The 56,476-nt window shown below is 56.4% G+C and carries 61 protein-coding genes (1 of these 61 cut by a window edge); 7 read left to right on the forward strand and 54 right to left on the reverse strand.

Going from position 1 to position 56,476, the window contains the following annotated elements; all coding sequences use genetic code 11:
- The coding region (locus tag ALP40_RS24995) for an OmpW family protein (RefSeq protein WP_122210804.1) at positions 1-585 on the forward strand (585 nt) is incomplete at its 5' end.
- Between the two features lie 300 nt (positions 586-885).
- On the opposite strand, the gene ALP40_RS25000 is transcribed toward ALP40_RS24995, so the two are convergent.
- From ALP40_RS25000 to ALP40_RS25015, 4 genes are all read right to left on the reverse strand, one after another.
- Complete coding sequence (locus ALP40_RS25000; RefSeq protein WP_122210805.1) at positions 886-1,815, reverse strand: NAD-dependent epimerase/dehydratase family protein; 930 nt, start codon at positions 1,813-1,815, stop codon at positions 886-888.
- A complete protein-coding gene (locus tag ALP40_RS25005) occupies positions 1,808-2,692 on the reverse strand; it encodes a sugar nucleotide-binding protein (RefSeq protein ID WP_122210806.1) in 885 nt (294 codons plus the stop codon). Before ALP40_RS25005 ends, ALP40_RS25000 begins: the two co-directional genes overlap by 8 nt.
- Before the next feature lie 116 nt (positions 2,693-2,808).
- Positions 2,809-5,097, reverse strand: coding sequence for a mechanosensitive ion channel family protein (locus tag ALP40_RS25010; RefSeq protein ID WP_122210807.1), 2,289 nt, complete (start codon positions 5,095-5,097; stop codon positions 2,809-2,811).
- Positions 5,098-5,221: 124 nt separating this feature from the next.
- A complete protein-coding gene (locus ALP40_RS25015; RefSeq protein WP_409077542.1) occupies positions 5,222-5,575 on the reverse strand; it encodes a DoxX family protein in 354 nt (117 codons plus the stop codon).
- A 282-nt stretch (positions 5,576-5,857) separates the two neighbouring features.
- Here ALP40_RS25015 and ALP40_RS25020 point away from each other — a divergent pair, with 282 nt between their 5' ends.
- Complete coding sequence (locus tag ALP40_RS25020; RefSeq protein WP_122210809.1) at positions 5,858-6,676, forward strand: alpha/beta fold hydrolase; 819 nt, start codon at positions 5,858-5,860, stop codon at positions 6,674-6,676.
- 311 nt (positions 6,677-6,987) lie between these two features.
- Here ALP40_RS25020 and ALP40_RS25025 read toward each other — a convergent pair whose 3' ends face one another.
- The 4 genes from ALP40_RS25025 to ALP40_RS25040 all read right to left on the reverse strand — a co-directional run bounded on the left by ALP40_RS25025 (position 6,988) and on the right by ALP40_RS25040 (position 11,120).
- Positions 6,988-7,836 carry an ureidoglycolate lyase gene (locus ALP40_RS25025; protein ID WP_122210810.1) on the reverse strand — a complete coding sequence of 283 codons (849 nt, stop codon included), beginning with the start codon at positions 7,834-7,836 and terminating at the stop codon, positions 6,988-6,990.
- 40 nt (positions 7,837-7,876) lie between these two features.
- Positions 7,877-8,617, reverse strand: a complete 741-nt coding sequence (locus tag ALP40_RS25030; RefSeq protein WP_122210811.1) for an SDR family oxidoreductase — start codon at positions 8,615-8,617, stop codon at positions 7,877-7,879.
- Positions 8,614-9,990, reverse strand: a complete 1,377-nt coding sequence (locus tag ALP40_RS25035) for an MFS transporter (RefSeq protein ID WP_122210812.1) — start codon at positions 9,988-9,990, stop codon at positions 8,614-8,616. Before ALP40_RS25035 ends, ALP40_RS25030 begins: the two co-directional genes overlap by 4 nt.
- 179 nt (positions 9,991-10,169) lie before the next feature.
- A complete protein-coding gene (locus tag ALP40_RS25040; protein WP_122210813.1) occupies positions 10,170-11,120 on the reverse strand; it encodes a LysR family transcriptional regulator in 951 nt (316 codons plus the stop codon).
- 115 nt (positions 11,121-11,235) lie between these two features.
- On the opposite strand from ALP40_RS25040, the gene ALP40_RS25045 reads away from it, so the two are divergent.
- Positions 11,236-12,417 carry a fumarylacetoacetate hydrolase family protein gene (locus ALP40_RS25045; protein WP_122210832.1) on the forward strand — a complete coding sequence of 394 codons (1,182 nt, stop codon included), beginning with the start codon at positions 11,236-11,238 and terminating at the stop codon, positions 12,415-12,417.
- A 48-nt stretch (positions 12,418-12,465) separates the two neighbouring features.
- Positions 12,466-14,250: an IlvD/Edd family dehydratase gene (locus ALP40_RS25050; protein WP_122210814.1), complete on the forward strand. Its 1,785-nt coding sequence runs from the start codon at positions 12,466-12,468 to the stop codon at positions 14,248-14,250.
- A gap of 49 nt (positions 14,251-14,299) precedes the next feature.
- On the opposite strand, the gene ALP40_RS25055 is transcribed toward ALP40_RS25050, so the two are convergent.
- Positions 14,300-15,391: an alkene reductase gene (locus ALP40_RS25055; RefSeq protein WP_122210833.1), complete on the reverse strand. Its 1,092-nt coding sequence runs from the start codon at positions 15,389-15,391 to the stop codon at positions 14,300-14,302.
- A gap of 260 nt (positions 15,392-15,651) precedes the next feature.
- Between ALP40_RS25055 and ALP40_RS25060 the strand changes: the two genes are divergently transcribed.
- On the forward strand, positions 15,652-16,878 hold the full coding sequence (locus ALP40_RS25060; RefSeq protein WP_122210815.1) for an MFS transporter: 1,227 nt from the start codon (positions 15,652-15,654) through the stop codon (positions 16,876-16,878).
- Positions 16,879-17,508: 630 nt separating this feature from the next.
- Entirely contained in the window at positions 17,509-18,009 is a 501-nt protein-coding gene (locus ALP40_RS25065; RefSeq protein WP_122210816.1) for a GNAT family N-acetyltransferase, read from the forward strand.
- A 436-nt stretch (positions 18,010-18,445) separates the two neighbouring features.
- Here the strand turns inward: ALP40_RS25065 and ALP40_RS25920 are convergent, their stop codons facing one another.
- The 4 genes from ALP40_RS25920 to ALP40_RS25080 form a co-directional block, all read right to left on the reverse strand.
- A complete protein-coding gene (locus ALP40_RS25920; protein ID WP_259640749.1) occupies positions 18,446-18,745 on the reverse strand; it encodes a hypothetical protein in 300 nt (99 codons plus the stop codon).
- A complete protein-coding gene (locus ALP40_RS25070) occupies positions 18,742-19,242 on the reverse strand; it encodes a hypothetical protein (RefSeq protein WP_236443312.1) in 501 nt (166 codons plus the stop codon). The genes ALP40_RS25920 and ALP40_RS25070 overlap by 4 nt, the downstream gene beginning before the upstream one ends.
- Positions 19,243-19,383: 141 nt before the next feature.
- A complete protein-coding gene (locus tag ALP40_RS25075) occupies positions 19,384-19,938 on the reverse strand; it encodes a single-stranded DNA-binding protein (RefSeq protein ID WP_004883704.1) in 555 nt (184 codons plus the stop codon).
- 9 nt (positions 19,939-19,947) lie between these two features.
- Positions 19,948-21,342 carry an MFS transporter gene (locus tag ALP40_RS25080; protein ID WP_122210817.1) on the reverse strand — a complete coding sequence of 465 codons (1,395 nt, stop codon included), beginning with the start codon at positions 21,340-21,342 and terminating at the stop codon, positions 19,948-19,950.
- A 188-nt stretch (positions 21,343-21,530) separates the two neighbouring features.
- Here ALP40_RS25080 and uvrA point away from each other — a divergent pair, with 188 nt between their 5' ends.
- Complete coding sequence (uvrA, locus tag ALP40_RS25085; protein ID WP_122210818.1) at positions 21,531-24,365, forward strand: excinuclease ABC subunit UvrA; 2,835 nt, start codon at positions 21,531-21,533, stop codon at positions 24,363-24,365.
- A 131-nt stretch (positions 24,366-24,496) separates the two neighbouring features.
- Here uvrA and bfr read toward each other — a convergent pair whose 3' ends face one another.
- The 41 genes from bfr to nusG form a co-directional block, all read right to left on the reverse strand.
- Positions 24,497-24,961: a bacterioferritin gene (gene bfr / locus ALP40_RS25090; RefSeq protein WP_122210819.1), complete on the reverse strand. Its 465-nt coding sequence runs from the start codon at positions 24,959-24,961 to the stop codon at positions 24,497-24,499.
- Between the two features lie 155 nt (positions 24,962-25,116).
- Positions 25,117-26,562, reverse strand: coding sequence for a catalase (locus ALP40_RS25095; protein ID WP_122210820.1), 1,446 nt, complete (start codon positions 26,560-26,562; stop codon positions 25,117-25,119).
- Between the two features lie 169 nt (positions 26,563-26,731).
- Positions 26,732-27,118, reverse strand: a complete 387-nt coding sequence (rplQ, locus tag ALP40_RS25100; protein WP_002555463.1) for a 50S ribosomal protein L17 — start codon at positions 27,116-27,118, stop codon at positions 26,732-26,734.
- Positions 27,119-27,159: 41 nt separating this feature from the next.
- Positions 27,160-28,161: a DNA-directed RNA polymerase subunit alpha gene (locus ALP40_RS25105; protein ID WP_003176403.1), complete on the reverse strand. Its 1,002-nt coding sequence runs from the start codon at positions 28,159-28,161 to the stop codon at positions 27,160-27,162.
- 22 nt (positions 28,162-28,183) lie between these two features.
- Complete coding sequence (rpsD, locus tag ALP40_RS25110) at positions 28,184-28,804, reverse strand: 30S ribosomal protein S4 (protein WP_002555465.1); 621 nt, start codon at positions 28,802-28,804, stop codon at positions 28,184-28,186.
- Positions 28,805-28,822: 18 nt separating this feature from the next.
- On the reverse strand, positions 28,823-29,212 hold the full coding sequence (rpsK, locus tag ALP40_RS25115) for a 30S ribosomal protein S11 (RefSeq protein WP_002555466.1): 390 nt from the start codon (positions 29,210-29,212) through the stop codon (positions 28,823-28,825).
- A gap of 30 nt (positions 29,213-29,242) precedes the next feature.
- Positions 29,243-29,599, reverse strand: coding sequence for a 30S ribosomal protein S13 (gene rpsM, locus ALP40_RS25120; protein WP_002555467.1), 357 nt, complete (start codon positions 29,597-29,599; stop codon positions 29,243-29,245).
- Positions 29,600-29,729: 130 nt separating this feature from the next.
- Positions 29,730-29,846, reverse strand: coding sequence for a 50S ribosomal protein L36 (gene rpmJ, locus ALP40_RS25125; RefSeq protein ID WP_002555468.1), 117 nt, complete (start codon positions 29,844-29,846; stop codon positions 29,730-29,732).
- Between the two features lie 28 nt (positions 29,847-29,874).
- Positions 29,875-31,209, reverse strand: a complete 1,335-nt coding sequence (secY, locus tag ALP40_RS25130) for a preprotein translocase subunit SecY (RefSeq protein WP_002555469.1) — start codon at positions 31,207-31,209, stop codon at positions 29,875-29,877.
- On the reverse strand, positions 31,210-31,644 hold the full coding sequence (gene rplO, locus ALP40_RS25135) for a 50S ribosomal protein L15 (protein ID WP_122210821.1): 435 nt from the start codon (positions 31,642-31,644) through the stop codon (positions 31,210-31,212).
- A 3-nt stretch (positions 31,645-31,647) separates the two neighbouring features.
- Positions 31,648-31,824, reverse strand: coding sequence for a 50S ribosomal protein L30 (gene rpmD / locus ALP40_RS25140; RefSeq protein ID WP_003186033.1), 177 nt, complete (start codon positions 31,822-31,824; stop codon positions 31,648-31,650).
- A 2-nt stretch (positions 31,825-31,826) separates the two neighbouring features.
- On the reverse strand, positions 31,827-32,327 hold the full coding sequence (gene rpsE, locus ALP40_RS25145) for a 30S ribosomal protein S5 (protein WP_024687031.1): 501 nt from the start codon (positions 32,325-32,327) through the stop codon (positions 31,827-31,829).
- 3 nt (positions 32,328-32,330) lie between these two features.
- Positions 32,331-32,681, reverse strand: a complete 351-nt coding sequence (rplR, locus tag ALP40_RS25150; protein WP_002555473.1) for a 50S ribosomal protein L18 — start codon at positions 32,679-32,681, stop codon at positions 32,331-32,333.
- A 10-nt stretch (positions 32,682-32,691) separates the two neighbouring features.
- Positions 32,692-33,225 (reverse strand): 50S ribosomal protein L6, encoded by a 534-nt coding sequence (rplF, locus tag ALP40_RS25155; RefSeq protein ID WP_004883684.1) that lies wholly within the window; start codon positions 33,223-33,225, stop codon positions 32,692-32,694.
- A gap of 12 nt (positions 33,226-33,237) precedes the next feature.
- A complete protein-coding gene (rpsH, locus tag ALP40_RS25160) occupies positions 33,238-33,630 on the reverse strand; it encodes a 30S ribosomal protein S8 (protein ID WP_004883681.1) in 393 nt (130 codons plus the stop codon).
- Between the two features lie 214 nt (positions 33,631-33,844).
- Entirely contained in the window at positions 33,845-34,150 is a 306-nt protein-coding gene (gene rpsN / locus ALP40_RS25165; protein ID WP_122210822.1) for a 30S ribosomal protein S14, read from the reverse strand.
- A gap of 13 nt (positions 34,151-34,163) precedes the next feature.
- The gene (gene rplE / locus ALP40_RS25170) at positions 34,164-34,703 is read right to left on the reverse strand and encodes a 50S ribosomal protein L5 (RefSeq protein ID WP_004883677.1); all 540 of its coding nucleotides are present in this window, start codon (positions 34,701-34,703) and stop codon (positions 34,164-34,166) included.
- A 20-nt stretch (positions 34,704-34,723) separates the two neighbouring features.
- Positions 34,724-35,038, reverse strand: coding sequence for a 50S ribosomal protein L24 (gene rplX / locus ALP40_RS25175; RefSeq protein WP_002555478.1), 315 nt, complete (start codon positions 35,036-35,038; stop codon positions 34,724-34,726).
- A gap of 11 nt (positions 35,039-35,049) precedes the next feature.
- Positions 35,050-35,418 carry a 50S ribosomal protein L14 gene (gene rplN, locus ALP40_RS25180; RefSeq protein WP_011063774.1) on the reverse strand — a complete coding sequence of 123 codons (369 nt, stop codon included), beginning with the start codon at positions 35,416-35,418 and terminating at the stop codon, positions 35,050-35,052.
- 23 nt (positions 35,419-35,441) lie between these two features.
- Positions 35,442-35,708 carry a 30S ribosomal protein S17 gene (gene rpsQ, locus ALP40_RS25185; RefSeq protein WP_002555480.1) on the reverse strand — a complete coding sequence of 89 codons (267 nt, stop codon included), beginning with the start codon at positions 35,706-35,708 and terminating at the stop codon, positions 35,442-35,444.
- Between the two features lie 2 nt (positions 35,709-35,710).
- Positions 35,711-35,902: a 50S ribosomal protein L29 gene (rpmC, locus tag ALP40_RS25190; RefSeq protein WP_002555481.1), complete on the reverse strand. Its 192-nt coding sequence runs from the start codon at positions 35,900-35,902 to the stop codon at positions 35,711-35,713.
- A complete protein-coding gene (rplP, locus tag ALP40_RS25195; RefSeq protein WP_002555482.1) occupies positions 35,902-36,315 on the reverse strand; it encodes a 50S ribosomal protein L16 in 414 nt (137 codons plus the stop codon). Before rplP ends, rpmC begins: the two co-directional genes overlap by 1 nt.
- Before the next feature lie 12 nt (positions 36,316-36,327).
- Positions 36,328-37,014: a 30S ribosomal protein S3 gene (rpsC, locus tag ALP40_RS25200; RefSeq protein WP_003176422.1), complete on the reverse strand. Its 687-nt coding sequence runs from the start codon at positions 37,012-37,014 to the stop codon at positions 36,328-36,330.
- A gap of 13 nt (positions 37,015-37,027) precedes the next feature.
- A complete protein-coding gene (gene rplV / locus ALP40_RS25205; protein WP_002555485.1) occupies positions 37,028-37,360 on the reverse strand; it encodes a 50S ribosomal protein L22 in 333 nt (110 codons plus the stop codon).
- Positions 37,361-37,373: 13 nt separating this feature from the next.
- Positions 37,374-37,649 carry a 30S ribosomal protein S19 gene (gene rpsS, locus ALP40_RS25210; RefSeq protein WP_004883670.1) on the reverse strand — a complete coding sequence of 92 codons (276 nt, stop codon included), beginning with the start codon at positions 37,647-37,649 and terminating at the stop codon, positions 37,374-37,376.
- A 16-nt stretch (positions 37,650-37,665) separates the two neighbouring features.
- A complete protein-coding gene (rplB, locus tag ALP40_RS25215; protein ID WP_122210823.1) occupies positions 37,666-38,490 on the reverse strand; it encodes a 50S ribosomal protein L2 in 825 nt (274 codons plus the stop codon).
- Between the two features lie 14 nt (positions 38,491-38,504).
- Positions 38,505-38,804 carry a 50S ribosomal protein L23 gene (gene rplW / locus ALP40_RS25220; RefSeq protein ID WP_002555488.1) on the reverse strand — a complete coding sequence of 100 codons (300 nt, stop codon included), beginning with the start codon at positions 38,802-38,804 and terminating at the stop codon, positions 38,505-38,507.
- Positions 38,801-39,403: a 50S ribosomal protein L4 gene (rplD, locus tag ALP40_RS25225; RefSeq protein ID WP_004883668.1), complete on the reverse strand. Its 603-nt coding sequence runs from the start codon at positions 39,401-39,403 to the stop codon at positions 38,801-38,803. Before rplD ends, rplW begins: the two co-directional genes overlap by 4 nt.
- Positions 39,404-39,415: 12 nt before the next feature.
- A complete protein-coding gene (gene rplC, locus ALP40_RS25230) occupies positions 39,416-40,051 on the reverse strand; it encodes a 50S ribosomal protein L3 (protein WP_024687032.1) in 636 nt (211 codons plus the stop codon).
- Positions 40,052-40,132: 81 nt separating this feature from the next.
- Positions 40,133-40,444, reverse strand: coding sequence for a 30S ribosomal protein S10 (gene rpsJ / locus ALP40_RS25235; protein WP_003186070.1), 312 nt, complete (start codon positions 40,442-40,444; stop codon positions 40,133-40,135).
- Positions 40,445-40,585: 141 nt separating this feature from the next.
- Complete coding sequence (tuf, locus tag ALP40_RS25240; RefSeq protein ID WP_004883664.1) at positions 40,586-41,779, reverse strand: elongation factor Tu; 1,194 nt, start codon at positions 41,777-41,779, stop codon at positions 40,586-40,588.
- Between the two features lie 31 nt (positions 41,780-41,810).
- Entirely contained in the window at positions 41,811-43,916 is a 2,106-nt protein-coding gene (fusA, locus tag ALP40_RS25245) for an elongation factor G (RefSeq protein WP_122210824.1), read from the reverse strand.
- Positions 43,917-43,946: 30 nt separating this feature from the next.
- Positions 43,947-44,417 carry a 30S ribosomal protein S7 gene (gene rpsG, locus ALP40_RS25250; RefSeq protein WP_002555493.1) on the reverse strand — a complete coding sequence of 157 codons (471 nt, stop codon included), beginning with the start codon at positions 44,415-44,417 and terminating at the stop codon, positions 43,947-43,949.
- 122 nt (positions 44,418-44,539) lie between these two features.
- A complete protein-coding gene (rpsL, locus tag ALP40_RS25255; protein ID WP_002555494.1) occupies positions 44,540-44,911 on the reverse strand; it encodes a 30S ribosomal protein S12 in 372 nt (123 codons plus the stop codon).
- Positions 44,912-45,105: 194 nt separating this feature from the next.
- Positions 45,106-49,305 (reverse strand): DNA-directed RNA polymerase subunit beta', encoded by a 4,200-nt coding sequence (gene rpoC / locus ALP40_RS25260; protein WP_122210825.1) that lies wholly within the window; start codon positions 49,303-49,305, stop codon positions 45,106-45,108.
- Between the two features lie 64 nt (positions 49,306-49,369).
- Positions 49,370-53,443, reverse strand: a complete 4,074-nt coding sequence (gene rpoB, locus ALP40_RS25265) for a DNA-directed RNA polymerase subunit beta (protein ID WP_122210826.1) — start codon at positions 53,441-53,443, stop codon at positions 49,370-49,372.
- Between the two features lie 220 nt (positions 53,444-53,663).
- Positions 53,664-54,029 carry a 50S ribosomal protein L7/L12 gene (gene rplL, locus ALP40_RS25270; RefSeq protein ID WP_004883656.1) on the reverse strand — a complete coding sequence of 122 codons (366 nt, stop codon included), beginning with the start codon at positions 54,027-54,029 and terminating at the stop codon, positions 53,664-53,666.
- 72 nt (positions 54,030-54,101) lie between these two features.
- Positions 54,102-54,602: a 50S ribosomal protein L10 gene (gene rplJ / locus ALP40_RS25275; RefSeq protein ID WP_122210827.1), complete on the reverse strand. Its 501-nt coding sequence runs from the start codon at positions 54,600-54,602 to the stop codon at positions 54,102-54,104.
- Between the two features lie 197 nt (positions 54,603-54,799).
- Entirely contained in the window at positions 54,800-55,495 is a 696-nt protein-coding gene (gene rplA, locus ALP40_RS25280; RefSeq protein ID WP_004883652.1) for a 50S ribosomal protein L1, read from the reverse strand.
- Positions 55,495-55,926 (reverse strand): 50S ribosomal protein L11, encoded by a 432-nt coding sequence (gene rplK, locus ALP40_RS25285; protein ID WP_122210828.1) that lies wholly within the window; start codon positions 55,924-55,926, stop codon positions 55,495-55,497. Before rplK ends, rplA begins: the two co-directional genes overlap by 1 nt.
- A 119-nt stretch (positions 55,927-56,045) precedes the next feature.
- A protein-coding gene (nusG, locus tag ALP40_RS25290) for a transcription termination/antitermination protein NusG (protein ID WP_002555501.1) crosses the window boundary here: on the reverse strand, positions 56,046-56,476 show its 3' portion. It continues 103 nt past the right edge of the window; 431 of the gene's 534 nt are visible here — the last part of the coding sequence; its start codon lies off the right edge, out of view; its stop codon occupies positions 56,046-56,048.

A 56,476-nucleotide genomic window follows, 5' to 3' on the forward strand; every position in this document is an offset into this window, starting at 1 on the left:
GCGGCGCACGTACAACCCAACGAGGACAGCGGCGAGGTCAGACTCGACGGTTCCAAGGTTTCAGGCACCAAATCCACGCTCGATGGCAATACCCAACTGGGGCTGACGTTTGCGTACATGCTCACCCCGCACATCGGCATCGAACTGCTCGCTGCGACCCCGTTCAGCCACACCGTTGCGGTGAAAGGCCTCGGCCCAGGCCTTGATGGCAAGCTAGCGGACATCAAACACCTGCCGCCTACCCTGTCGCTGCAGTACTACCCGATGGAGCCTTCCTCCAAGTTCCAGCCTTACGCGGGCGTGGGCATCAACTACACCATGTTCTTCGACGAAGACCTGACAGGCGATCGCAAGAACCAGGGCTTCAGCAACCTCAAGCTGCAGGACTCGGTCGGCCTGGCCGCGCAACTGGGCATGGACTACATGATCACCGACAACGTACTGGTGAACGCATCGGTCTGGTACGTCGACATCAACACACAGGCCACCGTGGACGGCCCGTCGGCACTCGCGGTCGGCCGGACCAAAGTGGACGTGGAAATCGATCCGTGGGTCTACATGGTGGGCGTGGGTTACAAGTTCTGATTCTCCGCGCTTGGATCGTTTAAAACAGAAAGGCACCCGTTGGGTGCCTTTGCTTTTATGAACGCTCAAGTGCCTTGAACGTGCCACCGTCTATGTCAACGGTCGAGAATAACCGTGGCCCCTTACTTCCTCTTGGAAACAATTCGTAATGACCCCAGAGAAACTGCTCAGGCATCTGCAAAACAGTATTGTCGTGAGCGTCGATCTCCCGCACACCGACCGTGCCCATGCTCCGCGTTGGCATGCAGCCCGTGACGCTCTGCGTCACATTCGGGGTTCGGCTTTCACACTGATCGTGAATTAGCGCCCTATCAACAGCGCCAGTCCTGTGTTCAGTGGCGTGGGCGCGTCGATGTTGAAATGCTCAAGCAGCCGCTGATTGCTAGCCCGCGAATGCTTGATATCGCCTGAGCGCGGAGCTTGGTAAGTGACCTGCGGTTGCTTGCCTGTAACCTGCGCCAGTGCGGCGAGCAATTCGTTGAGCGAGGTGGTCTGGTTCAACCCGACGTTGACGGCACCTTCGATGGCACTGTCCAGCGCCAGCCCTTGCAGCAGCAGCTTGACCAGATCGCCGATGTAGAAAAAATCGCGGGTCTGCTCGCCGTCACCAAAAACGGTGATGGGCAGATTTTTTTCGATGCGCTCGGCAAAAATACTGATGACGCCGGAGTACGGCGATGAAGGGTCCTGGCGCGGGCCGAAGATGTTGAAGAAGCGGAAGATCACCGGCTCCAGGCCGTGCTGACGACGATAGAAATCCAGATAGAACTCGCTGGCCAGCTTGTCCGACGCGTAGGGCGTCAGCGGCGCCTTGGTGGTGTCTTCGGTGATGGCCTCGCCTTCGCCGTTATTACCATACACCGCTGCGCTGGAAGCAAAGATCACCCGTTTGACGCCCGCTTCACGCATGGCTTCGCAGACATTCAACGTGCCGATGAAATTGCTCTGATGGGTCCGCACCGGGTCCTCCACCGACGCCTGCACCGAGGCAACCGCCGCCAGGTGCACGACCGCCTGACAGCCCAATGCAGCACGCTTGACCAAGACTGCATCGGCAACATCGCCCACGATCAGTTCGACCTTGGGGTTATCAAGCGGCAGGTTGCTGCGCTTGCCCGCCGACAGATCATCGAGAACGCGCACGGCGTGCCCACGAGCCAGCAACGCGTCGGTCAGGTGCGAGCCGATGAAGCCCGCACCGCCAGTGATCAGAACAGGAGCATCAGACATGTCGGTAATACCGGTCCAGCAGGCTTGGCAGGCCAGCGCGCCAGGCGCGGGGCTTGATGCCGAAGGTATGGAGAATTTTCTTGCAGGCCAGCACCGCATGCTGGGGTTCTTCGCTGGCATCGGGACGTGCGGCATGAGCCTGCGCAGTCGGTGACTCGACGGCCAGCGGATGCAGAAGACGCGCTTCGGTCAACACAGCCTGCCCCAGCGCCAACGGCGTGGTGGCCTCGTGCCCCGCGTAATGGTAGGTGCCCCACAGCGGTGCTTCACAATCGAGCTGCTTGAGCACGGAAATGAGTACGCGGGCCGCGTCATCAACCGGCGTGGGATTGCCACGGCGATCATCGGCCAGGAGCAATTCCTGAGGCTTTTCGGCGCTCGACAGAAAACGGCCCAATACGCCATCGGCGCTGTCATCCAGCAGCCAGCCGAAGCGCACCAGCACGTGTTGCGGGCAGGTCGCGCGCACGCTTTGTTCAATCCGCCAGAGCGCTTGGCCACGAAGTCCCAGCGGGACCGGATCATCTTTTTCACTGTAGGCAGTGGCACGCGAGCCATCGAAGACTCGGTAGCTTGAAGGCTGGACCAGCGTAATGTTGTGGTGCTGACACAGTTGAGCCAGGCGCTCGACGGAGCGCTCCTGGCGGGTCAGACGCGCTTCGCTCACGGCCTCCGCCTGAAACCAGTCGAAGTAGTAAGCAAGGTTGATCAAGGCATCGGGACGGGTGTCATCGAGCAGTTGCGTCAGGCTCGCCGCGTCCCAACCGTCTTGCGGGGGACGTGGCGCGAGGAAGCCAATGTCTTCCTCGGCACCCAGACGAATCAACGCCTGCCCGAGGGCATTCCCACCGCCCAACAGCATAAGGCGCATTCGCATAGAGTCAGCAGGCTCGGTATCAGAATCATCAATTAGATAAATGAAAAACGCCTGCAAACATAACACGTTGGCTGCCAACCCCCAACAGTTGCGCAGCCTGGCGGGTTAATGGCGCTTTACGTGGCAGCCGGTCCCGGCGTGCCACTGCCTTTGGGCAGGCTCAGCGGGGCGGCAGGCGCTGTCGGCGAAGGCGGTCCTTCAGCTTCGGTGCCAGGCTGTGGCGTATTGATCCCCGGGCTCATCACCATCTGTGGATAAGTCTGGGCGAAGCGCACATTTGGGTGTTTATCCACAAGGCGCTTGAGACGCTCGTTGAACGCCCGCCCTACCGCATATTGTCCGCCAGAGGAGGTACGGAATTGCGCAGTCAGCACTACGCCGTTCAGGTCCATGCGGTCCACGCCGAACACTTCCAGCGGCCCTTGCAGGTTGTTCTTGAGCAGTACGTCCTCAGTGATCGACTGGCCCACCTCACGAATCAGCGACAGCGCGTCATCGATATCAGAGTCGTAGGTGAACTGCACCGAGAAGAACGCATAGGCGAACTGGCGGGACTGGTTGGTGACCGCCTTGATCTGCCCGAACGGCACCGAATGCACGAAGCCCTTGCCGTCACGCAGACGCACGGTACGGATCGTCAGGCTCTCGACCGTGCCGGAATGACCGGTGCTGAGCACCACCCAGTCGCCGATGGAAAAGGTGTCTTCCACGATGATGAACAGACCGGTGATCACATCCTGAACCAGCTGCTGCGAACCAAAACCGATCGCCAGACCGACGACACCGGCACCGGCCAGCAGCGGCGCGACGTTGATGCCCAGATTGGCCATCGTCGTGATCGCACAGATCACCACCAACACGATTTTCACCGCGTTACGCAGCAGCGGCAGGATGGTTTTGATCCGCGTGCTCGGGTGGCGCCCGCTGCGATGGTTGACCGGTGGCTTGAGGGCCTCCTGAATGGCGGTGTCCAGCACCACCCACAGCAACCAGGTCACGAGGAAAATCAGCCCGATGCTGCTCAGCGACTCACTGATCACCCGACCCAGCGTATTGCGCTGGGCAAACTCGAACATCGAGAAGCCCCAGATGCGGCCCAGTATCTCGATGAAGCTGATCGCAAGCACGATGCGCAGCACCGCATACAACAGGCTCAGCAGCCGTGCCTTGTAGACATGCCCTCCCCGTCCAAGCAATTCGGCAGGCTTGAACATGTGCTGGAAAACGGTGCTCAGGAATACTGTGGCAATCAACAGGATGGTGGTGAACAACGCGCAACGCAGCGCTTCCTGACTGTCCTCGCCGGCGCCGATCAGATTGATCGCCGACACCAGAATCATCAGCAGGATGGGCAAGTGCCACAGGTTGGAAAATATCTTCAGCGACTGTTGCAAGGCAGGCCTTTGCAGGCGGCTGCTCAATGACCGGTTGCGGATCAGGTGAGCCACCGGGCGGCGCACCTTGATGATCAGCATGCAGAACACCACCGACGCGAACAACCCGGTGAACACCGCCACGCTGGTGGTGACGTTGCTGCCCAATTGGCGAGCGATCTGCGGGCTGGTCAGTGCATCGCTCAGCGCTGCCAGAAAGCCGACCACGAACAAGGGGCGCGGTGCATAGCGTCGAATCATGCGCACGGCCGCGCGCTTGTGACCGGCATTGAACATCACGATCACGCAGAGCAGGACCGACGTCGAAACAATACCGCTGCTGGTGGCGTAGGCAAAACACAACGACAGTGCGCGCCCGACCGAGGAGGGCATGAAATGGCTGACATACAGCGTCAAAGGCAGGCAGATGATGGCGGGCAGCGTGAACGGCAACACGTATTTAAGCAGCGCCTGGCTGCGCTGGCGCACGCTCAAGAACGGCGTCCGGCACAGGCGAACGGCCACGAAGCGACCCAGCGTGGTCAGGACCGCGAAGGCCCCCATCCACACAAAGGACAGAATCAGGAAATCGCCGACCACACTCCAGGGTGATCGCGTCGTACGTTTATTGACCAGTTTTTCGATTTCATCTGCGGCGCGGTCAGCGCGCAAGCGCCAGGCATCCAGCAGGTTATCGTCCAGGTTGAGCTTTTCCTGCACGTCATCGATGCTGGTGCTGATCGCCCCGAGCAGACCGCCTTGCACGATCAGTTCGGCGGCTGGATCCGCAGCCGGATCCGCGGCGTCGGCCGGTTTATCGTCGGCTTTGGCATCGGACTTGGTATCGGCTTTGGCATCAGGTTTTGCATCGGGTTTGTCAGCCGCTTTACCGTCAGGTTTTTCAGCGGCCTTGTCATCGGCGGGAACTGCGGCGCTCATGGGCAGCGCAGGCACGTCCGCCGCCTGAACATGAAAACTGCCCGTGAACAGCAACAGACCCGTCAGGATCAAGGTTTTCAGCTGAGACGCCACGCAGTTTCCTCCTTCAATGGGCAGGCAGGGCTTCAGCCCCAAGGAACTGATTCCGGTTTGCGTGGCAAGTTCGGTTTTGGCGGGGGAAATAGATGAGCCGATGTTTCAGGTGGCCCTTTGCCTGTCAACGATCATGCCGTGTCTTGCCGATCACTAACGCGCCCGGACCGGTCAGCGCCAACCCCGCGAACAGAATCATCAGCAGCCAGGCGAACTGGCCCTGCTCCATTGACCATCCCGGGTGAACGAAGAGGACCGCCACTGCCAGCACAGCCAGTATCGGCAGGCACGCCAGCCGTGCCCACACACCAAGAATCAGCAGCACGGGGCAGATCACTTCAGCGAAGACAGCCAACCCCAGCGTCAGAGTGCCACCCAGGCCGAACGGGTCTTCGATGCGCTGCACCTCCTCGCTCCAGTGCATCAGCTTTGGCAGCCCATGCACGTGCAGTAACAGCAGCGAGACACTGACGCGCATGAACAGCAGCCCCCAGGCGAGCAGGGCCTGAGATCGTTTTGGCGACTGAGCGGACTGAAGGTGCGATGCGTCATTCAGCATGGTCTAGGATCTCTCGGGCAGGCTGGGCTTTAGCGCAATTATGCGACCGGCCGGTTGCAGGAAATTGTTGTGATGTGCCGAGTTCCGCAGGCAATCAGATGGGCACATGCACGCAATTACTGCGAGCGGACTGGATCGATACTGCTGCAGTGCGCGCCCATGACTGCGCCTGCCCCATCAACCCATACCCGAGGAACCTGCATGAGCACTTTCACAACGCAAGATGGCACTGAGATCTATTTCAAGGACTGGGGAACGGGCAAGCCGGTTCTCTTCAGCCACGGCTGGCCGCTGGACGCGGACATGTGGGAATACCAGATGGAGTACCTGAGCAGTCGCGGCTATCGCACCATCGCCTTTGACCGTCGCGGCTTTGGCCGCTCGAGCCAACCGTGGACCGGCTACGACTACGACACGTTCGCGGACGACATCGCGGCGCTGATCAAACACTTGGACTTGCGCGACGTGACGTTGGTCGGCTTCTCGATGGGCGGCGGTGATGTGACCCGCTACATCGCTCGCCACGGCACCGAGCGCGTGGCCAAACTGGCGCTGCTGGGCGCAGTGACACCGTATTTCATCAAAAGCGACGACCATCCCCAAGGCGTCGAAAAATCGGTGTTCGATGGCATCAAGGCGGGGCTGCTGAAAGACCGTGCGCAATTCATCGCCGACTTCGCTACGCCGTTCTATGGCACCAATAAGGGCCAGACCGTTTCTGAAGGCGTGCTGACCCAGACACTGAACATCGCACTGCTGGCGTCGCTCAAGGGCACGGTTGACTGTGTGACTGCATTCTCCGAAACCGATTTCCGCCCCGACATGGCGAAAATCGACGTACCGACGCTGGTCATTCACGGCGACGGCGACCAGATCGTACCGTTCGAAGCCACCGGCAAGCTGGCGGCGGAGATGATCAAGGGGGCTGAGCTGAAAGTTTACCCAGGCGCACCGCATGGTTTTGCGGTGACCCACGGGCAGCAGCTCAATGAAGACCTGTTGGCGTTTTTGGCTGATTGACAGTTCACCGAACGGTGGAAGGCCTCACCACATCTTCGGCGTAGCGCTGTCGCCCAGTAAACTTAGTGCGAGCGTACCGGGCGGCGCTCACGGTTGAGCTGCGTACGTAGGAGTGGACTTGTCCACGAAGGCTGTTTTCAGACGCCGTATCTCGGCTGATGGGCCAGCCGCTTTCGCGGACAAGTCCGCTCCCACGATTGAGCTGTGTGAGTGGACTTGTCCACGAAGGCCGTTTTTCAGACGCCGCGTCTCGGCTGAATGGGCCGCCCTTTCGCGGAACAGTCCGCTCCCACGGTTCGAATTGCGTCGTCTCAATCCGCCTGCACGGTCAATTGATTCTGTTCGCCCAACCCCTCGATCCCCAAGCGTATGCGCTGCCCGGCACGCAGGAAAACCGGCTCAGGTTTCACACCCAGTCCGACGCCCGGTGGTGTACCGGTTGAAATGACATCGCCCGGTTGCAGGCTCATGCAACGGCTCAGGTACGCAACCAGCTGCGGTATGGTGAATACCAAGGTTCGCGTGTTCCCGTTCTGATAACGATGGCCGTCGACCTCCAGCCACAGGTTCAGCGAATGCGGATCGGCAATCTCGTCACGGGTCACCAGCCAGGGGCCGAGCGGGCCGAAGGTGTCGAAACCCTTGCCCTTGTCCCAAGTGCCGCCACGCTCCAGTTGCCATTCGCGCTCGGACACATCATTGATCACGCAATAACCGGCCACGTGCTCCATTGCGTGGGCTTCGTCGATGTTGCGCCCGCCTTTGCCGATCACCACACCCAGCTCCACTTCCCAGTCGGTCTTGACCGAGCCACGCGGGATTTCGATGTTGTCGTTCGGACCGCAGATGGCGCTGGTCCATTTGTTGAAGATGACCGGTTCCTTGGGCACTTCCATATTGGACTCAGCAGCATGGTCGGCGTAATTCAGGCCGATGCACACGAACTTGCCCACTTGCCCCACACAAGGGCCGATGCGTGGCTGGCCTGTCACCAACGGCAGGCTCACGGGGTTGATCGTCGCCAAGGCAGCGAGACCGGCTGGCGTCAGCACCTCGCCCGCGATGTCTTTGATGTGGGCGGACAGGTCGCGAATCTGGTTGTCGGCGTCAAGCAGGCCGGGTTTCTCCGAGCCTTTGTCTCCGTAACGAAGCAATTTCATCGAGTTCTCCTGTTGTCTGTCGAACATGCAAAGCAGGGTTTCAAACGCTCATGCCGCCATCGATGACGTGCACCGCGCCCGACGTGTACGAGGATGCGTCAGAGCCCAGGTACAGAACCAGTTGCGCAATTTCTTCGACGCTGCCGATGCGACCCATCGGCTGGCGGTCGACGAACTGTTGATAGACCTGCGCCTCGGATACGCCCTGTTGCTCAGCCTGTGCAGCGATACGCATGCGCAGCGACGGTGAATCCACCGTACCCGGACAAATAGCATTGCAGCGAATGCCTTGCCCAATGAAATCTGTGGCGACCGATTTGGTCAGGCCTATCACGGCCGCTTTGGTGGCGCTGTAGGCGAAGCGGTTGGGCACGCCTTTGACGCTTGAAGCCACAGAAGACATGTTGATAATCGAACCGCCGCCACGCGCAAGCATGCCAGGCAAAAACGCCTGAATCATGCGATACATCGCCGTCACGTTGATCTCAATGGAGCGCTGCCATGCGGCTTCGTCGCACTCCAGAAGGGTCCCGCTGTGCACGTAACCTGCGCAGTTAAACAACACGTCCACCGGGCCGATGCTTTCGCTGGCAAGCCGGATGTCGTGCGCCGAGGTCACGTCCAGCCTGATGGCCTCCACGCCCTCAACGCCTTGCAGGTTGTGCAGGTCAATGTCTGTGGCAATGACCTGAGCACCGGCCTGTGCGAACGCCTTGGCACTGGCCAGCCCTATCCCTTGACCTGCCGCCGTGATCAGCACTCGCTTGTCGTTCATCATCATGTTTTCTCCATGCCGAGGATGGTGGGGGCAACCGGCGCGATCACTTCAGCCCTGCCAAGCATGCTGCGCGGGATCATCAGGATCAGCCCGCCACTGACCAGCAAACAGAGCGCCAGTACATAAGTCCCGTTGTTAATATCGCCCGTCAGCGTCTCTGCAACTGCCGTGATCATCGAACCGGTGAAACCGGACAGGTTGCCGATGGCGTTGATCATCCCGATGCCTGCCGCGGCAGCGACGCCGGACAGCAACGTACCCGGCAGCGTCCAGAAGATCGGCATCAGGCTGAGAATCCCCGACGCTGCCACACTGAGAAACACCACCGACAATACTAGATTGTGGGCAAAGTAGGCGCTAAGGATCAGACCAATGCCGCCAATGAAAGCTGGAACGGCGGCGTGCAGCCGGCGTTCACCGGTGCGATTGGAGTGGCGTGCATTGAGGAGCATGGCAATGGTTGCGATGCTGTAGGGAATGGCGGTCAACAAACCGATATGAAAGGTATTGGCGATACCGGCACTCTTGATGATCGACGGCATCCAGAAGGCCAGGCCATAGAAGCCGGTGTTGAACGTCAGCAATATCAGCACCAGCAGCCACACACGCGGATTGAAGAACACCTCACCGAGCTTCGATGCCTTACCCTTGTTGTCGTTCGCAAGGTTGGCCTTGAGCATGGCTTTCTCGGCTGCCGAGAGCCATTTGGCCGAATCGATGCTGTCGCACAGATAGACGATGACCACCACCGCCATGATGATCGAGGGAATGCCTTCGATGATCAGCATCCACTGCCAACCGGCCATGCCGTGGACGCCGTTCATGCGGGTCATCAGCCAGCCTGACAGCATGCCGCCCAGCGTCAGGCTGACTGGCAAGGCCATCAGGAAACCAGACATCACGCGGCTTTGCCGATGCGTCGGAAACCAATAGTTCAGGTACAGGATGACGCCGGGAAAGAAGCCCGCTTCACAAACGCCGAGCAAAAAGCGCAGCACGTAAAACATGGTGCTCGACTCGACGTGAACGAACCGTGCAAGCGGCACCGTGAACGCAACGGCGATGGACACCAGCGCCCAGCTGAACATGATTCGGGCAATCCAGAAACGCGCGCCAAGCCGATGCAGCAGCAGGTTGCTCGGCACTTCGAACAGGAAATAACCCCAGAAGAACACACTGGCGCCCAGCGCATAGACGGTGTTGCTGAATTGCAGGTCGCTGAGCATGTCCAGCTTGGCGAAACCTATGTTGACGCGATCCAGGTACGCGGCCATGTAGCACAGCAACAGAATCGGCAGAATTCTCAGGATGACTTTGCGATAGGTGCGGTTTTCAAAACCGGCATCGTGCCCTTGCTGTTCGGAGCGTGTATGCATGTGAATCACCCTTGGCATGCGGGCATGCCTCATTGTTTTTATGGAGTGGGTCTTCGCAGCGGCAGACGACCAGCCGCCCGATGCTGGGACTGGTCAGTAATCTAGGACAGGGATCGATTCAATCCCAATGGCATTTTTGGATTAAGCGATAACAGCTGGTTATTGATTTTGCCGCAGGCTCAAACCTGTTTCTCCTGAGCCAAACGTGCGTTCTCCAAAAGAATGCTGGCGAACTCCTGAGCAGGTCCCGCAAGCCGTTCGCTTTTGCGGGTCAGGATGCCGTAGAACTGTGGCACCAGATGCATCTGTGTTTCCAGCGTCTTGAGCAAGCCGCTTTCCAGGTGAGGAGCGACCATTGCGTCAGGCAGCATGCCGATCATCGGACCGCTTTGCAGCACCTTCAGAAAGGTCTGCATGGAGATGGTATCGATGGTGTTGCGCGGTACGTCCACGCCTGCATTGGCGAACGCCTCTTCCATGCGCCCGCGAATCGGCGTGCCCTTGGGGTACAGCATCCACGGCCAGTCCACCAGTTGCCGCAAGGTCATGGGGCCCGCGTCGCACAGTGGATGGCGGCTGTTGACCACGATACTGAAAGGCTCGGGCGCCAGCGCCTGAAAATCGTAGCGCTGCTGCTGGCCCTGTTCGGTGAAGCGCCCAATGGCCAGGTCCAGCGTGCGCTCCTCCAGCATCGCCATCAGATGGTCACTGGTTTGTTCCACCACTTCGATCGCCAATAACGGCCAGCGCTCTTTGATCTGCACGATGGCTTGGGGCAGCACCACGGCGGTGGCCGCGAAAATCCCACCCACCTTGAGGTGCCCATGACCGCCGGCACTCAGGTTGTTGATCTGCTCGACAAAGGTGCGGGCATCGTTCAACGCCAACTGTGCGTATCGCACCACCTGCAGCCCCAGCGAGGTCGGGACCATGCTGCGCGGCAACCGCTCGAAAATTGCGAAACCCAACAGGCTTTCAATCTCCTTGAGCATCTTGCTGAGTGCAGGCTGGCTGAGGTTCATCTGCTGCGCGGCCAGATGCATGTTCTGCGTTCGGCCCAGCGTATCGATCAGGGTCAGGTGCCGGAATTTAAGCCAGTTGCAGAAGCTGGAGAAGGACAGGTCCGACATGTTTTCCTCGGCCCCGGCAATAACGCCAGGTTATCGATAAGTGAAAATTTGCCATTGGAGTTTATCCACAGCGCCCCCTAGCGTGCAGGTTTTAATGAATCAGGAAGCCTTCGCCATGCCGATCAGCCTCACGCCCGAAAACACCCTGCCCACGGACGGCCTGCCCGCCACGCTGATCGGGCGCGCCTGGATTCCCGGCACACTGGCAGGCCCCTCTCCCATCGTGCTGCGCGCCGATGGGGTCTTCGATCTATCGGCACATTTTGCGACCATCAGCGAGCTGCTGGAGCAGGACTCGCCACTGGATGCCGTGCGTCAGGCAGAGGGACGTTTTGTGACCCGTCTTGACGCGCTATTGGCCAATACCGGTCCGAATCCTGATCCTGACCAGCCGTATCTGCTCGCGCCGCTGGACCTGCAGGTTATCAAAGCGGCGGGCGTGACCTTTGCCGCCAGCATGATTGAGCGCGTCATTGAAGAAAAAGCCGGTGGCGATGCAGCGGCTGCCGAAAGCGTGCGGGCGATGGTGCGTGAAGTGATTGGCGATAACTTGCGCGCCGTCAAACCCGGTTCCGAACAGGCTGCGCGTCTGAAAACGGTACTGACCGAGAAAGGCATGTGGTCACCGTACCTGGAAGTGGGCATCGGTCCTGACGCCGAAATTTTCACTAAGGCTCCCGTGCTGTCCGCCGTCGGCAGCGCCAGCCAGATCGGCATTCACCCTGGCTCGCAATGGAACAACCCAGAGCCCGAGGTGGTGCTGGCGGTGAACAGCCGCGGTCAGGTGAAGGGCGCGACGCTGGGCAACGACGTCAACTTGCGCGACTTTGAAGGTCGAAGCGCACTGCTGCTGGGTAAAGCCAAGGACAACAACGCGTCTTGTGCCATCGGGCCGTTCATTCGTCTGTTCGACGAACATTTCGGCCTGGAGGACGTACGCAACTGCGTCATCGATCTACAGGTACACGGCAGCGACGGTTATCGGTTGAACGGCGCCAGCTCCATGAATCAGATCAGCCGCGACCCGCTGGACCTTGTGGCACAGACGCTCAATGCCAATCACCAGTACCCGGACGGCCTGGTGCTGTTCCTGGGTACGCTGTTTGCGCCCACAGAAGACCGTGATCACCCCGGTGCCGGGTTCACCCACAAGCAGGGAGATCAGGTGACCATCAGCAGCCGCTCGCTTGGCAGCCTGCACAATCAGGTCACGTTCAGTGACATCGCCACGCCCTGGACATTCGGTATCAGCGCATTGTTCAGCAACCTCTGCGCCCGAGGCTTACTGGGGCGTTAAGCGGCACACTCCCGACCTGAACGCCCAATAACAAGAGAGAAAGCCACCATGACCCAGCCTTTGAAACGTTCCCTGCGCAGCCAGCAATGGTTCGACGACCCCGACCACGCCGACATGACTGCGCTGTATGTCGAGCGCTACATGAACTACGGCCTGACGCGAGATGAGCTGCAATCTGGACGGCCGATCATCGGTATCGCCCAGACCGGCAGCGACCTGACGCCCTGCAACCGTCATCACATCGAACTGGCCCAGCGGGTCAAGGCCGGGATTCGCGACGCGGGCGGAATTCCAATGGAGTTTCCGGTCCATCCGATTGCCGAGCAAAGCCGCCGTCCTACCGCTGCGCTGGACCGCAACCTGGCCTATCTTGGGCTGGTGGAGATTCTGCACGGCTATCCGCTCGATGGCGTGGTGCTCACCACCGGCTGCGACAAAACCACGCCCGCCTGCCTGATGGCTGCGGCGACTACGGATTTGCCGGCCATCGTGCTGTCCGGTGGACCGATGCTCGATGGCCATCACAAAGGCGAACTGATCGGCTCCGGCACCGTGCTGTGGCATGCACGCAAGCTATTGGCAGCCGAAGAGATCAGCTACGAAGGCTTCATGGAAATGACCACCGCCGCATCGCCCTCGGTCGGTCATTGCAACACCATGGGCACGGCGTTATCCATGAACGCATTGGCTGAAGCCTTGGGCATGTCATTGCCAGGCTGTGCGAGCATTCCGGCACCGTATCGCGAGCGCGGGCAAATGGCATACGCCACGGGCAAACGCATTTGCGATCTGGTGCGTGAAGACGTGAAGCCCTCGCACATCATGACGCGCCAGGCATTCGAAAACGCGATTGCCGTGGCTTCGGCGCTGGGTGCGTCGAGTAACTGTCCGCCGCACTTGATCGCCATCGCCCGCCATACGGGTATCGACCTGAGTCTGGACGACTGGCAGCGGATCGGCGAAGACGTCCCGTTGCTGGTCAACTGCATGCCTGCGGGAAAATACCTGGGCGAAGGCTTTCACCGCGCGGGCGGCGTGCCTGCCGTGATGCATGAACTGCAAAAAGCCGGACGTCTGCATGAGGAATGCGCCACGGTCAGCGGCCGGACCATTGGCGACATTGTCCGCGCATCCGTGACCACCAACACCGAGGTGATCCTGCCCTACGACGCGCCCCTCAAGTACCGCGCGGGGTTCATCGTGCTCAGCGGCAATTTCTTCGACAGCGCCATCATGAAGATGTCGGTGGTGGGCGAGGCCTTCCGCAAGACCTACCTGTCCGAGCCGGGAGCGGAAAACAGTTTCGAAGCACGTGCCATCGTATTTGAAGGGCCTGAGGACTATCGTGCACGCATCGACGACCCTGCGCTGGACATCGACGAGCGCTGCATTCTGGTCATTCGTGGCGCAGGCACAGTCGGTTATCCAGGCAGCGCCGAAGTGGTCAACATGGACCCTCCCGCCGCGCTGATTAAACAAGGCATCGACTCGCTGCCGTGTCTGGGCGACGGTCGCCAGAGTGGCACGTCAGCCAGCCCATCGATTCTCAACATGTCGCCGGAAGCAGCCATCGGCGGAGGCCTGGCCTTGCTGCGCACCAACGATCGCCTGCGCGTCGACCTCAACGCCCGCTCGGTCAACCTGCTGGTGGACGAAGATGAAATGGCCGCACGCCGCCAGGCATGGGCACCCTCGATTCCGCCCTCGCAAACGCCCTGGCAGGAACTTTATCGTCAGTTGGTCGGGCAGTTATCCACAGGCGGCTGCCTGGAACCGGCCACGCTGCACATGAAGGTGATCGCACGCAGTGGCGCGCCGAGGCATTCGCACTGAGGGGGGTGTAGGGAGCGCATCCGCCCTTGCGGCGGATGCGTGGTACGGGTCAGGCCGTTGCTTGCGCAAGCGTCGGGTAATCGGTGTAGCCCTCTGCCCCGCCACCGTAAAGCGTGGCCGGGTTCATTGCCGCCAGCGGCGCGCCTGCTTTCAAGCGCTCGGTCAGGTCCGGATTACTAATGAACGGACGCCCGAACGCCACCAGGTCAATATGGCCATCAACCAGTTGCGAGGTTGCCAGATCGAGGTCGTACCCGTTGTTGGCCAGATAGGTCTGATGGAAGCGCTTACGCAGTTGCTGATAGTTGAAAGGTGCAACATCGCGCGGACCACCGGTAGCGCCCTCGACGACATGAAGATAAATGACGCCCAGTGCACTGAGTTCCTCGGCAATGTAGTTGTACTGAGGCTGAGGATCGCTGCACGTGATCGCGCCAGCAGGCGAGGTGGGCGAAATGCGGACGCCGGTACGGTTCGCACCAATTTCATTGACGACCGCAGCCGTCACTTCCAGCAACAGACGCGCACGGTTCTCGACAGAGCCGCCGTAAGCGTCAGTCCGGGTATTGGCGCCATCCTTGATGAACTGCTCCAGCAGGTAACCGTTCGCGCCGTGCACCTCCACACCATCAAAACCGGCTGCAATGGCATTCGCCGCCGCCTGACGGAAATCATTCACGATGCCCGGCAACTCGCTCAATTCCAGCGCACGCGGCTCGGAAACATCATGGAAGCCGTTATTCACGAACGTCTTGGTTTCGGCACGAATCGCCGAAGGCGCAACCGGCGCAGCACCGCCCGGTTGCAAATCCACATGAGAAATACGCCCCACGTGCCACAGCTGCACAAAAATACGTCCACCTTTGGCATGCACCTCATCCGTCACCTTGCGCCAGCCATCAATCTGCGCTTGGGTATAAATGCCCGGCGTGTCTTGATAACCCTGCGCCTGCGGCGATACCTGAGTCGCTTCAGTGATCAGCAAACCGGCAGACGCGCGCTGGCCGTAATAGGTCGCAGCCAGCTCGCTCGGCACCAGCCCCGCGCCCGCACGGTTGCGAGTCAGCGGAGCCATGACGATACGGTTGGACAACACGAGGTTGCCGAGGCGGTAAGTGTCGAAGAGGGATTTTTCGGTCATGTTGAGGCCTGTGATTGAGGTGGCTTTGGTCATGGGTCTGAAGCTTGGACGCGAAAGCATTGGCGCCAACGGCATCATGGGTTCAAAAGATGAATTTATGATGATGACCAAAATCCAAATCGTCAAGGGTTTTGATTTTGACTGACATCTAAGATAGCTGGGTGGTGATGAGCGACATAATCTCAATGACCGTTTGGGATCGGGCTTACTGATGTTTTTTCTGACAGCCGTGCCACGTCGCTTACCCAAAGGAGTTATCTGTGCGTAAGGATTACCTCGCGTTTTTTATCTCGCTCTTTCTATCGAGGCTGGCGGATCAAATCCTGTTGTTTATTGTGCCGCTGGTGGTGTTCCAGACCACCAACAGCGCTTCTTGGACAGGACTGGCGTTTTTCGTCGAATCGTTGCCGCGATTCCTGGCTTTCCCGTTGTGCGGCGCCCTGTGCGATAAGTACTCGCCTATCAAGATCCTGCATATCAGTCAGGTCTACAGGGCATTACTCTGTTTGCTGGCGATGGCGCTCTACGGAATCATTGGTGGCATCGGCTGGGTTGTGGTCCTGTCGGCGCTGTGCGGAGTGCTGACCACGCAAGGCATCATGGCTCGCGAAGTGCTGATGCCGCATATCTTTCAGCACTACAGCTATACCAAGACTTTGTCCTACTCCCAGGTCGCCGACCAGACAGGACTGGTACTCGGGCCTCTGGCAGCGGCGTTGTTGCTCGATGTTTGGCCTTGGCATTGGGTGGTGCTTTGGATAGCCGGCTTGTTCCTGCTGGCTGACCTGAGCATGCTGGCGTGGCAACGTCTTAGTCGAATCAAACCAGAGGTGTTCGAGCAGCATCAAGACGTCTGGCTGCAGCCCTTGAGGATCGCTTTGGGGCATATCCGTAGCCTGGTGGAATTGAAAAAGCTCATCACGCTTGCGGTAGGAGTCAACCTGATCGTCGGTGTCACCTTGGCGACCTCGGCCGCCATGGTCATCGGCCAGTACAGCGCCGACAAGGATCACTATGCAGCGTTGCAAGCGGCCGGGGCGGTGACAACAATCGTGATCCTGTTTCTTCTCGCCCGGACTGTGTTGCCTCTGCGGGTCCTCGGGGGTGTCGGATATTCAATGATCGCAATTGGGGCATTCATCAGCGCCCTGAGTCCGAACCTGCTCGGCTATGTGCTGGGGTTCCTGTTGATCGTCGGATTCGACAAAATGTTCAACGTCTACATGCGCACTGTCCGGCAGCGGGTGATACCGGCTCAGGACTTCGGCAAGACGGTAGGCCTGATCACGCTGCTGAACAACATGTCCCAGCCTCTAGCAGGTTTGCTGGTGGCTATGTTCGCTTCACCCTTGGGCACCCAGAACGTAATCCTGATTTTGGCCGTGCTGACTTCTCTACTTGGGGCATTTGCCATGTGGTGGTTCGCAAAGGCGCGCAGCCCATTTCCGACCGCCATTCTCAAGGCGGATCAAGAAATCGGAAAATAAAAAACAGGGCTGAATCTTTTGCATTTTCAGGCAAAAAAAACCCCGAAGCCGCGAAGCTCGGGGGTTTTACACTCAGTGCTGAGTCGTATCCTAGAACGGTTATGCATACCTTAAAACAGCAAACATTGCGATTTATCCTTAAAAAACAAGGAGAAGACCGCATAAAAACCACTCTTGTTCAGTTTTTTGTCAATAAATCGGATCATTCACGCGTATTTGTTTACATCTCGTCTAGCGTATGAGAGGTGGCGGTCATGGGGATAAGTGGTATGGATCAACGAGGCGACTCTCCTTGAAAAAGGGGAACCGCCGCATGGGACGGATCCCGATAGGTTAAGCGATGCGGTGATGCGAAGGTTGGGTGGCTGTTTATTTGAGTAGACCAGCTTTCTACCGTGTCAGCCGATCTCAAGATCGACTAGCAAGAATTTGTATTTTTAACAGACAAGCAGGATCGTCAACAAAAAACTTAAAGTCCGATAGCTGGCTCACATTGAATAAAAAAAGTCGGCAACCGGTTTGACTAGTCTCCCGCTTGGCGGTGAGACAGCACAGGTTTTGTGTCGTAGGCTAGGCATGATTGATGCAGTCCTTGATGGTCGCCGCCGAATAAAAAATGGAGCACTCAGGATGCAGTTACAGTTTTCCGCCACGGATAACCCTTCGGTCACGCTTGTCGTGGCTCAACCCAGCGACTTCGAAGCGCTTGTCGCTATTCGGATTGAGGCCATGCGAGAAAGCCTTGAACGTATTGGCCGATTCGACCCTGTACGCGCCCGAGAGCGTTTTCGTGAGGGCTTTTGTGCTGAGTTCACTCGCCATATCGAGGTTTCCGGCCAGCGGGTGGGTTTCGTGGTCGTCAAACCTGATGATGGGTGGCTGCTTGATCACCTGTACATAAAGCCGAACGCACAGGGGGCGGGGATCGGTTCGATTGTCCTTCGTCACATCTTCATGGAGGCGGATGCTGCGGCCATGACATTGCGGGTGGGGGCCCTCAGGGAAAGCGCTTCAAATCGTTTTTATACGCGGCATGGCTTTCAGTTCGTCGAAAGTAGCGAATTCGACAATTACTATGTTCGCAGCCCTCAGGACATTCACACGCAACTGAACAGAAACACCACTTCCTGATCCCGACTTTAAGTTTAATGGCGCTCGCCCATTTATGTACGTGCCATCTTCGTCAAAATGCGTGAGCGAACGGTGGTCGCGTGCACCGGGGCCTGCCGGAAGAAGTCGCCACCGAGGTTTCGGTTTTCACCCGTGCAGGGGTGCACCGAGACAATACTTTTGAGTCCTTCAATCAAACGCTGACAACGGGATCCATATTCGTTTAGTTTACCGGCACCTCACAGGCTTCGTTTGTCTAACCCCTGGCCCCGTGGATTTAGAGAATTAAAACCGTCGAGACTCGTCCAGGGTGGCAGGGGCAGCAACCGCGTCGGAAAGAAATCCAAATCTATCGCAACACTTCAAACCACCGTTGGCGTCCCATGTTCTAGAGAATTAAACTGTCGCAAACGATGAAAAAGTAAAATTTTCCTTCGTCTCCGATGGGCGTTACTGGCTAAGGTTCGTAGTCTTCCGGCGGCTCGAAATCCGCGTTATAGCGGCCCTTAATCCAGGGCTGGACAATTTTGTCTTGAAGCTCGCGAACATAGGCCTGAAACTTCGGGTGCTCGTGTGCATTCGGGCCAAAGACATCAAGCATGAGAAAGCAGTTGGTAATTGCGTCGTACGCGTACAGCAGCGCGTTACGTACTTGGACGGCATACTCTCGCACAGGGTTGCTGGCTGAGCCTGGCCTCAACGTGTTTTCCAGCGTATCAAGTACCGAGTCATCCAGATATTTGTCTGCTCGACTCACATTGGACTTATTGATGTCTTCGGTCGGTTGGCCTTGATCTGCGACACCATTCGCCCAACACCATCATGGCTCGAAATAGAGGCCGGTAGATTTTGGTCTGCGAGAAAACCCAGGTAGTCCGCAATGACTGACATCCGCGCGTACTGATTGCCTTTACTTACGGTTCGCACCCTGCGGGAAATTGAAACGACACTCTCCCCATCCTCATCGGCCAAGGGCTTCTGCATGAAATCACGCAGCAAATGGATTTCGTGACTCAGCAGCAGCTCACCACACGAAAAACGCGATTCGACATCAATGCTGTAATAACTCTGCCATGCATACATGGCTTTGAGGGCACTGAGCGCGCTTTGAATTGTATTCAGAGCTAATGAGCGTCCGCGCATATGCACGGTTACGTAGAGCGCAGGGTAAAACAGAGGCATGCCAAGCTCATCGACAAGAACGATGAGGCGCTCACCATTTGAGGACTTAACCCTGCGAAGAGACAGGTTCATAGCAGCCACCTATTCTTTACATTTTTACAGGGTAGTACCTCCTAGAAATTTGCTCAGAATATTTTTAACACCTATAAAACACGAAGCCCAGCATTGCGGGGGCTTCGTGGCTAAACTTTACAAAAAAATCTAAGGTATACCCTAGAACGGAATATCGTCATCAAAACTGTCGAAATCAGCAGCTGGCTGCGGCGCTTGCTGCTGTGGCGCAGGGCGGGATTCGCGTTGCTGTGGAGGCTGCTGGTTGTAGTTCTGCTGTGGCGGAGCCGACTGCTGCGGGCGCGACTGCTGTGGACGAGGGGCCGACTGGTTGTAGTTGCCGCCACCCTGGCCTTGTTGTGCGTCGCCCTGTGGACGGCCGCCCAACAATTGCATGGTGCCTTGCATGTCGACGACGATTTCGGTGGTGTAGCGCTTGATACCGTCTTTTTCCCACTCACGGGTCTGCAGCTTGCCTTCGATGTAGACCTGCGAACCCTTGCGCAGGTACTCGCCAGCAATTTCGGCAACCTTGCCGAACATCGAAACACGGTGCCATTCGGTCTTTTCGACCTTCTGACCGGTCTGCTTGTCAGTCCACTGTTCGCTGGTTGCCAGACTCAGGTTGGTCACGGCGTTACCGTTAGGCAAGTAGCGAACTTCGGGATCCTGGCCGCATGTACCGACCAATATGACTTTGTTAACCCCACGGGCCATAACGTTCTCCTAGGCTTCGCACGCTTCTGATGCTGGGTTGATCAGCTTTTCGAGAGAGGCACGATCCAATAATTTTGTATCCAGTTTGATATAGATGGCTGCCTCCTCGGCAACCACCACTGCATCCGTTACGCCGGTTACGGACTTTAAACGCTCTGCCAGGCCTGCATCACGCTGCGCCTCTGGCGACAACGGCAGACGTAGGCTGGTCACGTAAGGCGGTTCACGCATGGTTATTGCAAACGCAAGCCAGACGGCGGCCATTGCTGCACCACCAAGGAACACCACGTCTAGCCCACCGTGCTGGAACAGCCAGCCGCCCAGTATCCCACCTGCGGCCGATCCAAGAAACTGGCTGGTGGAATAAACCCCCATTGCCGTTCCTTTTCCGCCAGCCGGTGACACTTTACTGATCAGCGATGGCAAGGATGCTTCCAGCAGGTTGAACGCGGTGAAGAATACCACTGTCCCTATGACCAGTGTCCGCAACGTGTTACCAAATGCCCAGAAGTAGAGTTCGGACACCATCAGCACGGTCACGGCGCCGAGCAGAACGCGCTTCATCTGGCGCTTCTTCTCACCGTATATGATGAACGGGATCATCGCAAAGAACGAAATCAGCAGTGCCGTCAGGTAGACCCACCAGTGCTGTTCCTTGGGCAGGCCGGCTTTTTCGACCAGCGCCAGCGGCAGCGCCACGAAGCTGGACATGAGCATGGCGTGCAACACGAAGATACCCAAATCCAGACGCAACAGGTCTGGGTGACGCAAGGTCTGGCCGAGTGCCTGTTTGGCGACGCCGGACTCACGATGCAGCAACGGGCCGTTCGCCTTGGGCACGATGAACGCGATGATCAGGATGCCCAGCAGCGCCATGCCGCCAGTGGCCAGAAACAGCCCCGACAGCCCGAACACACCCGTGATGACCGGTCCGACTACCATTGCGACGGCAAACGACAAACCGATGGTCATGCCGATCATGGCCATCGCTTTGGTGCGATGCTGCTCGCGGGTCAGGTCTGAGAGCAGCGCCATGACAGCGGCGGAAATCGCACCGGCACCTTGCAGGATGCGACCGGCGATAATCCCCCAGATCGAATCGGCATTCGCCGCCACGACGCTGCCGATGGCAAAAATAATCAGCCCAAGGTAAATGACCGGCCGCCGACCGATGCGGTCGGAAATGATGCCAAACGGGATTTGCAGAACGGCCTGGGTCAGGCCATAAGCACCGATGGCCAGGCCAATCAGCGCAGGGCTGGCACCCGCCAGGTCCATGCCGTAAGTGGCCAGGACCGGGAGCACCATGAACATACCGAGCATGCGAAACGCAAAGACCAGCGCAAGACCACCTGCGGCACGTGTCTCGCCGCTGCTCATTCGTTCGCTGTGGGGATCGTGCATGGAGAAACCTCGTGTGAACCGGCGGCGATTCTACCAGTCCCATCGATTGACGGGGTATATCGCGACGCTTTGACGCGTTTACATGACAGAGTTTTCATCTCTGACTGTAAAGCCAGTGGATAGTGTGTATCCATCCAGTATTTATCCGTATACTTCTACGTTTTCGACGCCCGCCGTGCGAGGCCATTTTGGACAAGATCCTGATTCGTGGGGCTCGAACCCACAACCTGAAAAACATTGACCTGACCCTTCCACGCGACAAGCTGATCGTTATCACCGGTTTATCCGGCTCTGGCAAATCTTCATTGGCTTTCGACACGCTTTATGCGGAAGGCCAGCGGCGTTATGTCGAGTCGCTTTCGGCGTATGCCCGGCAATTCCTGTCGATGATGGAAAAGCCGGATGTCGACACCATAGAAGGTCTGTCGCCTGCGATTTCCATTGAACAGAAATCGACCTCCCACAACCCGCGCTCGACCGTGGGCACCATCACTGAGATCTATGACTACCTGCGTCTGCTGTATGCGCGGGTCGGTCAGCCGCGTTGCCCGGACCACGATATTCCGCTGGAGGCCCAGACCGTCAGCCAGATGGTCGATCTGGTGCTGGCGCAACCTGAAGGCAGCAAGTTGATGCTGCTGGCTCCGGTCATTCGTGAGCGCAAGGGCGAGCACCTGTCGGTTTTCGAAGAGTTGCGTGCCCAGGGTTTCGTGCGTGCGCGGGTCAACGGCAAGCTGTGCGAGCTGGACGAATTGCCAAAGCTGGATAAGCAGAAGAAGCACTCCATCGATGTGGTCGTAGACCGTTTCAAGGTGCGTGCGGATTTGCAACAGCGTCTTGCAGAGTCCTTCGAGACCGCACTGAAGCTGGCGGACGGTATCGCATTGGTTGCGCCGATGGACGACGAGCCGGGCGAAGAGACAATCTTCTCCGCGCGCTTCGCCTGCCCGATTTGCGGTCACGCCATCAGCGAGCTGGAGCCCAAGCTGTTCTCGTTCAACAACCCCGCCGGTGCATGCCCAACGTGCGACGGCCTGGGCGTGAAACAGTTTTTCGACATCAAGCGACTGGTCAATGGCGAACTGACGCTGGCTGAAGGAGCGATACGCGGCTGGGACAGGCGAAACGTCTATTACTTCCAGATGCTGGGCTCGCTGTCCAAACACTACGGCTTTAGCCTTGAGGTGCCGTTCAAGGAGCTGCCTGCCGATCAGCAGAAAATCCTGCTTAATGGCAGCGGCTCGCAGAACGTCGACTTCCGCTATCTGAATGATCGCGGTGATATCGTCAAGCGCGCGCACCCGTTCGAAGGCATCGTGCCGAATCTGGAGCGTCGTTACCGGGAAACCGAATCGGCAACCGTACGTGAAGAACTGGCCAAGTTCCTCGGCACCCAGCCCTGCCCCGACTGCCGTGGTACGCGTCTGCGCCGTGAAGCGCGTCATGTGTGGGTGGGTGAAAAGACCCTGCCTGCGGTGACCAACCTGCCGATTGGCGATGCCACCAACTACTTCGACACCCTCAAACTGACGGGTCGTCGCGGTGAAATCGCTGACAAGATTCTCAAGGAAATCCGTGAGCGTCTGCAGTTCCTGGTCAACGTCGGCCTGGACTACCTGACGCTGGACCGTAGTGCCGATACGCTGTCCGGTGGTGAAGCCCAGCGTATCCGCCTTGCCAGCCAGATTGGCGCCGGGTTGGTCGGGGTCATGTACATCCTCGACGAGCCGTCCATCGGCCTGCATCAGCGCGATAACGACCGACTGCTTGGCACGCTCAAGCACCTGCGTGACATCGGAAATACCGTGATCGTGGTGGAGCATGACGAAGACGCCATTCGTCTCGCAGACTACGTCGTGGACATCGGACCGGGCGCCGGTGTGCATGGCGGTCATATCGTGGCCGAAGGCACGCCGGACGAAGTGATGTCGCACCCTGACTCACTGACCGGTAAATACCTGTCGGGGCGCGTGAAGATCGAGGTGCCAGCCAAGCGCACGCCGCGTAACAAAAAACTGTCACTGACGCTCAAGGGCGCTCGCGGCAACAATCTGCAGAACGTCAACCTGGAAATCCCGATTGGTCTGCTGACCTGCGTGACGGGCGTTTCGGGGTCGGGCAAGTCGACGCTGATCAACAACACACTCTTCCCACTCAGCGCAACGGCACTCAACGGCGCGACGACGCTTGAAGCGGCCACACACGACAGCATCAACGGCTTGCAGCACCTGGACAAAGTCGTGGACATCGACCAGAGCCCGATCGGTCGTACGCCCCGCTCCAATCCGGCGACCTACACCGGGCTGTTCACGCCGATTCGCGAACTGTTTGCCGGTGTACCGGAGTCCCGCTCGCGCGGTTACGGTCCGGGCCGGTTCTCGTTCAACGTCAAAGGCGGTCGCTGCGAGGCTTGTCAGGGCGATGGCCTGATCAAAGTAGAAATGCACTTTCTGCCAGACATCTACGTGCCGTGCGACGTCTGCAAGAGCAAGCGCTATAACCGCGAAACGCTGGAGATCAAGTACAAGGGCAAAAGCATCCACGAGGTGCTGGAAATGACCATCGAAGAAGCGCGTGAGTTCTTCGATGCCGTTCCGGCCTTGGCGCGCAAGCTGCAGACGCTGATGGATGTGGGCCTGTCCTACATCAAGCTGGGGCAGTCGGCGACGACCTTGTCAGGCGGCGAGGCCCAACGCGTCAAGTTGTCACGCGAGCTGTCCAAGCGCGACACGGGCAAGACGCTGTACATCCTCGACGAGCCGACTACAGGTCTGCATTTCGCGGATATCCAGCAACTGCTCGACGTGCTGCACCGCTTGCGCGACCACGGCAACACGGTGGTGGTGATCGAGCACAACCTGGACGTCATCAAGACAGCGGACTGGCTGGTCGATCTGGGGCCGGAAGGTGGTTCGCGCGGCGGACAGATCATCGCCACCGGCACGCCCGAACAGGTTGCCGAGATGAAGCAGTCTTACACCGGGCATTACCTCAAGCCGTTGTTGATACGCGACAAGGCATGATGGGTACTGACTTGCCGGGGCTGGCTTCGGCCACGTCCGGTTAGGTCCATACCTGATCGTTCGAATCGAAGACGAAAAAAAGCTCCTGTCACGTACGTGCAGGAGCTTTTTTCGTTACAGCCAGCGCGGAATCAGAACTGCGATTGCAGGTAGTTCTGCAAACCGATGGACTTGATCAGACCCATTTGCTGTTCCAGCCAGTAGGTGTGGTCTTCTTCGGTGTCAGCGAGTTGAATGCGAAGAATGTCGCGGCTGATGTAGTCCTTGTGCAGCTCGCAGAGGGCAATGCCCTTGCAAAGCGCGGCACGCACCTTGTATTCCAGACGAAGATCGCTGGCGAGCATTTCAGGCACTGTGGTGCCGATGTCCAGGTCGTCCGGGCGCATCCGTGGCGTGCCTTCGAGCATCAGGATCCGACGCATCAACGCATCAGCGTGTTGTGCCTCTTCTTCCATCTCATGATTGATACGCTCATAGAGTTTGGCGAAACCCCAGTCTTCGTACATGCGGGAATGGATGAAATATTGATCACGAGCCGCCAGTTCGCCAGTGAGCAATGTGTTCAGGTAATCGATTACTTCTGGATGGCCTTGCATCGCACCAGATCTCCTGCTTCAAAGGCGGTAGTTTGAACCAACCGCCGCGAGAGGTCACTTAGAAAAACGCAATAATCCGATAAAAAGCGCCGATTTCACGCCATCCAGAAGCGAAAAACCGCCCAAATGAGGGCGGTTCTGTTTCTCACTTCGACTCAACCCAGTTTTACACCGAGAGCGTTGGCGATACCTTCACCGTAAGCGACGTCAGCTTTGTAGAAGTGCTGCAACTGACGCTGCACGACGTCGCTGGACACACCGCCCATCGCGCCCGCGATGTTATTGATCAACAGCGCTTTCTGATCGGCGTTCATCAGGTTGAACAACTTGCCCGCCTGACTGTAGTAATCACCATCCACACGATGATCATGACGACCGGCATCGCCGATCAATGCAAGTGACGGCTCGGCATAACGCGGATCCTGCTTAGGCGCGTCCGAGTAGCTGTTTGGCTCGTAGTTAGGCGCAGCACCGCCGTTTGAGCCGAACGCCATCGAACCGTCACGCTGGTAGCTGTAGACCGGATTCTTCGGCGCATTGATCGGCAGTTGCTGGTGGTTAGTGCCTACACGATAGCGGTGAGCATCGGCGTAGGCGAATACTCGGCCCTGCAGCATGCGGTCTGGCGACAGACCTACACCAGGCACCATGTTGCTGGGGGCGAATGCTGCCTGCTCGACTTCGGCAAAGTAATTTAACGGATTGCGGTTCAGCTCCATCTCACCGACTTCGATGAGCGGGTACTCTTTCTGCGACCACGTCTTCGTCACATCGAACGGGTTTTCATGATGTTTGTTGGCTTGCGCTTCGGTCATCAACTGAATGCAGACCTGCCACTTCGGAAATTCACCCTTTTCAATGGCGGTAAACAGATCGCGTTGAGCGTAATCCGGGTCTGTACCGGCGATGCGTGCGGCCTCTTCGGGCGTGAGGTTCTTGATGCCCTGCCTGCTTTTATAATGCCACTTCACCCAATGGCGTTCGCCATTGGCGCTGATCAGGCTGTAAGTGTGACTGCCAAAGCCGTGCATGTGGCGGTAGCCATCAGGAATACCACGATCCGAAAACAGGATGGTGACCTGGTGCAACGCTTCTGGCGAGTGCGACCAGAAGTCCCACATCATCTGCGGGCTTTTCAGGTTGGTCTGCGGCAGACGCTTCTGCGTGTGGATGAAGTCAGGGAATTTCAGCGGGTCACGGATAAAGAACACCGGCGTGTTGTTGCCCACAATGTCCCAGTTGCCTTCCTGGGTATAGAACTTCACAGCGAAGCCACGCGGATCGCGTTCGGTATCGGCCGAGCCACGCTCGCCACCGACCGTGGAAAAACGAATGAAGACGGGCGTTTGTTTACCCACGGCACTGAATAGATCGGCTCGGGTGTACTGCGTGATGTCTTTGGTAACGGTGAATGTGCCGTGAGCACCCGAGCCCTTGGCGTGTACGCGACGCTCTGGAATGTTCTCGCGATTGAAATGTGCGAGCTTCTCGATCAGGTGAAAGTCATCAAGCAGCAAAGGACCTCGTGGGCCTGCCGAACGCGAGTTCTGGTTGTCGGCCACTGGTGCGCCACTGGCGGTCGTGAGCGTCTTCTGGGTCATGCTATCTCTTCCTCGTGCTTTGTGTGGCCAGCTAATCAGCTTGGGAGAGATTATTACCTAGGACTATTGAATAAGATAATTTATTAAATATTCGCTATCGATAGGCATCGCTAATTTAAGGCAACAAAAAACCGGGCACTAGGCCCGGTTTCTTGTTCAAACTGATGTCTTATTCAGCGGCTTCTACAGAGCCACCGACAGGACGATCAACCAACTCGACGTACGCCATAGGCGCGTTGTCGCCAGCGCGGAAACCGCACTTGAGGATGCGCAGGTAGCCGCCCTGACGGGTGGCGTAGCGCTTGCCCAGATCGTTGAACAGCTTGCCGACGATTTCTTTCGAACGAGTACGGTCGAAAGCCAGACGACGGTTAGCAACGCTGTCTTCCTTGGCCAGGGTGATCAGCGGCTCGGCAACGCGGCGCAGTTCCTTGGCTTTCGGCAGGGTAGTCTTGATCAGCTCGTGCTCGAACAGCGACACCGCCATGTTCTGAAACATGGCTTTGCGGTGAGAGCTGGTACGGCTCAGGTGACGTCCACTTTTACGATGACGCATGGTTCATTCCTTACCAAACTCGCGTTCGGTGATTACGACGATCAGGCCGTAGCCTTGTCGTCCTTCTTAAGACTTGCCGGCGGCCAGTTGTCGAGGCGCATGCCGAGGGACAGACCACGGGAGGCCAGAACGTCTTTGATCTCAGTCAAAGACTTCTTCCCAAGGTTCGGAGTTTTCAACAGTTCTACTTCGGTGCGCTGAATCAGGTCACCAATGTAGTAAATGTTCTCCGCCTTAAGGCAGTTAGCCGAACGTACAGTCAGTTCCAAATCGTCAACCGGACGGAGCAGGATCGGATCGATCTCGTCTTCCTGTTCGATTACCACGGGTTCGCTGTCGCCTTTGAGGTCGACGAACGCAGCCAACTGCTGTTGCAGAATGGTTGCAGCGCGGCGGATAGCCTCTTCAGGGTCCAACGTACCGTTGGTTTCCAGATCAATAACCAGCTTGTCCAGGTTGGTACGCTGTTCGACACGGGCGTTTTCCACCACGTATGCGATACGGCGAACCGGGCTGAACGAAGAGTCAAGCTGCAAGCGACCAATGCTGCGGCTTTCATCTTCATCGCTTTGACGCGAGTCTGCCGGCTCATAACCACGACCACGAGCTACGGTGAGCTTCATGTTCAAGGCGCCGTTAGACGCCAGGTTAGCGATTACGTGATCGGGGTTAACGATCTCGACATCATGATCCAGCTGAATATCGGCAGCGGTAACCACCCCCGAACCCTTCTTCGACAAGGTCAGCGTAACTTCGTCTCGACCGTGCAGCTTGATAGCCAGACCTTTAAGGTTCAACAGGATTTCAATGACATCTTCCTGTACACCTTCGATGGCGCTGTACTCATGGAGTACACCGTCAATCTCGGCCTCGACTACTGCACAGCCGGGCATGGAGGACAACAAAATGCGGCGAAGCGCGTTGCCCAGGGTATGGCCGAAACCACGCTCGAGAGGCTCGAGAGTGATCTTGGCGCGGGTTGGACTGACAACCTGCACATCAATGTGGCGGGGTGTCAGGAACTCATTTACCGAAATCTGCATGGATGCACCTATTTTCTAGCCCTTACTTGGAGTAGAGCTCGACAATCAGGCTTTCGTTGATGTCGGCGGATAGATCACTGCGAGCTGGTACGTTCTTGAAAACGCCCGATTTCTTCTCAGTGTCTACTTCTACCCATTCTACGCGGCCACGTTGGGCACACAGATCGAGAGCCTGGACAATACGCAGTTGGTTCTTAGCCTTTTCGCGGATAGCAACAACGTCGCCTGCACGAACTTGATAAGAAGGAACGTTAACGGTTTTGCCGTTGACGCTAACAGACTTGTGCGAAACCAATTGACGGGATTCAGCACGAGTCGAGCCGAAGCCCATGCGGTATACAACGTTGTCCAGACGGCATTCGAGCAGCTGCAGCAGGTTCTCACCTGTTGCGCCTTTCTTGCCGGCGGCTTCTTTGTAGTAGCCGCTGAACTGACGCTCGAGAACGCCGTAGATACGACGGACTTTTTGCTTTTCACGCAGCTGAGTACCGTAATCGGACTGGCGACCGCGGCGCTGGCCGTGGATGCCTGGAGCTGCTTCGATGTTGCACTTGGATTCGATAGCGCGAACGCCGCTCTTCAAAAAGAGATCGGTGCCTTCACGACGAGCAAGTTTGCATTTTGGACCAATGTAACGAGCCATTTCTTACAGTCTCCTGGATTACACGCGGCGCTTCTTCGGCGGACGGCACCCGTTGTGCGGGATTGGCGTCACGTCGGTGATGCTGGCGATCTTATAGCCACAGCCGTTCAATGCACGGACAGCGGATTCACGACCTGGGCCTGGACCCTTGACATTGACGTCGAGGTTCTTCAGGCCGTATTCCAGCGCAGCTTGACCAGCACGTTCAGCAGCTACCTGAGCAGCGAACGGCGTGGACTTGCGGGAACCACGGAAACCCGAACCGCCGGAGGTAGCCCACGAAAGAGCGTTACCTTGACGATCGGTAATGGTGACGATTGTGTTGTTAAATGACGCGTGGATGTGGGCGATGCCATCAACCACTGTCTTTTTAACTTTTTTACGAGGACGAGCAGCAGGTTTTGCCATGACTAAATTCCTGTCGTTGCGCTGGAGCGATTACTTGCGGATCGGCTTACGCGGACCTTTGCGAGTACGCGCGTTAGTCTTGGTACGCTGACCGCGTACTGGAAGACCACGACGATGACGCAGACCGCGATAGCAGCCCAGGTCCATCAAGCGCTTGATTTTCATGTTGATTTCGCGACGCAGGTCACCTTCAGTGGTGAACTTCGCCACTTCGCCACGCAGCTGTTCAATCTGCTCGTCGCTCAGATCTTTGATCTTCACCGCCGGGTTAACCCCGGTGGTTGCACAAATTTTCTGTGCAGTGGTGCGACCAACACCATAGATGTAGGTCAGCGAGATAACAGTATGCTTGTTATCTGGAATGTTAACGCCTGCAATACGGGCCATTCAGTGGGACTCCAATTGACAGCTACCTACGCCCCGGAAGCCAAGAAATAGGGCGCGAGATAATATCGCTGTAGTAACAAATAATCAACCCAGCAGCGCACTAGCTGCTGGGCTTAAGCACAAATCACAATCAGCCTTGGCGCTGCTTATGACGTGGTTCCGCGCTGCAAATTACTCGAACAACACCTTCGCGGCGAATAATCTTGCAGTTACGGCACAGCTTTTTCACCGATGCACGAACTTTCATCACCAACTCCTCGAACCTTAGGGGTGCTTCAGCGCAGCATACCGCCGCTGCCACCGTAGCCCTTCAGGTTGGCTTTCTTCATCAGGGATTCATACTGGTGCGAAACGAGGTGAGATTGCACTTGAGACATGAAGTCCATCACAACCACGACCACGATCAGCAACGAGGTCCCGCCAAGGTAGAACGGTACGTTTGCCGCAACCACCAGAAACTGGGGGAGCAGACACACGGCCGTCATATAAAGAGCACCGAACATGGTCAAACGAGTCAAAACGCCATCAATGTAGCGCGCCGACTGCTCGCCTGGACGAATACCCGGAATAAAGGCACCGGACTTCTTCAGGTTTTCCGCTACGTCTTTCGGATTGAACATCAACGCCGTATAGAAGAAGCAGAAGAAAATAATCCCTGCACTAAACAGCAGAATATTCAACGGCTGACCAGGAGCGATCGACTGCGAGATGTCCTGCAACCAGCCCAGACCTTCAGACTGACCGAACCAGGAACCCAACGAAGCCGGAAACAGCAAAATGCTGCTCGCGAAAATGGCCGGAATAACACCAGCCATGTTCACTTTCAGCGGCAAGTGGCTTGTCTGCGCAGCAAAGACCTTCCGGCCCTGCTGACGCTTGGCGTAGTGAACAGCAATACGACGCTGACCACGCTCAATGAACACCACGAAACCGATGATCGCTACTGCCAGCAAACCGATCGCGACCAGAGCGAAGATATTGATATCACCCTGACGTGCAGACTCGAAAGACTGCCCTATCGCTCTCGGAAGACCGGCGACGATACCTGCGAAAATCAACATCGAGATACCGTTACCGACACCGCGTTCGGTGATCTGTTCGCCCAGCCACATCATGAACATCGCACCTGCCACGAAGGTGGTTACGGCCACAAAATGGAAACCCAGGTCCCCAGAAAACGCTACGCCCTGACTGGCCAAGCCTACGGACATGCCGATAGCTTGAACCAGAGCCAGGACTACGGTGCCATAGCGGGTGTACTGGCTAATCTTGCGACGGCCAGCTTCACCTTCCTTCTTCAACTGCTCCAGCTGCGGGCTGACGGCGGTCATCAACTGCATGATGATCGATGCCGAAATGTACGGCATGATCCCCAATGCAAAGATACTCATCCGTTCCAGCGCGCCACCGGAAAACATGTTGAACAAGCTAAGAATGGTCCCCTCATTCTGTCGAAACAGTTCTGCGAGTCGGTCCGGGTTAATACCTGGAACCGGGATGTGTGCGCCTATTCGGTAGACGATAATCGCCAGGAACAGAAAACGCAGACGAGCCCAGAGTTCAGACATACCGCCTTTGCCGAGCGCTGAGAGAGCACCTTGCTTAGCCATTTATTCCTCGAACTTGCCGCCAGCTGCTTCGATAGCCGCACGCGCACCTTTGGTGACGGCGATACCTTTGATGGTGACAGCGCGAGTAACTTCGCCCGACAGCATGATTTTCACACGCTGAACGTTCTGGTTAATCACGTTGGCATCCTTCAGGGTCTGCACAGTTACGATGTCGCCTTCCACTTTAGCCAGTTCGGACAAACGCACTTCTGCGCGATCCATAGCTTTCAGGGATACGAAACCGAATTTCGGCAGGCGGCGATGCAGCGGCTGTTGGCCGCCCTCAAAGCCCGGAGCGATGGTGCCACCGGAGCGGGAGGTTTGACCTTTGTGGCCACGGCCACCAGTCTTACCCAAACCGCTACCGATACCACGGCCCGGACGATGCTTTTCGCGACGGGAACCCGGCGCAGGACTCAGATCATTGAGTTTCATCGATTAACCCTCGACTCGCAGCATGTAGTAAGCCTTGTTGATCATCCCGCGATTTTCGGGAGTATCCAGGACTTCTACAGTGTGACCGATGCGACGCAGACCCAAACCCTTAACGCACAATTTGTGGTTAGGGATGCGGCCGGTCATGCTTTTGATCAGCGTTACTTTAACGGTAGCCATGATCAGATGATCTCCTCAACACGCTTGCCACGCTTGGCAGCGATGGACTCAGGAGACTGCATGCCCTTCAGACCCTTGAAAGTGGCGTGAACCACGTTTACAGGGTTAGTCGAGCCGTAGCACTTGGCCAACACGTTCTGAACACCAGCAACTTCCAGCACTGCGCGCATAGCGCCGCCAGCGATGATACCGGTACCTTCAGAAGCAGGCTGCATGTACACCTTCGAAGCGCCATGAGCGGACTTCATTGCGTACTGCAGTGTGGTGCCGTTCAGATCCACCTGGATCATGTTGCGGCGAGCAGCTTCCATCGCTTTCTGGATTGCAGCAGGCACTTCACGTGACTTGCCACGGCCGAAGCCAACGCGCCCTTTACCATCACCCACTACGGTCAACGCAGTGAAAGTGAAGATACGGCCGCCTTTTACGGTTTTGGCCACGCGGTTAACTTGAACCAGCTTCTCGATGTAGCCTTCGTCGCGTTTTTGGTCGTTATTTGCCATAACTTAGAACTCCAGCCCGCCTTCACGAGCAGCATCAGCCAGCGCTTTGACACGGCCGTGGTACTTGAAGCCAGAACGGTCGAAAGCCACTTGCGATACGCCCGCGGCTTTTGCGCGCTCGGCGACCAGCTTGCCAACCTTAGTGGCCGCGTCGATGTTGCCAGTGGCACCATCACGCAGTTCTTTGTCCAAAGTCGAAGCGCTTGCCAGGACTTTGCTGCCGTCGGCCGAAATGACCTGGGCATAAATGTGCTGCGAAGAGCGGTGCACGCAGAGACGCACGACTTCTAGCTCGTGCATTTTCAGGCGTGCTTTGCGAGCGCGACGCAGTCGGGTAACTTTTTTGACGGTCATTTGCTATGCCCTACTTCTTCTTGGCTTCTTTACGGCGGACGACTTCGTCCGCGTAACGCACACCTTTGCCTTTGTAAGGCTCAGGACGGCGGAAGTCGCGGATCTCAGCGGCCACTTGACCAACCAACTGCTTATCGATACCGCGAATCAGGATATCGGTCTGGCTGGGGGTCTCAGCGGTGATGCCATTCGGCAATTCGTAATCCACCGGGTGCGAGAAGCCAAGTGCCAGGTTCAGGACCGTGCCTTTTGCTTGCGCTTTGTAACCAACACCGACCAGCTGGAGCTTACGCTCGAAGCCTTGGCTTACGCCCTGGACCATGTTGTTAACCAGTGCACGAGTGGTGCCGGCCATTGCGCGGGTTTGTTGATCGCCATTGCGAGCAGCGAAACGCAGCTCACCAGCTTCTTCAACAATCTCAACAGACGAATGGACGTTCAGTTCTAGAGTGCCCTTGGCACCCTTCACCGAAAGCTGCTGGCCGACGAGTTTGACTTCGACGCCGGATGGCAACTTAACGGGGTTCTTAGCTACGCGTGACATGCTTATCCCCCCTTAGAACACAGTGCAAAGCACTTCGCCACCGACACCGGCAGCGCGCGCAGCACGATCCGTCATCACACCTTTGTTGGTGGAGACGATAGACACACCAAGACCGCCACGAACTTTTGGCAGATCATCGGAGGACTTGTACTGGCGCAGGCCTGGGCGGCTGACGCGCTTAACTTCTTCAATGACCGGACGGCCTTCGAAGTACTTAAGCTCGATGGACAGCGATGGTTTAACTTCGCTGCTGATCTGATAACCCGCAATGTAGCCTTCGTCTTTCAGGACTTTTGCTACAGCAACCTTCAACGTGGAAGATGGCATGCTTACGACGGGCTTTTCAGCCATCTGGGCATTACGGATACGAGTTAGCATGTCCGCTAACGGGTCCTGCATACTCATGGGCTAGACGCTCCTAAAACAAAATAATTAGCCTTACGGCTACAGCTTGTCGCCGAGATTTTTCCGGGCAAGTGAAAACACGGGCTCAGGCGAGCCGGCAATTCTAGTCCTACCCCAGAAATGAATCAAGCCCCAAAAGGGGCTTGATTCAAATTCAAGCTTCATTCCAACCGACAACCTGCGCCGTCGATCGGATTGAAGCGAGAGTTGTGGCTTACCAGCTGGCTTTAACCAGACCTGGTACGTCACCACGCATTGCAGCTTCACGCAGCTTGTTACGGCCAAGGCCGAACTTGCGGTAAACGCCGTGCGGACGACCAGTGATGCGGCAACGGTTACGCATGCGCGAAGCGCTTGCGTCACGTGGTTGCTTCTGCAGAGCTACGGTCGCTTCCCAACGTGCTTCTGGAGTTGCTTCCAGATCAACGATGATCGCTTTCAGCTCGGCACGCTTCTTGGCGTACTTGGCAACGGTGAGCTGACGCTTCAGCTCACGGTTCTTCATGCTCTTCTTGGCCATTTTCCTACTCCAATCAGTTGCGGAACGGGAATTTGAAAGCACGCAGCAGTGCGCGGCCTTCATCATCGTTCTTGGCAGTGGTGGTCAGGGTAATGTCCAGACCGCGGAGAGCATCGATCTTGTCGTAGTCGATTTCCGGGAAAATGATCTGCTCTTTAACACCCATGCTGTAGTTACCACGACCATCGAAGGACTTGGCATTCAGGCCGCGGAAGTCGCGAACCCGAGGCAGGGAGATCGACAGCAGACGATCCAGGAACTCATACATACGATCGCGGCGCAGAGTCACTTTGACGCCGATCGGCCATCCTTCACGGACTTTAAAGCCAGCGATGGATTTCCGAGCGTAAGTCACAACGACTTTCTGACCGGTGATCTTTTCCAGGTCAGCAACAGCGTGCTCGATGACTTTCTTGTCACCGATCGCTTCGCCCAGACCCATGTTCAGGGTGATTTTTGTAACGCGCGGAACTTCCATCACGTTCGCGAGCTTAAGTTCTTCCTTAAGCTTCGGAGCGATTTCCTTCCGGTAAATCTCTTTTAGTCGTGCCATGGTCTTCTACCTAGCAGTGTTCAAGCATCAACCGCTTTTTGGGTCGACTTGAAGACACGAATTTTCTTGCCGTCTTCAACTTTGAAACCAACGCGATCAGCCTTGTTGGTTGCGCCGTTGAAAATGGCGACGTTGGAAGCGTGCAGTGGCGCTTCTTTCTCGACGATACCGCCCTGTACGCCCGACATCGGGTTAGGCTTGGTATGACGCTTCACCAGGTTGATCCCACCAACGACCAGACGGTCGTCAGCGAGAACCTTGAGCACCTTACCGCGCTTACCTTTGTCTTTGCCGGCGATCACGATGATCTCGTCGTCACGACGAATCTTTTGCATGTCGGATCTCCTTACAGAACTTCTGGGGCGAGCGAGACGATCTTCATGAACTTCTCATTACGAAGTTCACGGGTCACTGGCCCAAAGATACGGGTACCGATCGGCTCTTGCTTGTTGTTCAAAAGAACAGCAGCGTTGCCATCGAAGCGGATGATGGAGCCGTCTGCACGACGAACGCCATGGCGAGTGCGGACTACAACAGCAGTCATCACTTGGCCTTTTTTCACCTTGCCGCGCGGAATTGCTTCCTTCACGGTTACTTTGATGATGTCACCGATACCAGCGTAACGACGATGGGAGCCACCCAGCACCTTGATGCACATAACGCGGCGAGCGCCGCTGTTATCGGCCACATCGAGCATGGATTGAGTCTGAATCATATAATTTCTCCGACCCTTAGCCCTTAGACTTCCACAGCGCGTTCGAGGATATCAACCAATGCCCAAGACTTGGTCTTGGCTACCGGACGAGTTTCACGAATCGTGACCTTGTCGCCGATATGGCACTGATTGGTTTCGTCGTGCGCGTGCAGCTTAGTCGAACGCTTAACGTATTTACCGTAGATTGGGTGCTTTACGCGACGCTCAATCAGAACGGTGATGGTCTTGTCCATCTTGTCGCTGACGACACGGCCAGTCAGCGTACGGACGGTTTTTTCGGCTTCAGCCATGATTACTTACCTGCCTGCTGGTTGAGCACAGTCTTCACGCGAGCGATGTCACGCTTAACTTGCGAGAGCAGGTGAGACTGCCCCAACTGGCCAGTTGCTTTCTGCATACGCAGATTGAACTGGTCGCGCAGCAGGCCGAGCAGTTGCTCGTTCAGCTGCTGTGCTGATTTTTCACGAAGTTCATTCGCTTTCATCACATCACCGTCCGCTTAACAAAGGAGGTGGCGAGTGGCAGCTTTGCAGCAGCCAGGGCGAAAGCCTCACGCGCCAGCTCTTCAGTAACACCCTCGATTTCATACAGGACTTTGCCTGGCTGAATCTGGGCAACCCAGTACTCGACGTTACCCTTACCTTTACCCATCCGAACTTCGAGTGGCTTCTTGGTTACAGGCTTGTCCGGGAATACACGGATCCAGATCTTGCCGCCACGTTTTACGTGACGGGTCAGAGCACGACGCGCTGACTCGATCTGACGAGCGGTGAGACGACCACGAGCAACAGACTTCAGCGCGAACTCGCCGAAGCTGACTTTGCTACCGCGCAATGCCAGACCACGGTTGTGGCCGGTCATCTGCTTGCGGAACTTCGTACGCTTTGGTTGCAACATTTGGCGTACCCCTTACTTAGCAGCTTTTTTACGAGGCGCTGGTGCTTGTGGTTTCAGTTCTTCTTGGCGACCACCAATTACTTCGCCTTTGAAGATCCAAACCTTTACACCGATCACACCATAAGTTGTGTGAGCTTCGTAGTTGGCATAGTCGATGTCGGCACGCAGGGTGTGCAATGGAACACGACCCTCGCGATACCATTCAGTACGTGCGATTTCAGCACCGCCGAGACGACCGCTCACTTGGATTTTGATGCCTTTGGCACCAATGCGCATAGCGTTCTGTACAGCGCGCTTCATTGCGCGACGGAACATTACACGACGCTCCAGCTGCTGAGCTACGCTCTGCGCAACCAGCATACCGTCGAGCTCCGGCTTACGGATCTCTTCGATATTGATGTGCACAGGCACACCCATTTGCTTGGTCAGGTCCTGACGCAGTTTCTCAACATCTTCACCTTTCTTGCCAATCACGATGCCGGGACGAGCGGTGTGGATGGTGATACGTGCAGTCTGAGCCGGACGATGGATATCGATACGGCTTACGGACGCGCTTTTTAGTTTGTCTTGGAGATACTCTCGCACCTTCAGATCAGCGAACAAATAGTCCGCATAAGTCCGACCATCTGCGTACCAGACGGAGGTGTGCTCCTTGACGATTCCCAGGCGAATGCCAATGGGATGTACTTTCTGACCCATCTCTTCGACTCCGTTACTTGTCAGCAACCTTGACAGTGATATGGCAAGACCGCTTGACGATGCGATCAGCACGGCCTTTGGCACGTGGCATGATGCGCTTCAGCGAACGCCCTTCGTTGACGAAAACGGTGGAGACCTTAAGGTCATCAACGTCTGCGCCTTCGTTATGCTCGGCGTTGGCTACAGCCGACTCCAGCACTTTCTTCAGGATCTCGGCGGCTTTCTTACTGCTGAAAGCCAACAGGTTGAGCGCTTCGCCCACCTTCTTCCCGCGGATCTGGTCGGCGACCAAGCGGGCTTTCTGGGCGGAGATTCGAGCGCCCGACAACTTAGCGGCTACTTCCATCGTTCCTTACCCCTTAACGCTTGGCTTTCTTGTCTGCCACGTGCCCACGATATGTGCGGGTACCGGCAAACTCGCCTAGTTTATGGCCGACCATGTCTTCGCTCACGAGAACGGGAACATGCTGACGACCGTTATGCACTGCAATGGTCAAACCAACCATTTGTGGCAGGATCATCGAACGACGCGACCAGGTTTTAACTGGTTTGCGATCGTTCTTTTCCGCCGCCACTTCGATCTTCTTCAGTAGGTGAAGATCAATAAAAGGACCTTTTTTCAGAGAACGTGGCACTGTCGTATCCCTCTATTTACTTGCGACGACGGACGATCATTTTGTCGGTACGCTTATTACCACGAGTCTTCGCGCCCTTAGTCGGGAAGCCCCACGGCGATACCGGATGACGACCACCAGAGGTACGACCTTCACCACCACCATGTGGGTGGTCAACCGGGTTCATGGCAACACCACGAACGGTTGGGCGAACGCCACGCCAGCGTTTGGCACCAGCTTTACCCAGCGAACGCAGGCTGTGCTCGGAGTTCGAGACCTCGCCAAGCGTTGCACGGCATTCAGCCAATACTTTACGCATTTCACCGGAGCGAAGACGCAGGGTTACGTACACACCTTCACGAGCGATCAGCTGTGCAGAAGCACCAGCGGAACGTGCGATCTGTGCGCCTTTACCTGGCTTCAATTCGATGCCGTGTACGGTGCTACCAACTGGAATGTTGCGCAGTTGAAGAGCGTTGCCCGGCTTGATTGGTGCCAGAGCACCCGCAATCAGCTGGTCGCCAGCACTCACGCCTTTAGGGGCGATGATGTAGCGGCGCTCGCCGTCTGCGTAAAGCAGCAGAGCAATGTGAGCAGTACGGTTTGGATCGTATTCGATACGCTCGACAGTGGCAGCGATGCCATCTTTGTCGTTGCGACGGAAATCGACCAGACGATAATGCTGCTTATGACCACCACCCACGTGACGTGTAGTGATACGGCCATTGTTGTTACGACCACCAGTCTTCGATTTTTTCTCGAGCAGCGGTGCGTGAGGAGCGCCTTTATGCAGCTCCTGGTTGACCACCTTGACCACAAAACGGCGGCCAGGGGAAGTCGGTTTGCATTTAACGATTGCCATGATGCACCCCTTCCTTACTCAGCACTGCTGCTGAAATCGAGATCTTGGCCTGGCTGAAGGGAGATAACTGCCTTCTTCCAGTCATTACGCTTGCCCAGACCGCGAGCAGTGCGCTTGCTCTTACCCAGAACATTCAGGGTAGTAACACGCTCTACTTTCACGCTGAACAGGCTTTCGACGGCCTTCTTGATTTCCAGCTTGGTTGCATCAGTTGCAACCTTGAAAACGAACTGGCCTTTCTTGTCAGCCAGAACCGTGGCCTTTTCGGAAACGTGCGGGCCAAGTAGAACTTTAAATACGCGTTCCTGGTTCATCCCAGCAGCTCCTCGAATTTCTTCACGGCCGACACGGTGATCAACACCTTGTCGTATGCGATCAGACTAACTGGATCGGAACCCTGTACGTCACGAACATCAACGTGCGGCAGGTTACGAGCAGCCAGGTACAGATTCTGGTCAACAGCGTCAGACACGATCAAGACGTCAGTCAGACCCATGCCATTCAGCTTGCTCAGCAAGTCTTTGGTTTTCGGTGCTTCAACAGCGAAGTCCTGAACCACGACCAGACGATCAGTACGAACCAGTTCAGCAAGGATGGAGCGCAAAGCTGCGCGATACATCTTCTTGTTGAGCTTCTGAGAGTGGTCCTGAGGACGAGCGGCGAAAGTGGTACCGCCGCCACGCCAGATTGGGCTACGGATAGTACCGGCACGAGCACGGCCAGTACCCTTTTGACGCCATGGGCGCTTACCGCCACCAGAAACGTCAGAACGGGTCTTTTGCTGCTTGCTACCCTGACGACCGCCAGCCATGTAGGCCACGACTGCCTGGTGAACCAGCGTCTCGTTGAATTCGCCGCCAAATGTCAGTTCGGAAACTTCGATTGCTTGAGCGTCATTTACATTTAATTGCATGTCAGCTTCCCCTTAACCGCGAGCCTTGGCTGCCGGACGTACAACCAGGTTGCCGCCAGTAGCGCCAGGAACAGCACCCTTGACCAACAACAGATTGCGTTCAGCGTCCACGCGCACTACTTCCAGGGACTGCACGGTCACGCGCTCAGCGCCCATATGACCGGACATTTTTTTGCCCTTGAATACACGACCAGGAGTCTGGCACTGGCCGATAGAGCCCGGGACGCGGTGGGAGACGGAGTTACCGTGGGTGTTATCCTGACCACGGAAATTCCAGCGCTTGATCGTACCCTGGAAGCCTTTACCCTTGGACTGACCGGTTACATCAACCAGTTGACCAGCAGCGAAGATTTCAGCGTTGATCAGATCGCCAGCCTGGTAATCGCCTTCTTCAAGACGGAATTCCATGATGGTACGACCGGCGGCAACGTTCGCCTTGGCGAAGTGGCCAGCCTGAGCGGCTGTAACACGCGAAGCACGACGCTCGCCGACAGTGACTTGCACTGCACGATAGCCATCGGTTTCTTCGGTTTTGAACTGAGTGACGCGATTCGGCTCGATCTCAATGACCGTGACCGGAATGGAGACACCTTCTTCGGTGAAAATACGGGTCATACCGCATTTACGACCGACTACACCAATAGTCATGTTGTAAACCTCATGAGTGTACGGGGCTTTCACCCGCTATGGCCGCCCATTTCAGAGCGTTACACGACTAAGACCCAAGTCTTAGCCGAGGCTGATCTGAACTTCCACACCGGCCGCAAGATCAAGCTTCATAAGAGCATCAACGGTTTTATCCGTTGGCTGGACGATGTCCAGAACACGCTTATGAGTACGGATCTCATACTGGTCGCGCGCGTCTTTGTTGACGTGCGGAGAAACCAGAACGGTGAACCGCTCTTTACGAGTCGGCAGTGGAATCGGACCACGCACCTGTGCACCAGTACGTTTCGCGGTTTCCACGATTTCCTGGGTTGATTGGTCGATCAGGCGATGGTCAAAAGCCTTCAACCTGATACGGATTTGCTGGTTTTGCATTGGATTCAGACTCCAGATTGCTGTTCCCACCGAGCGCAATACGCCCGTTAAAAGGAGGCGCAATTCTATAGACGAGCTGGCAGGGTGTCAACCCAATAAAAAAGCCCCCGCAAAGCGGGGGCTCTTTCAAGGCATCAACGCTTAAGCGATGATTTTGGCTACGACGCCAGCGCCGACGGTACGACCGCCTTCACGGATAGCGAAACGCAGACCATCTTCCATCGCGATTGGCTTGATCAGGGTAACGGAAACTTTAACGTTATCACCTGGCATAACCATTTCTACGCCTTCCGGCAGTTCGCAGCTACCAGTTACGTCGGTAGTACGGAAGTAGAACTGTGGACGGTAGCCTTTGAAGAACGGAGTATGACGGCCGCCTTCTTCTTTGCTCAGAACGTAGATTTCAGCTTCGAACTGAGTGTGCGGCTTAACGGTGCCTGGCTTAACCAGTACCTGACCACGCTCAACGTCGTCACGCTTGGTACCACGCAGCAGAACACCGCAGTTCTCGCCAGCACGACCTTCGTCGAGCAGCTTGCGGAACATCTCAACACCGGTGCAGGTAGTGGTGGTGGTGTCACGCAGGCCAACGATTTCCAGCGAGTCCTGGACCTTGACGATACCGCGCTCAACACGACCAGTCACAACAGTACCGCGACCGGAGATCGAGAACACGTCTTCGATTGGCATCAGGAACGGCTTGTCAACAGCACGCTCTGGCTGAGGAATGTAGCTGTCCAGAGTCTCAACGAGCTTCTTGACGGCAGTGGTGCCCATCTCGTTGTCGTCTTTGCCTTCCAACGCCATACGGGCAGAGCCGATGATGATTGGAGTGTCGTCACCCGGGAAGTCGTAAGTGGTCAGAAGGTCGCGAACTTCCATCTCAACCAGTTCCAACAACTCGGCGTCATCTACCAGGTCAGCCTTGTTCAGGAAGACCACGATGTACGGAACACCTACCTGACGCGAAAGCAGGATGTGCTCACGAGTCTGCGGCATAGGACCATCAGCAGCCGAACAAACCAGGATAGCGCCGTCCATCTGGGCAGCACCGGTGATCATGTTCTTCACGTAGTCGGCGTGACCTGGGCAGTCAACGTGCGCGTAGTGACGCGTAGCCGAGTTGTACTCAACGTGAGCGGTGTTGATGGTGATACCGCGAGCCTTCTCTTCCGGTGCGCTGTCGATCTTGTCGAAGTCAACACGAGCCGAACCGAAAACTTCGGAGCAAACGCGTGTCAGAGCAGCGGTCAGCGTGGTCTTGCCATGGTCAACGTGACCAATGGTGCCGACGTTGCAGTGCGGGAGGGAACGATCAAATTTTTCTTTAGCCACGACAAATAACTCCTAGCCTAAAGGCGCTGAATCAGCCTTGTTTTTTGGTTACAGTTTCGACGATGTGCGACGGCGCTGTATTGTATTTTTTGAATTCCATAGAGTAGCTTGCGCGACCCTGAGACATGGAGCGAACGTCGGTCGCATAACCGAACATCTCACCCAACGGAACCTCGGCACGAATAACTTTGCCGGAAACCGTATCTTCCATACCCAGAATCATGCCGCGACGACGGTTAAGGTCGCCCATCACGTCACCCATATAGTCTTCAGGCGTAACAACCTCTACAGCCATGATCGGCTCAAGCAACTCACCACCGCCCTTCTGGGCCAGTTGCTTGGTCGCCATGGAAGCAGCCACCTTAAACGCCATCTCGTTCGAGTCGACGTCGTGGTAAGAACCATCAAACACGGTAGCCTTCAGGCCGATCAGCGGATAGCCGGCGACAACGCCGTTCTTCATCTGCTCTTCGATACCCTTCTGGATAGCCGGGATGTATTCCTTAGGAACAACACCACCCACCACTTCGTTCACGAATTGCAGACCTTCCTGACCTTCGTCAGCAGGAGCAAAACGGATCCAGCAATGGCCAAACTGGCCACGACCGCCGGATTGACGAACGAACTTGCCTTCGATTTCGCAGTTCTTCGTGATGCGCTCACGATAGGAAACCTGAGGCTTGCCGATGTTGGCTTCGACGTTGAACTCACGGCGCATCCGGTCAACCAGGATGTCCAGGTGCAACTCGCCCATGCCAGAGATGATCGTCTGACCAGTCTCTTCATCAGTTTTAACGCGGAAAGAAGGGTCTTCCTGAGCAAGCTTGCCCAGTGCAATACCCATTTTTTCCTGGTCATCCTTGGTCTTTGGCTCAACGGCAACCGAAATAACCGGCTCCGGGAAGTCCATGCGAACCAGAATGATTGGCTTGTCAGCGTTGCACAAGGTTTCACCAGTGGTGACGTCCTTCATGCCGATCAGGGCCGCGATGTCACCAGCGCGCACTTCCTTGATCTCTTCGCGGGCGTTTGCGTGCATCTGCACCATACGACCCACGCGCTCTTTCTTGCCCTTGACCGAGTTGATCACGCCGTCGCCGGATGCCAACACGCCCGAGTAAACGCGGACGAAGGTCAGGGTACCCACGAATGGGTCGGTAGCGATCTTGAACGCCAGAGCCGAGAACGGCTCATCGTCGTCTGCATGACGCTCCATTTGGATTTCCTCGTTATCAGGGTCGGAACCCTTGATAGCAGGAATATCGACTGGAGCTGGCAGGTAGTCGATCACGGCGTCGAGAACCAGGGGAACGCCCTTGTTCTTGAACGAAGAACCGCAAACAGCCAGAACGATCTCGCCAGCAATGGTGCGCTGACGCAGAGCGGCCTTGATTTCCGCGTTGGTGAGTTCTTCACCTTCGAGGTACTTGTTCATCAGCTCTTCATTGGCTTCGGCCGCAGCCTCGACCATGTTGCTGCGCCACTCGTCAGCCAGCTCCTGAAGCTCTTCAGGGATTGGCTTGCGAACAGGAACCATACCCTTGTCGGAATCGTTCCAGTAAACAGCTTCCATAGACATCAGATCGATCTGACCCTGGAAGTTGTCTTCGGAACCGATCGCCAACTGGATAGGCACCGGAGTGTGGCCAAGGCGCTGCTTGATCTGAGCGATAACGCGCAGGAAGTTAGCACCGGCACGGTCCATCTTGTTCACGTAAACGATACGTGGAACACCGTATTTGTTGGCCTGACGCCATACGGTTTCGGACTGCGGCTCTACGCCGGAAGTACCGCAGAACACAACGACAGCGCCGTCGAGTACACGCAGGGAACGCTCAACTTCAATGGTGAAGTCAACGTGGCCAGGTGTGTCGATGACGTTGAAGCGGTACTGGTCTTTATGCTGCTTTTCCGAACCCTGCCAGAAGGCAGTGATGGCAGCAGAAGTAATGGTAATACCACGCTCCTGCTCTTGAACCATCCAGTCCGTGGTCGCGGCGCCATCATGCACCTCGCCCATCTTGTGACTTTTGCCGGTGTAAAAAAGGACGCGCTCGGTGGTGGTGGTTTTACCAGCATCCACGTGAGCGACGATACCAATGTTACGGTAACGGCCAATCGGTGTAGTACGAGCCATAAAGCCCTCGCAAAATTAGTGACGCTGAAATTAGAAGCGGTAGTGCGAGAAAGCCTTGTTGGCCTCAGCCATACGGTGCACATCTTCACGCTTCTTGACCGCAGCACCTTTACCTTCGGCGGCGTCCAACAGTTCGCCAGCCAAACGCAGAGCCATAGACTTCTCGCCGCGCTTGCGCGCGAAGTCTACCAGCCAACGCATTGCCAGAGCATTACGACGGGACGGACGAACTTCGACAGGAACCTGGTAAGTAGCACCGCCTACACGGCGCGACTTTACTTCGACCAGCGGAGCGATGGCGTCGAGAGCTTTCTCGAAGATTTCCAGGGGATCGCTGTTCTTACGCTCTTTAACCTTCTCCAGCGCGCCATAAACGATACGCTCGGCAACGGCTTTCTTGCCGCTTTCCATCACGTGGTTCATGAACTTCGCCAGAATCTGGCTTCCGTATTTTGGATCGTCAAGCACTTCGCGCTTGGCTGCTACGCGTCTTCTTGGCATGGATAAGCCCTCAAACGGTCTTCAGGTTAGCTCGGGACCACCACCCAAAAATGGATGCGCCCGACCTTACTCTTATCGACTCAGAAAAATAGAAATCTGCAATTTTAATCAGAAGCCGAATACTACTTAGGCTTCTTGGTACCGTATTTCGAGCGACCCTGGTTACGGCCTTTAACGCCGGAAGTATCCAGAGAACCACGAACGGTGTGATAACGAACACCTGGCAAGTCTTTTACACGACCGCCACGGATCAGTACCACGCTGTGCTCTTGCAGGTTGTGACCTTCACCGCCGATGTACGAGGAAACCTCGAAACCGTTGGTCAGGCGCACACGGCAGACTTTACGCAATGCCGAGTTAGGTTTTTTCGGCGTGGTGGTATACACACGAGTGCACACACCGCGACGCTGCGGGCAGTTCTGCAGCGCAGGCACGTCGGATTTCTCGACGATACGCTTACGCGGCTGACGTACCAGCTGGTTGATAGTTGCCATCTACTAGCTCCACTGTTGTCTTGCGACGCTATTGTCTTACAAGAAAAGCAAATGACAGGGCACAAGCCCCGCCAAATTTAGGGGTACAAGAGTCTAAAGAGGATCCTGTCCCCAGTCAAGACAAAGCCCCGACGTCCACATCAGGCGAACAGCACGAATGCTACGCGACCGATGTGAGTGCCGAGGCTTTACTCTTAGTTACCGCTGGAGTTCAACGCTTCAGTCAGAGCGGCTTCTACCTCGCTCGCGCTGACACGCATCGGTTTGTCCATTTCACGGCGGCGCTTGCGCTCGCTGTGGTAGGCCAGACCGGTACCGGCCGGGATCAGACGACCCACGACCACGTTTTCCTTCAGGCCGCGCAGGTAGTCGCGCTTGCCAGTCACGGCTGCTTCGGTCAGTACGCGGGTTGTCTCCTGGAAGGAGGCCGCGGAGATGAACGACTCAGTGGACAGCGATGCCTTGGTAATACCCAGCAGGACGCGTGTGAACTTGGAGACAAATTTGTCTTCCGTGCTCAGACGCTCGTTCTCTACGAGTACGTGAGTCAACTCCATCTGGTCGCCCTTGATGAAGCTGGAATCGCCAGACTCGGCAATCTCAACTTTACGCAGCATCTGACGCAGAATCGTCTCGATGTGCTTGTCGTTGATCTTCACGCCCTGCAGACGGTATACGTCCTGGATCTCGTTGACGATGTACTTGGCCAGCGCACTCACACCCAGCAGACGCAGGATGTCGTGTGGATCGCTAGGACCGTCGGAGATAACTTCACCGCGGTTCACTTGCTCGCCTTCGAAGACGTTCAGGTGACGCCACTTCGGAATCAGCTCCTCGTACGGATCGCTACCGTCGTTCGGGGTAATGACCAGACGACGCTTGCCTTTGGTCTCTTTACCGAACGCGATGGTACCGCTGACTTCTGCAAGGATCGACGCCTCTTTCGGACGACGAGCTTCGAACAGGTCGGCAACACGCGGCAGACCACCGGTGATGTCACGGGTCTTCGAAGTTTCCTGCGGAATACGAGCGATTACATCACCGATCGCGATCTGCGCACCATCCGCAACACCAACGAGGGCGTTTGCAGGCAAGAAGTACTGGGCAGGTACGTCAGTACCCGGCAGCAACAGATCCTTGCCATCCAGACCGACCATCTTCACGGCCGGACGGATGTCCTTGCCAGCAGCTGGACGATCTTTGGCATCAAGCACTTCAATGTTGGTCATACCGGTCAATTCGTCAGTCTGACGCTTGATCGTGATGCCCTCTTCCATGCCGACGTAGGTAACAGTACCTTTCATCTCGGTGACGATTGGGTGAGTGTGCGGATCCCACTTGGCCACGATAGAGCCAGCGTCGACCTTGTCGCCTTCCTTCACCGAAATCACTGCACCGTATGGCAGTTTGTAACGCTCGCGCTCACGACCGAAGTCGTCTGCGATTGCCAACTCACCGGAACGGGATACCGCAACCAGGCAACCGTCAACACGCTCAACGTGCTTCAGGTTGTGAAGACGGACAGTACCGCCATTCTTCACCTGAACGCTGTCGGCGGCAGAGGTCCGGCTTGCCGCACCACCAATGTGGAACGTACGCATCGTCAGCTGGGTACCCGGCTCACCGATGGACTGTGCAGCGATTACGCCGACAGCTTCACCGATGTTGACCTGGTGACCGCGAGCAAGGTCACGACCGTAGCACTTGGCGCAGATGCCGTAGCGGGTTTCACAGCTGATCGGCGAGCGAACGATCACTTCGTCGATGCTGTTCAGCTCGATGAACTCAACCCACTTCTCGTCTACCAGCGTACCGGCAGGCACGATGACATCTTCGGTACCTGGCTTGAATACGTCACGGGCGATAACTCGACCCAGTACGCGCTCACCCAGAGGCTCGACCACGTCACCGCCTTCAATGTGCGGAGTCATCAGCAAGCCGTGTTCGGTGCCGCAATCGACTTCGGTAACCACCAGATCTTGCGCGACGTCTACCAGACGACGAGTCAGATAACCGGAGTTAGCGGTTTTCAGTGCGGTATCCGCCAGACCCTTACGAGCACCGTGAGTCGAGATGAAGTACTGAAGTACGCTCAAACCTTCTCGGAAGTTCGCGGTGATCGGCGTTTCGATGATGGAGCCGTCCGGCTTGGCCATCAGACCACGCATACCGGCCAGCTGACGGATCTGGGCAGCAGAACCACGCGCACCCGAGTCGGCCATCATGTACATCGAGTTGAAGGACTCTTGGTCGACTTCGACACCATGGCGATCGATAACCTTCTCTTTCGAGAGGTTCGACATCATCGCTTTGGATACTTCGTCGTTCGCCTTGGACCAGAGGTCGATCACCTTGTTGTACTTCTCGCCCTGAGTAACCAGGCCCGAGGCGTACTGACTTTCGATCTCTTTAACTTCTTCGGTGGCCGCGTCGATGATGCGAGCTTTCTCGTCCGGGATAACGAAGTCGTTAACACCGATCGAAACACCCGAGATAGTCGAGTAGGCAAAACCGGTATACATCAACTGGTCAGCGAAAATGACGGTCTCTTTCAGACCAACCACGCGGTAGCACTGGTTGATCAGCTTGGAGATCGCCTTCTTCTTCATAGGCTGGTTGACGACGTCGTAAGACAGGCCGGCCGGAACCACCTGGAACAGCAGCGCACGGCCGACAGTGGTGTCGACGATACGGGTGTTCTTGACGCTGCCACCATCACGATCGTTGACCGTTTCGTGGATGCGAACCTTTACCTTGGCGTGCAGCGCAGCTTCGCCGGCGCGGAATACGCGGTCGACTTCCTGCAGGTCTGCAAACACCCGGCCTTCGCCCTTGGCATTGATCGCTTCACGGGTCATGTAGTACAGACCCAGTACAACGTCCTGCGACGGAACGATGATCGGCTCACCGTTGGCTGGCGACAGAATGTTGTTGGTCGACATCATGAGCGCACGCGCTTCGAGCTGAGCTTCCAGCGTCAACGGTACGTGAACGGCCATCTGGTCGCCGTCGAAGTCGGCGTTGTACGCAGCACAGACCAGCGGGTGCAGCTGGATAGCCTTACCTTCGATCAGTACCGGTTCAAATGCCTGAATACCCAGACGGTGAAGCGTCGGTGCACGGTTCAGAAGCACTGGGTGTTCGCGAATCACTTCAGCGAGAACGTCCCACACCTCTGGCAGCTCACGCTCAACCATTTTCTTGGCTGCTTTGATGGTCGTGGCCAGGCCGCGCATTTCCAGCTTGCCGAAAATGAATGGCTTGAACAGCTCCAGAGCCATTTTCTTTGGCAGACCGCACTGGTGCAGACGCAGGGTCGGGCCAACGGTAATTACCGAACGACCGGAGTAGTCAACGCGCTTACCGAGCAAGTTCTGACGGAAACGGCCTTGCTTACCCTTGATCATGTCAGCCAGGGACTTCAGAGGACGCTTGTTGGAACCAGTGATTGCGCGACCACGACGACCGTTGTCCAGCAATGCATCGACCGCTTCCTGCAACATACGCTTTTCGTTGCGCACGATGATGTCAGGAGCGGACAGATCCAGCAGACGCTTCAAACGGTTGTTACGGTTGATCACTCGACGATACAGATCGTTGAGGTCGGACGTCGCGAAACGGCCACCGTCCAACGGAACCAGAGGACGCAGGTCTGGCGGCAGAACCGGCAGAACGGTCAGCACCATCCACTCAGGAAGGTTGCCGGAACCCTGGAAGGCCTCCATCAGCTTCAAACGCTTGGACAGCTTCTTGATCTTGGTCTCGGAATTGGTTTGCGGAATTTCTTCACGCAGACGGCCAATTTCGTGCTCCAGATCGATAGCGTGCAGGAGTTCACGGACAGCTTCGGCACCCATGCGGGCGTCGAAATCGTCACCGAATTCTTCCAGCGCTTCGAAATATTGCTCGTCGTTCAGCAACTGACCCTTTTCAAGGGTGGTCATACCTGGATCGATAACGACATAGCTCTCGAAGTAGAGAACGCGCTCGATATCACGCAGGGTCATGTCCATCAGCAGGCCGATACGGGACGGCAGCGATTTCAGGAACCAGATGTGGGCCACTGGCGAAGCCAGTTCGATATGAGCCATACGCTCACGACGAACCTTGGCCAGAGCCACTTCAACACCGCATTTTTCGCAGATAACACCGCGGTGCTTCAGGCGCTTGTACTTACCGCACAAGCACTCGTAATCTTTTACCGGGCCAAAAATCTTGGCGCAAAAAAGACCGTCACGCTCAGGCTTGAACGTACGGTAGTTAATGGTTTCCGGCTTTTTAACTTCACCGAACGACCACGAGCGGATCATCTCAGGCGACGCGAGGCCGATGCGGATAGCATCGAACTCTTCGACTTGACCCTGGTTTTTCAGCAAATTCAGTAGGTCTTTCAAGGCCTTTCCTCCTGGCGGAGCAGGGAGCAGGGATTTACGCCCTGCTCCCGATTCACGTCACGTGTTATTCGGTTTCCAGATCGATATCGATACCGAGCGAACGGATTTCTTTGATCAACACGTTGAAAGACTCGGGCATGCCCGGCTCCATACGGTGATCGCCGTCCACGATGTTTTTGTACATCTTGGTACGACCGTTCACATCGTCCGACTTGACTGTGAGCATTTCTTGCAGAGTGTACGCCGCGCCGTATGCTTCCAGCGCCCACACTTCCATCTCCCCGAAACGCTGACCACCGAACTGTGCCTTACCACCCAGCGGCTGCTGAGTAACCAGGCTGTAAGAACCAGTGGAACGCGCGTGCATCTTGTCGTCCACCAAGTGGTTCAGCTTCAGCATGTACATGTAGCCAACTGTTACAGCGCGCTCAAACTTGTTGCCGGTGCGGCCATCGAACAGTTGCATCTGGCCGCTCTCTGGCATGTCAGCCAGTTTGAGCATTGCCTTGATTTCGCTTTCCTTGGCGCCGTCGAACACCGGAGTAGCCATCGGAACGCCGTTACGCAGGTTCTTCGCCAGATCCAGAACTTCCTGGTCGGTGAATTCGTCCAGGTTTTCCTGACGGCCACCGATCTCGTTGTAGATCTCGGTGAGGAACTTGCGCAGCTCGACCACTTTACGCTGCTCTTCAAGCATGCGGTTGATCTTCTCACCCAAGCCTTTGGCCGCGAGGCCCAGGTGGGTTTCAAGGATCTGACCGACGTTCATACGCGAAGGGACGCCCAGCGGGTTGAGTACGATGTCCACCGGAGTACCGTTGGCATCGTGCGGCATGTCTTCAACCGGCATGATCACAGAAACCACACCCTTGTTACCGTGACGACCGGCCATCTTGTCGCCCGGCTGGATGCGACGACGGATTGCCAGATAGACCTTGACGATCTTCAGCACGCCCGGCGCCAGGTCATCGCCCTGTTGCAGCTTGCGCTTCTTGTCTTCGAACTTGTCGTCCAGCAGACGGCGACGGTCAACGATGTAAGCCTGAGCCTTCTCGAGCTGCTCGTTCAGAGCATCTTCAGCCATGCGCAGTTTGAACCACTGACCATGCTCAAGACCGTCGAGAACTTCGTCAGTGATTTCCTGACCTTTCTTGAGGCCAGCACCGCCTTCTGCAACACGACCGACCAGCGCGGAGCGCAGACGTTCGAATGTAGCGCCTTCAACGATGCGGAACTCTTCGTTGAGATCCTTGCGGATCTCGTCGAGTTGCGACTTCTCAATGGACAGTGCACGTGCGTCACGCTCGACACCATCACGGGTGAAGACCTGAACGTCGATGACAGTACCTTTGGTACCGGTCGGTACGCGCAGGGAAGTGTCTTTAACGTCGCTGGCTTTCTCACCGAAGATCGCACGCAGCAGTTTTTCTTCCGGAGTCAGCTGGGTCTCGCCTTTCGGAGTGACCTTACCGACCAGGATGTCGCCAGCGCCAACTTCGGCACCTACATAAACGATACCGGCTTCGTCCAGCTTGTTCAGAGCCGCTTCACCCACGTTCGGGATGTCGGCAGTGATTTCCTCTGGACCAAGCTTGGTGTCACGGGCCACACAGGTCAGTTCCTGAATGTGGATCGTGGTGAAGCGATCTTCCTGAACGACACGCTCAGACAGGCAGATGGAGTCTTCAAAGTTGAAACCGTTCCAGGCCATGAACGCGATGCGCATGTTCTGACCCAGTGCCAGCTCACCCATGTCGGTGGACGGACCATCGGCCATGATGTCGCTGCGCTGAACGCGATCACCCTTGCTCACCAGCGGGCGCTGGTTGATGCAGGTGTTCTGGTTGGAACGGGTGTATTTGGTCAGGTTGTAGATGTCTACACCGGCCTCACCTGTTTCAACTTCGTCGTCAGCAACGCGAACCACGATACGGCTGGCATCAACCGAGTCAATCACACCGCCACGACGAGCCACGACGCAAACGCCGGAGTCGCGCGCTACGTTGCGCTCCATGCCAGTACCGACCAACGGCTTGTCAGCACGCAGCGTAGGTACAGCCTGACGCTGCATGTTCGAACCCATCAACGCACGGTTGGCGTCATCGTGCTCAAGGAACGGGATCAGGGATGCTGCTACCGATACAACCTGCTTGGGCGAAACGTCCATCAGGGTAACGTCGGCAGGCGCCTTGACCGTAAATTCGTTGAGGTGACGTACCGCAACCAGCTCGTCGATCAGCTCTTGCTTGTCGTTCATTGCGGCCGAAGCCTGTGCAATGACGTGATCAGCTTCTTCGATCGCCGACAGGAAAACGATTTCCTCGGTAACCAGACCTTCTTTAACAACGCGATACGGGCTCTCGAGGAAACCGTACTGGTTGGTGCGAGCGTAGGCTGCCAACGAGTTGATCAGACCAATGTTCGGACCTTCCGGCGTCTCGATCGGGCACACGCGGCCGTAGTGAGTCGGGTGAACGTCTCGAACCTCGAAGCCGGCGCGCTCACGAGTCAGACCGCCAGGGCCGAGTGCAGAGACGCGACGCTTGTGGGTGATCTCGGACAGCGGGTTGTTCTGGTCCATGAACTGGGAAAGCTGGCTGGAGCCGAAGAACTCTTTGACCGCTGCTGCAACTGGTTTGGCGTTGATCAGGTCCTGAGGCATCAGGCCTTCGCTTTCTGCCATCGACAGACGCTCTTTGACCGCGCGCTCAACACGTACCAGACCTACACGGAACTGGTTTTCAGCCATCTCACCAACGCAGCGAACACGACGGTTACCCAAGTGGTCGATGTCGTCGACGATGCCTTTACCGTTGCGGATGTCAACGAGGGTCTTGAGGACCGCTACGATGTCTTCCTTGCACAGAACGCCCGAACCTTCGATTTCGGTGCGACCGATACGACGGTTGAACTTCATGCGACCTACAGCGGACAGGTCGTAACGCTCAGGGCTGAAGAACAGGTTGTTGAACAGCGTCTCGGCAGCGTCTTTGGTCGGCGGCTCGCCAGGACGCATCATGCGATAGATCTCGACCAGCGCTTCCAGTTGGTTGCTGGTGGAGTCGATCTTCAATGTGTCGGAGACGAACGGACCGCAGTCGATATCGTTGGTGTACAACGTTTCGATGCGAACAACCTGACCCTTGGCGATCTTGGCCAGGATTTCGGTGTTCAGCTCGGTGTTGCATTCAGCGATGATTTCACCGGTAGCAGGATGCACGATGACCTTGGCGGTGGTGCGGCCCAGGACGTAGTCCAGCGGCACTTCCAGCTCTTTGATCCCGGCTTTTTCCAGCTGGTTGATATGACGAGCAGTGATACGGCGACCTTGCTCGACAATGACCTTGCCTTTGTCGTCCAGGATGTCCAGGACAGCAATCTCACCACGCAGGCGCTGAGGCACCAGTTCCAGGCTCAGATTTTCACCGCGGACATGGAATACGTTGGTGGTGTAGAAAGCATCGAGCACTTGCTCGGTGGTGTAACCCAACGCGCGCAGCAGTACAGACGCAGGCAGCTTGCGACGACGGTCGATACGGACGAATACGCAGTCTTTCGGATCGAATTCGAAGTCCAGCCACGAACCACGGTAAGGAATGATACGAGCGGAGTACAGCAGCTTACCGGAGCTGTGCGTCTTGCCACGGTCGTGGTCGAAGAATACGCCAGGCGAACGGTGCAGCTGAGACACGATAACGCGCTCGGTACCATTGATTACGAAGGTACCGTTTTCAGTCATCAGGGGGATTTCACCCATGTAGACTTCTTGCTCTTTGATGTCCTTGATCGCTTTGTTCGACGACTCTTTGTCGAAGATGATAAGACGAACCTTGACTCGCAGAGGTACAGCGTAAGTCACACCGCGCAGCACGCATTCCTTGACATCAAATGCCGGTTCGCCCAAGCGATAACCTACATACTCCAGCGCAGCATTGCCGGAGTAGCTGATGATCGGGAAAACGGATTTGAAGGCTGCATGCAGACCGACGTCGCGGAACTGATCTTTGGTCGCTCCCGCCTGCAGGAATTCGCGATACGAATCCAGCTGGATGGCCAAGAGATACGGCACATCCATTACGTCCGGCAACTTGCTAAAGTCCTTGCGGATACGTTTTTTCTCAGTATATGAGTAAGCCATCAGCGTTCCCCAGCTTGGTCACCTGCTTGTTTGGCTCCCTCCCGACGGAAGCAGCCAGAAAATCTTGCAAACCCCTTGGTTTGCGCCACCGTCATCGGTGGGTCCTGCACGATACAGACACGGACAGCGCCGATCGTCTATAACGGAAAAAGGCCGGTGGCAAAAGCCACCAGCCATCAGCCTTTCGCTAAATGCGTGGGCTGGACACTCAAATCGATGCTTATTTCAGCTCGACTTTAGCGCCTGCTTCTTCCAGAGTAGCTTTGGCTTTGTCAGCTGCGTCTTTGGCAACAGCTTCCAGAACCATTGCTGGAGCGCCGTCAACGACTGCCTTGGCTTCTTTCAGGCCCAGACCGGTCAGCTCGCGAACTGCCTTGATCACGTTAACTTTCTTCTCGCCAGCTTCCAGCAGCATGACGTTGAATTCAGTTTGTTCTTCAACAACGGCAGCAGCAACAGCTGGGCCAGCAGAAGCAGCGGCAGCAGTAACACCGAATTTCTCTTCGAAAGCTTTGATCAGCTCAACAACTTCCATTACGGACATGTTGCCAACGGCTTCGAGGATATCGTTTTGAGAGATAGACATGAATCTAATTCCTGATTTGGGGACGGCCTACGCGACCATCGAAAAAAACAAAAACGCGAGAAACGGCCAGCCTTAGGCTGCAGCTGCTTCTTTCTGGTCGCGAACAGCCGCCAGAGTACGAGCCAACTTGCTGGTAGCGCCTTGAATCACGCTCATCAGCTGAGAAATTGCTTCGTCACGGGTCGGCAGGGTTGCCAGTACATCGATCTGATTAGCTGCGAGGTACAAGCCCTCGAACGCAGCTGCCTTGATCTCGAACTTATCCTGACCCTTAGCGAATTCCTTGAACAGGCGAGCAGCAGCACCCGGATGTTCGTTAGAGAATGCGATCAAGGTCGGGCCTGTGAACACGTCGTTGAGGACACTGAATTGAGTGTCAGCAACAGCGCGCTTGAGCAGAGTGTTACGTACAACACGTACATAAACGCCTGCTTCACGAGCCTCTTTACGGAGTCCGGTCATAGCGCCGACTGTCACGCCGCGGGCATCAGCCACGACTGCGGACAGACCAGCTTTGGCAGCCTCGTTGACTTCAGCGACGATGGCTTTCTTGTCTTCGAGTTTAATTGCCACGGGTTTAACTCCTGCTTGTTACCGTTTCATCGAGCCTGAGCTTGATGTCGTTTTGGTGTCTGATTCGGTAAGGAACCGGGAGCACCATCTGCGTAGGCTTGAGTTTTAAGACTTTCGCCGCCTACGGTCTTGGATAGCCCCCGCCAGGCAGGGACCCCAATTTTTTTAAGCGACACGTCGGACGTGCCGCCTTTGTCTTACGCGTCCAGCGAGCCTTGATCGATCACCAGGCCTGGGCCCATAGTGGTGCTCAAAGTAACGCGCTTGACGTAAATACCTTTCGAAGAAGCAGGCTTGATACGCTTCAAATCAGCGATCAGCGCTTCAACGTTTTCCTTCAGCTTGACGGCGTCAAAACCGACTTTGCCAACGGAAGTGTGGATGATGCCGTTTTTGTCGGTGCGATAACGAACCTGACCAGCCTTGGCATTCTTGACGGCGTTAGCAACGTCAGGAGTAACAGTGCCGACTTTTGGGTTAGGCATCAGACCACGAGGACCGAGAACCTGACCCAACTGACCTACAACACGCATTGCATCAGGAGAAGCAATAACGACGTCATAGTTCAGGTCGCCAGCTTTCATTTCGGCGGCCAGATCATCCATACCAACGCGATCAGCGCCAGCAGCCAGAGCAGCTTCAGCAGCAGGACCCTGGGTAAAAACTGCAACGCGTACAGTTTTGCCAGTGCCGTGCGGCAGAACGGTAGCGCTACGAACTACCTGGTCGGATTTACGAGGGTCAACGCCCAAGTTGACAGCGATGTCCACGGACTCGCTGAATTTAACAGTAGACAACTCGGTCAGCAGAGCAGCTGCGTCTACAAAGTTGTAGGCCTTGCCAGCTTCGATCTTGCCAGCGATTGCCTTTTGACGCTTGGTCAGCTTAGCCATTACACACCCTCCACGTTAAGGCCCATGCTACGAGCGGAACCGGCGATGGTACGCACGGCCGCATCCATGTCAGCAGCTGTCAGATCCGCATTTTTTGTCTTAGCGATTTCTTCCAGCTGAGCACGGGTCACGGTGCCAACTTTAACGGTGTTCGGGCGAGCCGAGCCGCTGGTCAGGCCTGCAGCTTTCTTCAGCAGAACCGACGCAGGAGTACTTTTTGTTTCAAAAGTGAAGCTACGGTCGCTGTATACAGTGATGATCACTGGAGTCGGCAAGCCAGGCTCAATACCCTGAGTACGAGCGTTGAACGCCTTGCAGAATTCCATGATGTTCACACCGTGCTGACCCAGAGCCGGGCCAACTGGCGGGCTAGGGTTAGCCTGAGCGGCTTTCACTTGCAGCTTGATGTATGCACTAATCTTCTTGGCCATGAGGCACTCCAATTACGGGTTCAAGCGCCAATAAAGGCTCCCCGGTTGCTTACGCGTATATCCCAGTGACGAAAAAACCCCACAGCCTTAGACTGCGGGGGTATGGGATTCCAGCTCAGTTATGCCTTTTCGACCTGACTGAACTCCAACTCTACCGGAGTAGAGCGTCCGAAAATGAGCACCGCCACTTGGATACGGCTCTTTTCGTAGTTAACTTCTTCTACCGTGCCATTGAAATCGGCGAACGGACCGTCGGTAACGCGAACAACCTCGCCAGGCTCGAAGAGAGTCTTTGGCTTTGGCTTATCGCTACCGTCGGCGACACGACGCAGAATAGCTTCTGCCTCTTTGTCGGTGATAGGCGCAGGCTTGTCAGCGGTACCGCCGATAAAGCCCATGACACGAGGGGTATCCTTGACCAAGTGCCAAGTACCTTCATTCATGTCCATCTGAACAAGCACGTAGCCAGGGAAGAACTTGCGTTCGCTTTTGCGCTTCTGGCCATTACGCATTTCAACCACTTCTTCAGTGGGAACCAGAATTTCGCCGA

Origin of the sequence: Pseudomonas viridiflava, assembly GCF_003702045.1 — a bacterium.
Taxonomy (GTDB): Bacteria; Pseudomonadota; Gammaproteobacteria; order Pseudomonadales; family Pseudomonadaceae; genus Aquipseudomonas; species Aquipseudomonas viridiflava_C.

Bases quoted from the DNA above. Each gene is read 5' to 3' on its own strand.
- ALP40_RS25050 (WP_122210814.1), top strand. From the start codon at position 12,466: ATGACCCAGCCTTTGAAACGTTCCCTGCGCAGCCAGCAATGGTTCGAC.
- rplE (WP_004883677.1), bottom strand. From the start codon at position 34,703: ATGGCACGACTAAAAGAGATTTACCGGAAGGAAATCGCTCCGAAGCTT.
- ALP40_RS25015 (WP_409077542.1), bottom strand. From the start codon at position 5,575: ATGCGCGTCAGTGTCTCGCTGCTGTTACTGCACGTGCATGGGCTGCCA.
- rpmJ (WP_002555468.1), bottom strand. From the start codon at position 29,846: ATGAAAGTTCGTGCATCGGTGAAAAAGCTGTGCCGTAACTGCAAGATT.
- ALP40_RS25105 (WP_003176403.1), bottom strand. From the start codon at position 28,161: ATGCAGATTTCGGTAAATGAGTTCCTGACACCCCGCCACATTGATGTG.
- rpsC (WP_003176422.1), bottom strand. From the start codon at position 37,014: ATGGGTCAGAAAGTACATCCCATTGGCATTCGCCTGGGAATCGTCAAG.
- ALP40_RS25040 (WP_122210813.1), bottom strand. From the start codon at position 11,120: ATGTCGGACCTGTCCTTCTCCAGCTTCTGCAACTGGCTTAAATTCCGG.
- ALP40_RS25025 (WP_122210810.1), bottom strand. From the start codon at position 7,836: ATGAAATTGCTTCGTTACGGAGACAAAGGCTCGGAGAAACCCGGCCTG.
- ALP40_RS25020 (WP_122210809.1), top strand. From the start codon at position 5,858: ATGAGCACTTTCACAACGCAAGATGGCACTGAGATCTATTTCAAGGAC.
- bfr (WP_122210819.1), bottom strand. From the start codon at position 24,961: ATGCAAGGCCATCCAGAAGTAATCGATTACCTGAACACATTGCTCACT.
- rplL (WP_004883656.1), bottom strand. From the start codon at position 54,029: ATGTCTATCTCTCAAAACGATATCCTCGAAGCCGTTGGCAACATGTCC.
- rplO (WP_122210821.1), bottom strand. From the start codon at position 31,644: ATGAAACTCAATGATCTGAGTCCTGCGCCGGGTTCCCGTCGCGAAAAG.
- rplV (WP_002555485.1), bottom strand. From the start codon at position 37,360: ATGGAAGTAGCCGCTAAGTTGTCGGGCGCTCGAATCTCCGCCCAGAAA.
- rpsD (WP_002555465.1), bottom strand. From the start codon at position 28,804: ATGGCTCGTTACATTGGTCCAAAATGCAAACTTGCTCGTCGTGAAGGC.
- rplB (WP_122210823.1), bottom strand. From the start codon at position 38,490: ATGGCAATCGTTAAATGCAAACCGACTTCCCCTGGCCGCCGTTTTGTG.
- rplK (WP_122210828.1), bottom strand. From the start codon at position 55,926: ATGGCCAAGAAGATTAGTGCATACATCAAGCTGCAAGTGAAAGCCGCT.
- rplP (WP_002555482.1), bottom strand. From the start codon at position 36,315: ATGTTGCAACCAAAGCGTACGAAGTTCCGCAAGCAGATGACCGGCCAC.
- rpsJ (WP_003186070.1), bottom strand. From the start codon at position 40,444: ATGCAAAACCAGCAAATCCGTATCAGGTTGAAGGCTTTTGACCATCGC.
- ALP40_RS25055 (WP_122210833.1), bottom strand. From the start codon at position 15,391: ATGACCGAAAAATCCCTCTTCGACACTTACCGCCTCGGCAACCTCGTG.
- rplW (WP_002555488.1), bottom strand. From the start codon at position 38,804: ATGAACCAGGAACGCGTATTTAAAGTTCTACTTGGCCCGCACGTTTCC.
- rplR (WP_002555473.1), bottom strand. From the start codon at position 32,681: ATGACCGTCAAAAAAGTTACCCGACTGCGTCGCGCTCGCAAAGCACGC.
- ALP40_RS25035 (WP_122210812.1), bottom strand. From the start codon at position 9,990: ATGCATACACGCTCCGAACAGCAAGGGCACGATGCCGGTTTTGAAAAC.
- rplA (WP_004883652.1), bottom strand. From the start codon at position 55,495: ATGGCTAAGCTGACCAAGCGTCAAAAGGCAATCGCTGGCAAGATCGAA.
- rpmD (WP_003186033.1), bottom strand. From the start codon at position 31,824: ATGGCTACCGTTAAAGTAACGCTGATCAAAAGCATGACCGGCCGCATC.
- ALP40_RS25070 (WP_236443312.1), bottom strand. From the start codon at position 19,242: ATGAACCTGTCTCTTCGCAGGGTTAAGTCCTCAAATGGTGAGCGCCTC.
- ALP40_RS25030 (WP_122210811.1), bottom strand. From the start codon at position 8,617: ATGATGATGAACGACAAGCGAGTGCTGATCACGGCGGCAGGTCAAGGG.
- rplC (WP_024687032.1), bottom strand. From the start codon at position 40,051: ATGACTATTGGTGTAGTCGGTCGTAAATGCGGTATGACCCGTATTTTC.
- ALP40_RS25000 (WP_122210805.1), bottom strand. From the start codon at position 1,815: ATGTCTGATGCTCCTGTTCTGATCACTGGCGGTGCGGGCTTCATCGGC.
- fusA (WP_122210824.1), bottom strand. From the start codon at position 43,916: ATGGCTCGTACTACACCGATTGGCCGTTACCGTAACATTGGTATCGTC.
- rpsK (WP_002555466.1), bottom strand. From the start codon at position 29,212: ATGGCAAAACCTGCTGCTCGTCCTCGTAAAAAAGTTAAAAAGACAGTG.
- rpsQ (WP_002555480.1), bottom strand. From the start codon at position 35,708: ATGGCTGAAGCCGAAAAAACCGTCCGTACGCTGACTGGCCGTGTCGTC.
- ALP40_RS25045 (WP_122210832.1), top strand. From the start codon at position 11,236: ATGCCGATCAGCCTCACGCCCGAAAACACCCTGCCCACGGACGGCCTG.
- rplQ (WP_002555463.1), bottom strand. From the start codon at position 27,118: ATGCGTCATCGTAAAAGTGGACGTCACCTGAGCCGTACCAGCTCTCAC.
- ALP40_RS25095 (WP_122210820.1), bottom strand. From the start codon at position 26,562: ATGACCCAGAAGACGCTCACGACCGCCAGTGGCGCACCAGTGGCCGAC.
- secY (WP_002555469.1), bottom strand. From the start codon at position 31,209: ATGGCTAAGCAAGGTGCTCTCTCAGCGCTCGGCAAAGGCGGTATGTCT.
- rplF (WP_004883684.1), bottom strand. From the start codon at position 33,225: ATGTCACGCGTAGCTAAGAACCCCGTTAAGTTGCCATCCGGCGTCGAA.
- rpsM (WP_002555467.1), bottom strand. From the start codon at position 29,599: ATGGCCCGTATTGCAGGCGTTAACATTCCAGATAACAAGCATACTGTT.
- rpoB (WP_122210826.1), bottom strand. From the start codon at position 53,443: ATGGCTTACTCATATACTGAGAAAAAACGTATCCGCAAGGACTTTAGC.
- rpsG (WP_002555493.1), bottom strand. From the start codon at position 44,417: ATGCCAAGAAGACGCGTAGCAGCCAAGCGCGAAGTGCTTGACGATCCA.
- rpsL (WP_002555494.1), bottom strand. From the start codon at position 44,911: ATGGCAACTATCAACCAGCTGGTACGTCAGCCGCGTAAGCGTATCGTC.
- rpmC (WP_002555481.1), bottom strand. From the start codon at position 35,902: ATGAAAGCGAATGAACTTCGTGAAAAATCAGCACAGCAGCTGAACGAG.
- ALP40_RS25005 (WP_122210806.1), bottom strand. From the start codon at position 2,692: ATGCGAATGCGCCTTATGCTGTTGGGCGGTGGGAATGCCCTCGGGCAG.
- ALP40_RS25075 (WP_004883704.1), bottom strand. From the start codon at position 19,938: ATGGCCCGTGGGGTTAACAAAGTCATATTGGTCGGTACATGCGGCCAG.
- ALP40_RS25080 (WP_122210817.1), bottom strand. From the start codon at position 21,342: ATGCACGATCCCCACAGCGAACGAATGAGCAGCGGCGAGACACGTGCC.
- rplD (WP_004883668.1), bottom strand. From the start codon at position 39,403: ATGCAATTAAATGTAAATGACGCTCAAGCAATCGAAGTTTCCGAACTG.
- rpsH (WP_004883681.1), bottom strand. From the start codon at position 33,630: ATGAGTATGCAGGACCCGTTAGCGGACATGCTAACTCGTATCCGTAAT.
- rplX (WP_002555478.1), bottom strand. From the start codon at position 35,038: ATGCAAAAGATTCGTCGTGACGACGAGATCATCGTGATCGCCGGCAAA.
- ALP40_RS25065 (WP_122210816.1), top strand. From the start codon at position 17,509: ATGCAGTTACAGTTTTCCGCCACGGATAACCCTTCGGTCACGCTTGTC.
- rplN (WP_011063774.1), bottom strand. From the start codon at position 35,418: ATGATTCAGACTCAATCCATGCTCGATGTGGCCGATAACAGCGGCGCT.
- rpsN (WP_122210822.1), bottom strand. From the start codon at position 34,150: ATGGCCAAGAAGAGCATGAAGAACCGTGAGCTGAAGCGTCAGCTCACC.
- rpsE (WP_024687031.1), bottom strand. From the start codon at position 32,327: ATGGCAAATAACGACCAAAAACGCGACGAAGGCTACATCGAGAAGCTG.